Origin of the sequence: Streptomyces sp. NPDC085931 (assembly GCF_044540565.1) — a bacterium.
Lineage (GTDB): Bacteria > Actinomycetota > Actinomycetes > Streptomycetales > Streptomycetaceae > Streptomyces.
Genome location: NZ_JBITSK010000008.1, coordinates 286,008 through 343,183 on the forward strand (window position 1 = coordinate 286,008; position 57,176 = coordinate 343,183).

At 71.7% G+C, this 57,176-nt stretch carries 52 protein-coding genes and 2 tRNA genes (2 of these 54 cut by a window edge); 45 read left to right on the forward strand and 9 right to left on the reverse strand.

Annotated features, from left to right (window positions below; translation table 11 throughout):
• Positions 1 to 581, forward strand: the 3' portion of a protein-coding gene (locus ACIGAN_RS19425) for a GNAT family N-acetyltransferase (RefSeq protein WP_399858969.1). It extends 244 nt beyond the left edge of the window; 581 of the gene's 825 nt are visible here — the last part of the coding sequence; its start codon lies off the left edge, out of view; it ends in the stop codon at positions 579 to 581.
• 277 nt (positions 582 to 858) lie between these two features.
• On the opposite strand, the gene ACIGAN_RS19430 is transcribed toward ACIGAN_RS19425, so the two are convergent.
• Positions 859 to 1,371 (reverse strand): DsbA family protein, encoded by a 513-nt coding sequence (locus ACIGAN_RS19430; RefSeq protein WP_365097034.1) that lies wholly within the window; start codon positions 1,369 to 1,371, stop codon positions 859 to 861.
• A gap of 175 nt (positions 1,372 to 1,546) precedes the next feature.
• Here ACIGAN_RS19430 and ACIGAN_RS19435 point away from each other — a divergent pair, with 175 nt between their 5' ends.
• Positions 1,547 to 1,987, forward strand: a complete 441-nt coding sequence (locus ACIGAN_RS19435) for a hypothetical protein (RefSeq protein WP_399858972.1) — start codon at positions 1,547 to 1,549, stop codon at positions 1,985 to 1,987.
• A gap of 153 nt (positions 1,988 to 2,140) precedes the next feature.
• Positions 2,141 to 2,317 (forward strand): hypothetical protein, encoded by a 177-nt coding sequence (locus tag ACIGAN_RS19440; protein WP_365097039.1) that lies wholly within the window; start codon positions 2,141 to 2,143, stop codon positions 2,315 to 2,317.
• Between the two features lie 72 nt (positions 2,318 to 2,389).
• Here the strand turns inward: ACIGAN_RS19440 and ACIGAN_RS19445 are convergent, their stop codons facing one another.
• Both ACIGAN_RS19445 and ACIGAN_RS19450 read right to left on the reverse strand, forming a co-directional pair.
• Positions 2,390 to 2,950 (reverse strand): CGNR zinc finger domain-containing protein, encoded by a 561-nt coding sequence (locus ACIGAN_RS19445; RefSeq protein ID WP_365097042.1) that lies wholly within the window; start codon positions 2,948 to 2,950, stop codon positions 2,390 to 2,392.
• 286 nt (positions 2,951 to 3,236) lie between these two features.
• Entirely contained in the window at positions 3,237 to 3,650 is a 414-nt protein-coding gene (locus ACIGAN_RS19450) for an SsgA family sporulation/cell division regulator (protein WP_004002642.1), read from the reverse strand.
• A gap of 191 nt (positions 3,651 to 3,841) precedes the next feature.
• On the opposite strand from ACIGAN_RS19450, the gene ACIGAN_RS19455 reads away from it, so the two are divergent.
• From ACIGAN_RS19455 to ACIGAN_RS19485, 7 genes are all read left to right on the forward strand, one after another.
• Positions 3,842 to 4,300 carry a TIGR02611 family protein gene (locus ACIGAN_RS19455; RefSeq protein WP_365097044.1) on the forward strand — a complete coding sequence of 153 codons (459 nt, stop codon included), beginning with the start codon at positions 3,842 to 3,844 and terminating at the stop codon, positions 4,298 to 4,300.
• A 75-nt stretch (positions 4,301 to 4,375) separates the two neighbouring features.
• Positions 4,376 to 4,447: transfer RNA gene (locus ACIGAN_RS19460), tRNA-Val, on the forward strand.
• 791 nt (positions 4,448 to 5,238) lie between these two features.
• Positions 5,239 to 6,528 (forward strand): ABC transporter substrate-binding protein, encoded by a 1,290-nt coding sequence (locus ACIGAN_RS19465; protein ID WP_399858976.1) that lies wholly within the window; start codon positions 5,239 to 5,241, stop codon positions 6,526 to 6,528.
• Positions 6,528 to 7,529, forward strand: a complete 1,002-nt coding sequence (locus ACIGAN_RS19470; protein ID WP_365097050.1) for a carbohydrate ABC transporter permease — start codon at positions 6,528 to 6,530, stop codon at positions 7,527 to 7,529. The genes ACIGAN_RS19465 and ACIGAN_RS19470 overlap by 1 nt, the downstream gene beginning before the upstream one ends.
• Entirely contained in the window at positions 7,526 to 8,446 is a 921-nt protein-coding gene (locus tag ACIGAN_RS19475; RefSeq protein WP_365742848.1) for a carbohydrate ABC transporter permease, read from the forward strand. The genes ACIGAN_RS19470 and ACIGAN_RS19475 overlap by 4 nt, the downstream gene beginning before the upstream one ends.
• Positions 8,447 to 8,453: 7 nt before the next feature.
• On the forward strand, positions 8,454 to 9,044 hold the full coding sequence (locus ACIGAN_RS19480; protein ID WP_399858980.1) for a hypothetical protein: 591 nt from the start codon (positions 8,454 to 8,456) through the stop codon (positions 9,042 to 9,044).
• A 117-nt stretch (positions 9,045 to 9,161) separates the two neighbouring features.
• Positions 9,162 to 11,897 carry an exo-rhamnogalacturonan lyase family protein gene (locus tag ACIGAN_RS19485; RefSeq protein WP_399858983.1) on the forward strand — a complete coding sequence of 912 codons (2,736 nt, stop codon included), beginning with the start codon at positions 9,162 to 9,164 and terminating at the stop codon, positions 11,895 to 11,897.
• 7 nt (positions 11,898 to 11,904) lie between these two features.
• On the opposite strand, the gene ACIGAN_RS19490 is transcribed toward ACIGAN_RS19485, so the two are convergent.
• Positions 11,905 to 14,325 (reverse strand): SCO7613 C-terminal domain-containing membrane protein, encoded by a 2,421-nt coding sequence (locus ACIGAN_RS19490; RefSeq protein ID WP_399858985.1) that lies wholly within the window; start codon positions 14,323 to 14,325, stop codon positions 11,905 to 11,907.
• 62 nt (positions 14,326 to 14,387) lie between these two features.
• Here ACIGAN_RS19490 and ACIGAN_RS19495 point away from each other — a divergent pair, with 62 nt between their 5' ends.
• Together ACIGAN_RS19495 and ACIGAN_RS19500 are read left to right on the forward strand one after the other, a co-directional pair.
• Positions 14,388 to 14,834: an SRPBCC family protein gene (locus ACIGAN_RS19495; RefSeq protein ID WP_399858987.1), complete on the forward strand. Its 447-nt coding sequence runs from the start codon at positions 14,388 to 14,390 to the stop codon at positions 14,832 to 14,834.
• Between the two features lie 39 nt (positions 14,835 to 14,873).
• Positions 14,874 to 14,945: transfer RNA gene (locus ACIGAN_RS19500), tRNA-Val, on the forward strand.
• 141 nt (positions 14,946 to 15,086) lie between these two features.
• On the opposite strand, the gene ACIGAN_RS19505 is transcribed toward ACIGAN_RS19500, so the two are convergent.
• Positions 15,087 to 15,815 (reverse strand): 3'-5' exonuclease, encoded by a 729-nt coding sequence (locus tag ACIGAN_RS19505; protein WP_399858988.1) that lies wholly within the window; start codon positions 15,813 to 15,815, stop codon positions 15,087 to 15,089.
• A gap of 170 nt (positions 15,816 to 15,985) precedes the next feature.
• On the opposite strand from ACIGAN_RS19505, the gene ACIGAN_RS19510 reads away from it, so the two are divergent.
• The 4 genes from ACIGAN_RS19510 (at position 15,986) to ACIGAN_RS19525 (ending at position 20,467) form a co-directional block, all read left to right on the forward strand.
• Positions 15,986 to 16,552 (forward strand): DUF4365 domain-containing protein, encoded by a 567-nt coding sequence (locus tag ACIGAN_RS19510; RefSeq protein WP_399858991.1) that lies wholly within the window; start codon positions 15,986 to 15,988, stop codon positions 16,550 to 16,552.
• The gene (locus ACIGAN_RS19515) at positions 16,549 to 17,772 is read left to right on the forward strand and encodes a hypothetical protein (protein WP_399858993.1); all 1,224 of its coding nucleotides are present in this window, start codon (positions 16,549 to 16,551) and stop codon (positions 17,770 to 17,772) included. Before ACIGAN_RS19510 ends, ACIGAN_RS19515 begins: the two co-directional genes overlap by 4 nt.
• 91 nt (positions 17,773 to 17,863) lie before the next feature.
• A complete protein-coding gene (gene thrS / locus ACIGAN_RS19520) occupies positions 17,864 to 19,840 on the forward strand; it encodes a threonine--tRNA ligase (RefSeq protein WP_399858996.1) in 1,977 nt (658 codons plus the stop codon).
• A 66-nt stretch (positions 19,841 to 19,906) separates the two neighbouring features.
• Positions 19,907 to 20,467, forward strand: a complete 561-nt coding sequence (locus ACIGAN_RS19525) for an HIT family protein (protein ID WP_344544450.1) — start codon at positions 19,907 to 19,909, stop codon at positions 20,465 to 20,467.
• A gap of 90 nt (positions 20,468 to 20,557) precedes the next feature.
• Here ACIGAN_RS19525 and ACIGAN_RS19530 read toward each other — a convergent pair whose 3' ends face one another.
• Together ACIGAN_RS19530 and ACIGAN_RS19535 are read right to left on the reverse strand one after the other, a co-directional pair.
• Positions 20,558 to 22,225 (reverse strand): hypothetical protein, encoded by a 1,668-nt coding sequence (locus tag ACIGAN_RS19530; protein ID WP_365097083.1) that lies wholly within the window; start codon positions 22,223 to 22,225, stop codon positions 20,558 to 20,560.
• Positions 22,226 to 22,396: 171 nt separating this feature from the next.
• Positions 22,397 to 24,595, reverse strand: coding sequence for an elongation factor G-like protein EF-G2 (locus ACIGAN_RS19535; protein WP_399858999.1), 2,199 nt, complete (start codon positions 24,593 to 24,595; stop codon positions 22,397 to 22,399).
• A 217-nt stretch (positions 24,596 to 24,812) separates the two neighbouring features.
• On the opposite strand from ACIGAN_RS19535, the gene pgsA reads away from it, so the two are divergent.
• The 15 genes from pgsA to relA all read left to right on the forward strand — a co-directional run bounded on the left by pgsA (position 24,813) and on the right by relA (position 40,598).
• Positions 24,813 to 25,586 (forward strand): phosphatidylinositol phosphate synthase, encoded by a 774-nt coding sequence (gene pgsA / locus ACIGAN_RS19540; protein ID WP_365742865.1) that lies wholly within the window; start codon positions 24,813 to 24,815, stop codon positions 25,584 to 25,586.
• Entirely contained in the window at positions 25,583 to 26,491 is a 909-nt protein-coding gene (locus ACIGAN_RS19545; protein WP_365742831.1) for a phosphatidylinositol mannoside acyltransferase, read from the forward strand. The genes pgsA and ACIGAN_RS19545 overlap by 4 nt, the downstream gene beginning before the upstream one ends.
• A complete protein-coding gene (locus ACIGAN_RS19550; protein WP_365097091.1) occupies positions 26,488 to 27,651 on the forward strand; it encodes a glycosyltransferase family 4 protein in 1,164 nt (387 codons plus the stop codon). The genes ACIGAN_RS19545 and ACIGAN_RS19550 overlap by 4 nt, the downstream gene beginning before the upstream one ends.
• Positions 27,652 to 28,031: 380 nt before the next feature.
• Positions 28,032 to 28,574, forward strand: coding sequence for a hypothetical protein (locus ACIGAN_RS19555; protein ID WP_365097094.1), 543 nt, complete (start codon positions 28,032 to 28,034; stop codon positions 28,572 to 28,574).
• A gap of 161 nt (positions 28,575 to 28,735) precedes the next feature.
• Positions 28,736 to 29,641 carry a pyridoxal 5'-phosphate synthase lyase subunit PdxS gene (gene pdxS / locus ACIGAN_RS19560; RefSeq protein WP_365097096.1) on the forward strand — a complete coding sequence of 302 codons (906 nt, stop codon included), beginning with the start codon at positions 28,736 to 28,738 and terminating at the stop codon, positions 29,639 to 29,641.
• 3 nt (positions 29,642 to 29,644) lie between these two features.
• The gene (gene pdxT / locus ACIGAN_RS19565) at positions 29,645 to 30,250 is read left to right on the forward strand and encodes a pyridoxal 5'-phosphate synthase glutaminase subunit PdxT (protein ID WP_399859002.1); all 606 of its coding nucleotides are present in this window, start codon (positions 29,645 to 29,647) and stop codon (positions 30,248 to 30,250) included.
• Positions 30,251 to 30,298: 48 nt separating this feature from the next.
• Positions 30,299 to 31,051, forward strand: a complete 753-nt coding sequence (locus tag ACIGAN_RS19570) for a YebC/PmpR family DNA-binding transcriptional regulator (protein WP_365097102.1) — start codon at positions 30,299 to 30,301, stop codon at positions 31,049 to 31,051.
• Positions 31,052 to 31,157: 106 nt separating this feature from the next.
• On the forward strand, positions 31,158 to 31,721 hold the full coding sequence (gene ruvC / locus ACIGAN_RS19575) for a crossover junction endodeoxyribonuclease RuvC (RefSeq protein WP_365097156.1): 564 nt from the start codon (positions 31,158 to 31,160) through the stop codon (positions 31,719 to 31,721).
• Positions 31,718 to 32,323: a Holliday junction branch migration protein RuvA gene (ruvA, locus tag ACIGAN_RS19580; RefSeq protein ID WP_365097105.1), complete on the forward strand. Its 606-nt coding sequence runs from the start codon at positions 31,718 to 31,720 to the stop codon at positions 32,321 to 32,323. Before ruvC ends, ruvA begins: the two co-directional genes overlap by 4 nt.
• 25 nt (positions 32,324 to 32,348) lie before the next feature.
• Entirely contained in the window at positions 32,349 to 33,443 is a 1,095-nt protein-coding gene (gene ruvB / locus ACIGAN_RS19585) for a Holliday junction branch migration DNA helicase RuvB (protein ID WP_365097108.1), read from the forward strand.
• A gap of 185 nt (positions 33,444 to 33,628) precedes the next feature.
• Positions 33,629 to 34,126 carry a preprotein translocase subunit YajC gene (gene yajC, locus ACIGAN_RS19590; protein WP_399859006.1) on the forward strand — a complete coding sequence of 166 codons (498 nt, stop codon included), beginning with the start codon at positions 33,629 to 33,631 and terminating at the stop codon, positions 34,124 to 34,126.
• A 335-nt stretch (positions 34,127 to 34,461) separates the two neighbouring features.
• A complete protein-coding gene (secD, locus tag ACIGAN_RS19595; RefSeq protein WP_399859009.1) occupies positions 34,462 to 36,234 on the forward strand; it encodes a protein translocase subunit SecD in 1,773 nt (590 codons plus the stop codon).
• 1 nt (position 36,235) lies between these two features.
• The gene (gene secF, locus ACIGAN_RS19600) at positions 36,236 to 37,351 is read left to right on the forward strand and encodes a protein translocase subunit SecF (RefSeq protein ID WP_365097117.1); all 1,116 of its coding nucleotides are present in this window, start codon (positions 36,236 to 36,238) and stop codon (positions 37,349 to 37,351) included.
• Positions 37,348 to 37,887 (forward strand): adenine phosphoribosyltransferase, encoded by a 540-nt coding sequence (locus tag ACIGAN_RS19605; protein WP_365742823.1) that lies wholly within the window; start codon positions 37,348 to 37,350, stop codon positions 37,885 to 37,887. Before secF ends, ACIGAN_RS19605 begins: the two co-directional genes overlap by 4 nt.
• A 194-nt stretch (positions 37,888 to 38,081) precedes the next feature.
• Positions 38,082 to 40,598, forward strand: a complete 2,517-nt coding sequence (relA, locus tag ACIGAN_RS19610; RefSeq protein WP_365097122.1) for a GTP pyrophosphokinase — start codon at positions 38,082 to 38,084, stop codon at positions 40,596 to 40,598.
• Positions 40,599 to 40,666: 68 nt separating this feature from the next.
• On the opposite strand, the gene ACIGAN_RS19615 is transcribed toward relA, so the two are convergent.
• On the reverse strand, positions 40,667 to 41,896 hold the full coding sequence (locus ACIGAN_RS19615) for a DUF349 domain-containing protein (RefSeq protein WP_399859013.1): 1,230 nt from the start codon (positions 41,894 to 41,896) through the stop codon (positions 40,667 to 40,669).
• Positions 41,897 to 42,033: 137 nt separating this feature from the next.
• Positions 42,034 to 42,879, reverse strand: a complete 846-nt coding sequence (locus ACIGAN_RS19620; protein WP_365097127.1) for a peptidylprolyl isomerase — start codon at positions 42,877 to 42,879, stop codon at positions 42,034 to 42,036.
• Positions 42,880 to 43,045: 166 nt separating this feature from the next.
• Here ACIGAN_RS19620 and ACIGAN_RS19625 point away from each other — a divergent pair, with 166 nt between their 5' ends.
• The 14 genes from ACIGAN_RS19625 to ACIGAN_RS19690 all read left to right on the forward strand — a co-directional run.
• Positions 43,046 to 43,753, forward strand: a complete 708-nt coding sequence (locus ACIGAN_RS19625; RefSeq protein WP_365742818.1) for an MBL fold metallo-hydrolase — start codon at positions 43,046 to 43,048, stop codon at positions 43,751 to 43,753.
• A 13-nt stretch (positions 43,754 to 43,766) separates the two neighbouring features.
• Entirely contained in the window at positions 43,767 to 45,029 is a 1,263-nt protein-coding gene (gene hisS, locus ACIGAN_RS19630) for a histidine--tRNA ligase (protein WP_399859016.1), read from the forward strand.
• A 444-nt stretch (positions 45,030 to 45,473) separates the two neighbouring features.
• Complete coding sequence (locus ACIGAN_RS19635) at positions 45,474 to 46,130, forward strand: vitamin K epoxide reductase family protein (RefSeq protein ID WP_365097134.1); 657 nt, start codon at positions 45,474 to 45,476, stop codon at positions 46,128 to 46,130.
• Between the two features lie 64 nt (positions 46,131 to 46,194).
• A complete protein-coding gene (locus ACIGAN_RS19640; RefSeq protein ID WP_309096594.1) occupies positions 46,195 to 47,550 on the forward strand; it encodes a replication-associated recombination protein A in 1,356 nt (451 codons plus the stop codon).
• A gap of 312 nt (positions 47,551 to 47,862) precedes the next feature.
• Complete coding sequence (gene rpsD, locus ACIGAN_RS19645) at positions 47,863 to 48,477, forward strand: 30S ribosomal protein S4 (protein WP_309096595.1); 615 nt, start codon at positions 47,863 to 47,865, stop codon at positions 48,475 to 48,477.
• 179 nt (positions 48,478 to 48,656) lie between these two features.
• Positions 48,657 to 49,097 (forward strand): DUF948 domain-containing protein, encoded by a 441-nt coding sequence (locus ACIGAN_RS19650; protein ID WP_311684360.1) that lies wholly within the window; start codon positions 48,657 to 48,659, stop codon positions 49,095 to 49,097.
• A gap of 9 nt (positions 49,098 to 49,106) precedes the next feature.
• A complete protein-coding gene (locus tag ACIGAN_RS19655; protein ID WP_365742809.1) occupies positions 49,107 to 49,460 on the forward strand; it encodes a hypothetical protein in 354 nt (117 codons plus the stop codon).
• Complete coding sequence (gene alaS, locus ACIGAN_RS19660) at positions 49,460 to 52,132, forward strand: alanine--tRNA ligase (protein WP_399859022.1); 2,673 nt, start codon at positions 49,460 to 49,462, stop codon at positions 52,130 to 52,132. The genes ACIGAN_RS19655 and alaS overlap by 1 nt, the downstream gene beginning before the upstream one ends.
• Positions 52,133 to 52,147: 15 nt before the next feature.
• The gene (ruvX, locus tag ACIGAN_RS19665; RefSeq protein WP_365097142.1) at positions 52,148 to 52,612 is read left to right on the forward strand and encodes a Holliday junction resolvase RuvX; all 465 of its coding nucleotides are present in this window, start codon (positions 52,148 to 52,150) and stop codon (positions 52,610 to 52,612) included.
• A gap of 121 nt (positions 52,613 to 52,733) precedes the next feature.
• Positions 52,734 to 54,431, forward strand: a complete 1,698-nt coding sequence (gene mltG / locus ACIGAN_RS19670; RefSeq protein ID WP_399859025.1) for an endolytic transglycosylase MltG — start codon at positions 52,734 to 52,736, stop codon at positions 54,429 to 54,431.
• Between the two features lie 11 nt (positions 54,432 to 54,442).
• Entirely contained in the window at positions 54,443 to 55,270 is an 828-nt protein-coding gene (locus ACIGAN_RS19675; protein ID WP_399859027.1) for a shikimate dehydrogenase, read from the forward strand.
• Between the two features lie 51 nt (positions 55,271 to 55,321).
• On the forward strand, positions 55,322 to 55,723 hold the full coding sequence (locus ACIGAN_RS19680) for a hypothetical protein (RefSeq protein ID WP_365742799.1): 402 nt from the start codon (positions 55,322 to 55,324) through the stop codon (positions 55,721 to 55,723).
• Positions 55,724 to 55,865: 142 nt separating this feature from the next.
• A complete protein-coding gene (gene aroC / locus ACIGAN_RS19685; RefSeq protein WP_399859030.1) occupies positions 55,866 to 57,050 on the forward strand; it encodes a chorismate synthase in 1,185 nt (394 codons plus the stop codon).
• Positions 57,047 to 57,176: the 5' portion of a shikimate kinase gene (locus ACIGAN_RS19690; RefSeq protein ID WP_365742795.1), read on the forward strand. It continues 386 nt past the right edge of the window; only the first 130 of its 516 coding nucleotides appear in the window; the start codon lies at positions 57,047 to 57,049; the stop codon falls past the right edge of the window. Before aroC ends, ACIGAN_RS19690 begins: the two co-directional genes overlap by 4 nt.

Here is a 57,176-nt window from a genome sequence, read left to right on the forward strand (position 1 = left end):
ACCGGATCGAGGCCACGGTCCCCGGCGACTCCGCGCCCGCCCTGCGGTTCGCCTCGGGGCTCGGTTACGTGGTGCGCAACCGCGGCATGGCGAAACAGCTCGGCGACACCCCGCCCGCCCTGCCCTCCGGCAGCCGCGGCCGGCCCATGACCGAGGCGGAGTTCGGTCCCTGGCTGCAGCAGGGCAAGGAGGACTACGCCCGGAGCTGGATCGACCGGGGCGTCCCGGAAGCCGAGGCCCGGGCCAAGTCGGAGCGCGACCACGCCGCGCTGCTGCCCGACGGCCTCGCCACGCCCGGCATGCTCATCAGCGTCGTCGAGCACCTGGGCACACCGGTGGGCACGCTGTGGCTGGCGGTGCGCGAGAACGACGCCTTCGTCTTCGACGTCGAGGCGGACGCCGCCCACCGGGGCCAAGGGCACGGCCGCACGCTGATGCTGCTGGCCGAGGCCCAGACGATCGCCGAGGGCAGACGCGTCCTCGGCCTCAACGTCTTCGCGGGCAACACCCCGGCGGAACGGCTCTACGCGTCCCTCGGCTACGAAACGACGCAGTACGCCGTGTACAAGCCGCTGGTGTGACGGCCCGGGCCCCGCGAGCAGGCCGTCGCTGCCGGCGGGAGGGCCCGAGCCTGTCCCGCCTGGCCGAGGAGGACCTCGCCGCCCGGCCTCCCGCGCAGGCGCCCGACGCCGCGGCGGCGCTCACCGCGCCGCGCGCGGTCGGCGGGGAGGGGCGGCGGGGCAACCTGCCGCGGGGGCCCGGCGGGGAAGGACGGGGGGCAAACTGCCGTGCGGGCTCTGCGGGGAGCGGCGGCGGGGCACCGCGCCGACCGTGCCGGGCCGGGCGCTGCCGGGACGCTCAGTGCTCCCGGCCGGCCAGCAGCCGGTCCGCGATCTCCTCGATCCGCTCGCGCAGGCCCTCCTGGCTCTTGCCCCCGTCGAGCCGCTCACCGCCGATGACGTACGTGGGGGTGCCCGTCACGCCGATCGCCTTGCCCTCGGCCTGGTCGGCGTCGACGATCAGGATGTGCCGGCCGTCGACCAGCGCGGTGTCGAACTCCTCGGCGTCCAGACCCAGTTCCCGGGCCACCTCGACCAGGAAGGGTTCCCCCTTGCGGTCCAGCTCCTCCACGCGGCCCAGCACGGCCTCGACGTAACGCCATCCCTGTCCCTGCTCCCACGCCTCCTCCGCGGCCTGGGCGGCGGCGAAGGCGTGCTTGTGCTTCTCCAGGGGGAAGTGGCGCAGCCGCAGATCGAGGCGGTCTCCGTAGCGCTCGCGCAGGGCACGCAGGTCGTCCAGCGCGGTGCGGCAGTCCGGGCACTGCAGTTCGCACCAGATCTCGAGCACGGGGGCGGGGGAGGAGTCGTTCATGCCGACAGTCTTCCAGCACTCGCGGCCCGGGGCGCAGCCCGCACCGGCACCTGGGGAGGAGGGGACCCGGAGATGTCCCTGATGTCGGACCGCGGCATGGCCCGCCGGGGTTCCGCGGGTGCAGGATGGAAGGGACGAAGTGCCCCGCCCGACCGCGCCACGCCTGGAGGACCGGATGATTGCCGAGACCGTCTGCTCCGCCGTGTCCGCGGCGGGCCTGGGCATCGCGGCCGTCACGGCCTACCGCAGGCGCTTCCTCGCGGCGGTCCGCATCGCGGCGTACTCGCTGGTGCCGATCGGGCTGGTGATGACGGGCGTGGTCGAATGGCTGGCCGACACGGCCTTCAGCCCGACGGCCTGGGCCGGTTTCGGTGTGCTGGGTCTCGCGTGGGTGCTGTTGGCGACCACCCGCGTGGTGGAGCGCCGCCGCGGCGGCACCCGAAAGGAGCGCAGGGCGGCGGCCCGCGCGGCGGACCGCCCCGACGCGGTGGCCCCGGCGGCCTCGGCGCCCTCCCTCGGCCGGGGCACACGCCCGGCCGCCCGCCCCGCGGCGGCGCCCCGGGGCGACGACGACTTCAGCGACATCGAGGCGATCCTCAAGAAGCACGGCATCTGACGACCGCGCGGCAGGCCGAACCGTCACAGAGCGTCCCCGGGTGCACGGAAGTGATCACAAGCCGAACCGGACCTCACGGAATCGGGGCACACCCGCACGGATCGAGGCCGCCGATCGCGCCCGGCCCGGCGACTGCGTCATCATCGCCGCGAGATGCTGGACACGACGGAACAGAGCGACCCCGCCCCGCCGCAGGACGGGCCCCGTCCCCCTCGGGACGAACCACGCGGTTGCCTCTTCGCCCTTTCCCAGCCACCGCTGATGATCTTCCTGGCGGTGATCGGGTGTCTGCTGCTCATGGCCTCGTTGCACGATCTGCTGTTGCTGTGAGCCGTACCCGCGGTACCCGGCGCCACCCGCCGGGACCGCGTCGGCATCGACGTCCGCCCGGCGGCCCCGCGATCAGCCGGCCGCCTCCTTGCGCCGGGCCCGGTACGCGGCCACGTGCAGCCGGTTGCCGCAGGTGCGGCTGTCGCAGTAGCGGCGGGAGCGATTGCGGGACAGGTCGACGAAGGCGCGCCGGCAGTCGGGCGCCTCGCAGCGCCGCAGCCGCTCCTGCTCCCCGGCGACCACGAAGAACGCCAGCGCCATCCCGCAGTCGGCCGCCAGGTGGTCGGCGACGGACGCGCCGGGCGCGAAGTAGTGCACGTGCCAGTCGTAGCCGTCGTGGTCGGTGAGCCGGGGGGTGGTGCCGGCGGCGGCGACCAGCTCGTTGATCAGGTGGGCGGCGGTCCGGGCGTCGGGGGCGGCGAAGACCGAGGCGAACCGGCCGCGGATCTTCCGCACCGCGGACAGATCGAACTCCGAGAGCACGCCGACATCGCTGATCTCGTGGTTGCGCACGAAGTCCGCGAGAGTCGCCACGTCCGGCAGGCCGTCGGCTGCCGTGTCGTCCTCCGGTGCGGTGTTCACCAGATCGACCACGGTGTCGAGCGCGCACCGGGTGTCATGGGTGATCAGCACGATTCGCTCCCTGGCCTGGGGGTCGGGCAGGCGCCCGTCGGTGGGGGCCGATGGTAACGGCTCCGCATCCGCCGGACCGCCCTCACGCCCGCACATGGCTTCGAATACAACGCCGCCGGGGCCGCCATGGTTCCCCAGGCGGCCCCGGCGGCCGGTGGCGCGACGCGGACCGGCGCCGCCCCGCGTGCTCCGCGGTGCAGGCGCCGGTGTCTCCCGTATGCGGTTGTCCGAGCCCGAGCCGTCTCCCCGAGTCGACGGCGCCGGGCGGCTTTGTGAAGGTCTCGGCCTAGCTTTCCGCCAGGATGTGTGAGAGCTCCTGATCCAGATCGAAGTGGCGGTGTTCCGTGCCGGGAGGCACAGCGGCGTCGGTGCGCTTCAGGAAGGACTCCAGGGCCCGCGCCGGGGCCTCCAGCAGAGCCTCGCCCTCCGGCGAGCTCAGGGCGATGCACACGACGCCCTGACCGTGACTGCGCGACGGCCAGACGCGGACGTCGCCGGTGCCCGTGGGGCGGTGAAGTCCCTCGGCGAGGAGGTCGCGGGCGAACACCCACTCGACGGTTTCCTCGGCTCCGGTGTGGAAGGTGGCGTGCACGGCGTAGGGGTCGGCCGTGTCGTACCGCAGGCCTGCGGGGACAGGCAGGGAGGACTCGCTCGACACAACGAGGCGCAGGTGCAGCTCGCAGCTGACCGTGGTGTTCATAAGCGCCAGGGCCTTTCGCTCAGTGTGCGCTCGGGGATTCGCACGTCGGCGAAATCGACATGCCACCTACGGTGCCGTTGTAAACCCCTCTGAGTGTTTTGCGTGCCTTTACGTAACTCTTCCGGCCGAGAGATCGTTCGCGCCGTGCGTCCATTCCGGTGACTGGTTTCGCTCGGGTAGTGTTTGGCCGTATGAATACGGGGAGTGACGAGCCGGGCGAGGTGGCCGTGGCATCGAACGAGACGGGGACGAACGAGGCGCACGACGAGCCGCATCGGGGGCTCGGCTCGCGGGCACCGGAATTCGTCAAGGCGCGTCGGCTGCTGCACGTGAGCTGGCAGGTCGGGGTCTTCATCATCGGGCTCGCGGTCGTCGTGGCGGGCATCATCATGCTGCCCCTGCCCGGGCCGGGCTGGGTCGTGATCTTCGGTGGCATGGCGATCTGGGCGACCGAGTTCGTGTGGGCGCAGCTGGTGCTCCGCTGGACCAAGCGGAAGGTCACCGAGGCGGCGCAGCGTGCCCTCGACCCCAAGGTGCGGCGCCGCAACATCATCCTGACGAGCATCGGGCTGGTCGTCGTGGGCGTACTGGCCGGTATCTATCTGTGGAAGTTCGGCCTCGTCATGCCCTGGAAGATCGAGAACCAGTGATCCGCGGCGGGGGTGCCGGCGCTGACCGCTGGTCACAGGCACCCCCTGACATGGGGTAATGTTCTTCCTGCGTCCGGGCGATTAGCTCAGTGGGAGAGCGCTTCGTTCACACCGAAGAGGTCACTGGTTCGAACCCAGTATCGCCCACCCGGAACGGCGGCCCACCTGCGACAACGCGGGTGGGCCGCCGTCGTTCGTGGGCGGGTGCGCCTCGGGGACGGCCGGCTCCGGCCCTTACGGGCGGTCACGACGCCGCCCCGCACCGCCATAGCCGCCAGACGTCCATGCGACAGCCGCTCCACCCGGCCCGCACGGCGCCCCTGGTCCGTCCTCGGGCCGTACGCATCCGCGCGAGCCGCGCGAGACCGGACGCGGCACGCCCCCTGCCGGGCTCGTGCTTCCCGCCCCGGGCCGACCCGCCGGGTCGTTCGACCCCTGGCACGACCCGCCTCCGGCGGGATGCGCGATCCCGGCCGAAGCCGGCTGACCGGGTCGTTCGAGACCTGGCGCGACCGCCCCGCCGGGCGCGCAAGATCGGACACCGCGCCCCCCCGCCGTCGATGATCGGCCCTCGCAAGATCCGCAGGTCGACCCGCTTCCGTCACGCGCTGTTGCCCTCCCGCGTCGCCGGCTGTCTGGCGGGAAATCGTTCCCGCGCACCACGCGGCCCCCTCCGCCCCACCGTCGTCTTTCGGTCGCCCCGGAACCCGTCCGGGCGGTCCCGGCGCGTTCGCCCCGCCGGTCGCACGTATCTCACCAGCGACGTCCCGCGCCGCCGGCCCGCCGCCACCGCCTCGCCCGGCCCGGCACCTCGTCCCTGCGCTGAGAAATTCTTGTCCGAATCATTGACGCACCATCGGCCCCTCCGTAACTTGTGCCAGCAAGCGCTTACTTGAAACGATTCATGCGAGCGGGGCAACGTGCGGGGAGGTCCAACGGTGGTGCACGGCAGGAATGTTGAGAGACGTACGCTTCTGAAGGCGGCCGGGGCCACGGCGGCGACGCTGGGGCTGGCCGCGACCACCGGGTGCGGCGGTGACGGCGGGGCGTCCGCTGACGGGACGGTGACGATCCGTTATGCGTGGTGGGGTGCGGAGGATCGGGCGCAGAGAATCAGGAAGACCATCGCGCTCTTCGAGAAGAAGTACCCGAAGATCAAGGTGAAAACGGACTTCCAGCCTTATCTCGACTTCTGGAAGAAGTTCAACACGCAGGCCTCCGGCGGAAATCCGCCGGACGTCTTCCAGAATGCCGTCGGCTTCCTCCGCAAATACGACGCTAAGAACGTCCTGCTCGATCTCGGCGAGCAGGTCGAGGCGGGCAACCTCCGGATGGAGGGATTCCGGGCGGGGCTGGAGAAGTTCGGCGAGATAGACGGCAAGCTGCTCGGCGTTCCCGTCGGCTCCAACTCGATGGCCCTCGTCATCGACAAGCCCGTCTACACCAAGGCCGGCGTCAAGCCCGAGCAGGGCTGGACCTGGGACGACTTCGAAGCGGGCATGAAGAGGATCCGCGACAGGACGGGCCGCGCCGGGGACAGCGGTATGTACGGCGTCATGTACCTCTACGACCTCTACCTGCGCCAGCACGGCAAGGCCTTCTTCACCGAGGACGGACTCGGCTTCACCGAGGCGGATCTGACGGACTGGTGGACCAGGGCCGAGAAGGGCGTCGAGGAAGGGCTCTACGCCGACCCCAAGAAGGTGGCCCAGATCAAGCCCAAGTCGGCGCTCGCGGCGGAGCTCTGCGGCAGCGAGTTCACCTGGGACAACTTCACCGTGCGCTACAGCGCCGAGGGCAAGAGCGAGTACGCCCTGGCGCCGATCCCCACCACCGACGGCAAGAAGACCGGCCAGTACCTCGGCTCGCTCATGCTGAGCGCCTCCAAGCGCACCCAGCACCCGAAAGAGGTCGCCCAGTTCATCGACTTCATGGTCCACGACCCCGAAGTCGCCAAGATCATGGGCTACGACCGCGGCGTGCCCGCCACCCAGGCGCAGTTCGACGCCTACCAGCCCACCGGCGAGGTCGACAAGGCGATCGCCGCCTACGAGGAGTCGCTCGTGAAGGCGGGGGTCCTGGAGCCCATCACGCCGCACCCGAACGGCGCGGACATCTGCGAGTCCGCGTTCCTGCGCATCGCGGAGGAGCTGGGCCTCGGCAAGCGGTCGGTGGACGAGGCCGTCAAGCAGTTCTTCACCGAGTCGAAGACGGCTCTCGGCACCTGATGGGAACCACCGTGACGCACGCCCCTGCGATGGAGGGCCTGTCCCGGGACTCCGAGCCGCGGCACGGTCCGGTGAAGCCCGCGCGCCCCGCCGCCCTCAAGCGGCGGCGGCGCCGGGAGAACCTGGCCGGCTATCTCTTCATGTCCCCGTGGATCGCCGGGTTCCTGCTGCTCACGGCGGGCCCGATGATCGCCTCGCTCTACTTCGCGTTCACCGACTACAACCTCTTCGACCCGCCGAAGTGGATCGGCCTCGACAACTTCTCCGAGATGTTCGGCGATCCCCGCTGGCGCCACTCGGTGCAGGTGACGTTGTGGTACGTCGCCGTCGGCACGCCGCTGAAGCTGATCGCGGCACTCGGAGTGGCTCTGCTGCTCGCCCAGAAGCGGCGCGGGCAGGCCTTCTACCGGGCGGCGTTCTACGCTCCGTCGCTGATCGGGGCGAGCGTCTCCGTCGCGATCGTGTGGAAGGCGATCTTCTCGGACGACGCGGTCGTCGACCGGACGCAGAAGCTGTTCGGGATCGACGTCGGCGGCTGGACCGGCGACCCGGACATGATCATCTACGCGCTGGTGGCGCTCACCGTCTGGCAGTTCGGCGCTCCCATGGTCATCTTCCTCGCCGGCCTCAAGCAGGTCCCGCGGGAGCTGTACGAGGCGGCCGAGGTCGACGGGGCCGGCACGCTGCGGCGGTTCTGGAACATCACCCTGCCGATGATCTCGCCGGTCCTCTTCTTCAACGTCCTGCTGGAGACCATCCACTCGTTCCAGATCTTCAGCTCGGCGTACATCGTCGGCGGCGGCGCCGGGGGCAACGCCTGCGGTCCGGCCGACGGTTCGATGGTCTACACCTGCTACCTCTACGTGCAGGGCTTCGAGAACAGCCGGATGGGTCTGGCCTCCGCCATGGCCTGGCTGCTGCTGATCGCGGTCGCGCTGGTGACGGCGGTGCTGTTCTGGTCCCAGAAACGCTGGGTGCACTACGAGGAGGGCGCCCGATGAGCTCACCCCGTCTCTCGGCCACGCTCGATCAGGCGGCACCCCCACCCGCCACCGGGGGCAAGGCCTCCACCGGGGCCTTCCGCCGCAAGCTCCCCGGGTCCCTCGCCTGGCACGTCGGTTCCCTGCTGATCCTCGGGGTGATCCTCTACCCGGTGGTCTGGGTGGTCGGCGCCTCGTTCAAGAAGAGCGAGGACATCGTCGGCAGCCTGGACCTCTTCCCGGGCGATCCGGTCACCACGAACTACACGCGGCTCGGCGAGGGGATCGCGGACATCGCCGTCTCCACGTTCTTCGTCAACTCGCTGATCCTCGCCGTGGGTTCCGTGATCGGGATCCTGGTGTCCTGCTCGCTGACCGCCTACGCCTTCGCGAAGATCAGGTTCACGGGCCGGAACCTGCTGTTCACGCTGATGATCGGCACGCTCCTGCTGCCGTACCACGTGCTGCTCATCCCGCAGTACGTGCTGTTCCGCAACCTGGAGATGATCAACAGCTACACCCCGCTGCTGCTGGGCAAGTACCTGGCCACCGAGGCGTTCTTCGTCTTCCTCATGGTGCAGTTCATGCGGAACCTGCCCAGGGAGCTGGACGAGGCGGCCCGGCTCGACGGCTGCGGGCATCTGCGGATCTACTGGTCGATCGTGCTGCCGCTGTGCCGTCCGGCGCTGATCACCAGCGCGATCTTCACGTTCATCAACGCGTGGAACGACTTCATGGGCCCGCTGATCTACCTGAACGAGCCCGACAAGTACACGGTCTCGCTGGGGCTGAAGATGTTCGTGGACCAGGACGCCGTGGCCAACTACGGCGGCATGATCGCCATGTCGCTGGTCGCGCTGCTGCCGGTCCTCGCCTTCTTCCTCGCCTTCCAGCGCTATCTGATCGACGGCATGGCCACGTCGGGTCTGAAGGGCTGAGACGGGCATGGCCGGGACACGGGTGAAGCCACGTGGTGAGTCGTTGCTCGCGGAGCGGTTCGCGGTGTTCGCCGAGTCGCTGCTGACCGGGGTGTGGATCGCGGTGGCCTCGCTGGGCGTCGTGACGTACCCGGCCGCCTTCGCCGCCGGGGCGCGGCACCTGCGCCGTCGTACCGCCCACGAGGGCGGGGGCTTGCGGGAGTTCGTCGCCGACTTCCGCGCGGCCCTGCGCGGCGGGTGGCTCGCGGGCCTCGCCGGGTGGGCGGCGGTGGCCGCGGTGTGGGTGGACGTGCAGGCGGCCCGGGCGGGGATCCCCGGCGGGCCGGCGGCCGGCGCCGTCGGGGTCGTCGCGCTGATCGGGCTCGCCGTGGCCGGGCTGCGCGCGGCGGCCGTGTGGGAGCCGGGCGCCCGCTGGCGGACGCTGCTCGCGCGGGCCGGGCGCCGCACGGTACGCGACCCGGCCGGGTCCTTCCTGCTCATGGCGGGGCCGGCCGTGGTGGCCGGATCCGCCTGGTTCGCCGCGCCGCTGGCGGTCCCCGCCCTGGGGGCCGTGGCGGCGGCGGCCGTCGCCGTGGAGGAGCGGTACCGGCACCGCTGACCGGCGGTGCCCGTCGTCAGGCCGGCGCCCCGGGCGCCGCGTCTCTTTCTGTCATGCCCCTGACCAGCGCGCGCACGGACGCGCGTCCCGCACGGACGAGGAAAGGCAGCAACCCCCATGTCTCCCATCCCCCGCAGATCCCTCCTCAAGGCGGCCGCGGTCGCCGGAGCCGCCGCCCAGTTCAGCTGGGCGCTGGGGGCGCAGGACGCCCAGGCCGCGCCCGCGGCCGCCCCCGCCGAGCCCGGCCCGGTGGTCCTGGACTGGCTGGAGGACGGCGGCCTCGGCGCCGCCCCCGGCTCCACCGTCGGCGTCCCCTGGCCGAAGGGCGCCTACCAGGAGGACCAGACCTTCGCGCTCACGGACGCCGACGGCAAGGCCGTCCCCGTGCAGTCGTGGCCGCTCGCCCACTGGCCCGACGGCTCCCTCAAGTGGACCGCGCACGCGGTCGGTTCGGGCACCGGCAAGCTCACCCTCACGCCCGGCGCGCCCGCCGCACCCGAGAAGAAGGTGACCGTCGCCCGGCGCGGCGGCACCATCGACGTCTCGACCGGCGTCATCACCGTACGGATCGGCACGTCCGGCTCCACGCTCGTCAAGTCCGTCACCCGCGGCTCCACCGAGATCGCCCGCAACGGCCGCCTGGTGCTGATCCGCCAGCCGGAGTTCGAGGACGAGGACCAGGGCACCGTCAGGACCGAGCGCTTCGACGGGGCCGTCTCCGAGGTCCGGGTCGAGCAGGACGGCCCGGTCCGCGCCGTCGTCCGCATCGACGGCAAGCACCGCAAGGGCGACCGCAGCTGGCTGCCGTTCTCCCTCCGGCTCTACTTCTACGCGGGCGCCGACTCCTTCCGCATGGTGCACACCATCACCTACGACGGCACCCAGAAGCCGGGCAAGGCATCCGGCGACTTCGTGCGCGGCCTCGGCGTCCGCTTCACCGTGCCGATGCGCGACGAGTCCTACGACCGCCACATCCGCATCGGCGGCGACGGCACCGGCCTGCTGCGCGAGGCCGTCAAGGGCATCACCGGACTGCGCCGCGACCCGGGCGCGGCCGTGCAGGCGGCCCAGTACGGGGGGAAGCAGCTGCCCGACCCGGCCACCTGGGACCAACGGGTCACCACCCGCCTGCAGTACATCCCCGAGTGGGGCGACTACACCCTCTCCCAGCTCTCCGCCGACGGCTTCACCCTGCGCAAGCGCACCAAGAAGGGCTACGGCTGGATCGGCGCGGGCGGCGGCCGGCGCGCCTCCGGCTTCGGCTACGTCGGCGGCGTGAGCGGCGGACTCTCCTTCGGCCTGCGCGACTTCTGGGAGAAGTTCCCCGCCCAGCTCGACATCCGCGACGCCCACACCGACGCGGCCGAGGTCACCCTCTGGCTCTGGTCCCCCGAAGCGCAACCCATGGACCTGCGCTTCTACCACGACGGCATGGGCCAGGACACCTTCCCCGAACAGCTCGAAGGCCTCAACATCACCTACGAGGACTACGAGCCCGGTTTCGGCACGCCCTACGGCATCGCCCGCACCTCCGAGTTGCTGTTCTGGGCCAACGCCGCCACCCCGAGCGCCGAGACGCTCGCCGAGCAGGTCGAGGCCGTCCGGGTCCTGCCGCAGCTCGCCGCCCCGCCGAAACAGCTCATCGAGGCGGGCGTCTTCGGCAAGGGCCTGTTCGCCGAACCCGACCGCTCCACCCCGGCCAAGGCGAAGATCGAGGACCACCTCGACTTCCTCTTCACCTACTACAAGGACCAGGTGGAGATGCGCCGGTGGTACGGCTTCTGGGACTACGGCGACATCATGCACACCTACGACACCGTCCGGCACCAGTGGCGCTACGACGTCGGCGGCTACGCCTGGGACAACTCGGAGCTGTCGCCCGACCTGTGGCTCTGGTACGCGTATCTCAGAAGCGGCCGCGCCGACATCTTCCGCTTCGCCGAGGCCATGACCCGGCACACCGGCGAGGTCGACGTCTACCACCTCGGCACGTGGGCCGGCCTCGGCACCCGGCACGGCGTCCAGCACTGGGCCGACAGCGCCAAGCAGCAGCGCATCGCCAACACCACCTACCGCCGCTACTACTACTTCCTCACCGCCGACGAACGCGTCGGCGACCTCATGCACGCCAACGTCGACTCCGACGAGACGTTCCTCGTCCTCGACCCGATCCGCAAGATCCGCACCGAGCCGTACACACCCGACCGGCACGCCCTGTCGATCGGTTTCGGCACCGACTGGAGCGGCCTGGTCTCGGCGTGGCTGACCGAGTGGGAGCGCAGGGGCCCCAAGTGGGAGAAGGCCAGGGCGCGCGTGCTGTCCACGATGGAGACCATCGCCGCCCAGCCCAACGGATTCGTGCAGGGCAGCGGCCTGTACGACCTGGACACCGGCAGGTTCGCCGTCGCCGCCCAGCCCAAGGTCGAGGTCTCGCACCTGTCGGCCGTCTTCGGCCTCAACGAACTGTGCGCGGAACTCATCGACCTCGTCGACATGCCGGAGTTCAAGGAGGCGTACCTCGACTACTGCCGCTACTTCAACGCCACCAAGGCCGAACAGGCGGCCCGCTACGGCAGCAACTTCGGCTCCCTCATCCTCTTCCAGGGCCACTCGCGCCTCGACGCCTACGCCGCCGTCCAGACCGGCGACGAGAAACTCGCCCGGCGCGCCTGGGACAAGTTCTACAACTCCGACGGCTACAAGGAGTCCGCGCCCTGGAAGACCGAGAAGCTCAGCGGCCCGCTGACGCTGGTGCCGGGCAGCGAGGCGCCGTGGATCTCCACCAACGACACCTCGCTGTACGGCCTCGCCGCGATCGAGAACCTGGCTCTGCTGGGGGACAGGATGCCCTAGCCGGCGCCTAGCTCATCCTGCCCAGCACCTCCCGTACCCGCCGGACGTCCCGGAGCCGCTGCTCGTACGTCGCCCCGAGTGCGAGCAGCAGGAGCCCGGCGAGGGCGGGAGGTGCCCAGCGGGGGAGTGCCCCGGTCACCTGCACGACGTACGGGGCGAGTTCGTGCAGTGTGACCAGGGTCAGCACCGCCCCGCCCAGCACCAGGGGTGCCTTCAGATGGTGCCGGGCGCCCAGCAGGGTCACTGCCAGCGCCGCCGCGCCCAGCAGCAGCGGGCGCGTCCAGTGCGGGTCGCCCCAGGCCGCGACCAGGCTCGGCAGGAGGGTGGCGGCCAGTCCGGCGCCGTACGCCGTCCAGGACGTGACCCGCGGGTCCCGGCGCCTGCGCAGGGCGCCGACGAGCAGGGCCGGGACGGTCACCGGGAGCGTGTACGCCTCGGGCGCGGACACGTCCCAGGCGACCAGGCGCACCCACGCGGCCAGCACGAACAGGGCCGTGGCCGCGTACCCGACGGGGCGGCGGCCGGGACGCAGCGCGGTGCCCGCGGCGATCACACCGCACAGCGCCAGCACCACGGCGAGCAGCGGCGGGTCGGTGGCGGCGAGGCCCACGGCGAGCAGGCCGGTGGCCGCGGCGGTGATCTCCACGGCCACCACCGTCCGGGGCTCGGCCGGCCGCGCCGCGAGCAGGGCGGCGGCCGCGGGCACGGCCAGCACCAGCAGGGCCGTGCGGGCCGGCGGCCAGTCCGCCGCGGCGCCGGCGGCCGAGGCGAGCGCGGCGGCGTACACCAGGGCGGCCGGAGCCGTGCAGAAGGCGAGTTCCGTCCGCCACGAGAACGCGGCGAGCAGGGCCGTCAGCACGGACAGCACGATCAGCGTCGCGCTCCGGGAGGCGAGGGAGACCAGCGTGAGGTCGACGGCCGTGACCAGCGCGAGGACGAGGGCGGTGATCCGGGCTTCGGCCCAGGCGGTACGGGCCGTATACAGCGCGGCCGCCGTCAGCACGGCCAGGACCGCGGCCCCCGCGGCGTACGGAACCGTCAGGATCGCCGGGAGCAGCAGCGCCGCCGCCCAGAGGAGGCCCAGGGCACCGAGGCGGGCGCGTGCACGCCACTGCTCGACGCGGACCACCCGCGCGAGCACCGCCGCGACCACCAGCAGCACCACGGGAGCCGTCGCCGCGTCCGGCGGCCAGGGCGCGTCCACGGCCACGGCCGCCCGGGCGTCCGACGGCGCACCGCTCCACACCCGGCCGAGCCACCCGGCCGGCCCCAGCACCACCAGCGCGAGGACCGGCAGCGTCCACAGCAGGGCCAGTCCCTGGACGGCGGCGGAGGCCCAGACGCCGCCGTGCCGCACCGCCCGAGGCAGCCGACCGGCCCGCAGCACGGCCGACAGCGCCACCCCCAGGGCCAGATGGACCGGCACGACCCACGCCGACGGCACCACCGTGCGCGGCACCGCGCCGGCCGCCCCGACGGCGAGCAGCCCCGAGGCGATCGAGAGGCCGAGGGAGTGGGCGGCTCCCGTGCCGCGCCAGGCCGCGGCCAGGGCGATCCCCGCCGCGAGCAGCAGCAGCGCCCCCGCGCGGGAGGCGGCGCCCGGACCGTCCGCCGTCCAGGAGAGCCAGCCGGCCACGAGGACACCCCAGCCGCCCGTGGCATACGCGCCGACCACCGCCGCGATGCGCACCGACGCGGCGGGCACGCGCAGGGCGACCACCGTGTCCAGCCCGGCCGTCACCAGCAGCGCGGCCGCGATCACGGACGGCTCCGCGCCGGCGGCCAGCACCCCCAGCAGCAGCGGGAACTGGGCCGCCGCCACGGCGGCGGGCAGCGGCAGCCGCAGCGCGGCCGTGGCCGGGAGCAGACCGTACGCCGCCCAGACCGCGGCCAGCGCCGCGGTCGCGGCCGCCGCGTACCCGGTCCCGTCCGTCCCGGCGAGGGCCGCCGCGTGCAGGGCGTACGCGTCCAGCACCGTCAGGGCCAGCCCGAGCCCCGCCACCGCCTCGGCCGTCGAGCGCAGCCCCCGCCCGAGGAGCGGCACGGGCACCGCGAGCGCGGTCAGCGTGACCGCGCCGAGCACCAGCGCCCGCCCGGTGATGCCCATGTGCCCCCAGCTGACCAGCGTGAACACCGCGGCCGCGAGCGTCAGCAGGACGCCGCCGAGCACCAGGAGCACGTTCTGCACGCTGGGCGCGGCGGCCTCCGGGCGGGGCGCACCCGCGGACGGTGTCCTCGGCTGCGCCCAGGGCCGCGACGGCTGTGCCGTCTGCCGCAGGGCCGCGACCAGCCAGGCGCGGCGGGTCAGCAACTGGGCCCGGCGGGCGTCCAGTTGCCGCAGTTCGGCGTCGAGGAGCCGCAGTTCCTCGGCCGGGGGCGGAAGGTGCGTCATGGCAGGCAGTGTGGCCCGCGTCACCGCGCCGGACATGAGCGCGGATACTCAGGCGCGTACTCAGCCGGACCCTCCCCCCGAGTGGGCAGACTGCGGACATGGACTGGAACCATTACCGCTTCCGCAGCCTGTGGCCCCTGCCCGCACCCCCCGCCGCCGTCTACGAGGTGCTGCAGCGGCCCGAGGACTACCCGCGCTGGTGGCGCCAGGTCCGCGAGGTGACCCGGCTCGACGACACCACCGGCGTGATCCGGATCCGTTCCGTCCTGCCGTATGACATGACCTTCACGGCGCGCGAGGTGCGGCGCGACCCCGGTGCCGGGGTGCTGGAGATCGCCGTGTTCGGGGACATCGAGGGCCGGGCGCGCTGGACGGTCACCCCGCGCGGGACGGGCAGCCTCGCGCGCTACGACCAGGTGGTGAGCGTCACCAAGCCGCTGCTGAGGCGGTTCGCCGTACCGGGACGGCCCGTCTTCCGCGCCAACCACGCCCTGATGATGCGGTCGGGGCGGCGCGGACTGCTCCGGCACCTGGGAACGGTTTGAAGGAAGCGCGCCGGGACCTGTATTGTTCAGTGCGTTCCCGGGCGATTAGCTCAGTGGGAGAGCGCTTCGTTCACACCGAAGAGGTCACTGGTTCGAACCCAGTATCGCCCACCGGAAACAGCCGGTCCGTCGCAGACGGACCGGTTTTTTCATGCCCGCCCGTGCCCTTCGTCTCCGTCCCGTGCCCCGCGCCTCCGCCCCGTGACTCGCGCCTCCGCCGCGTGCCCCTCGCCTCCGCCCCCAGCCGCGCGCTCAGGCCGCGGCGGGCAGGGTCGGACGCAGCGGCCAGGCCGGATCGACGGCCTCGTCCACGCCGCTGCGCGCGAACCACGCCTGCAGACCCCTGGCCTGCGCCGCGTGCCACACCGCCTGCAGCGTGTGCAGTTCGCCCGGCGCGAGGCGCTCCAGCCGGGACGCGAAGCGGCGGCCCACCGCCCGGGTCACCTCCAGGGCCGCCACGGCGTCCGCCGCCGCGTCGTGCGCGCCCTCCAGGGCGACGCCGTAGTGGGCGCACAGGTCGGTCAGGGTGCGGCGGCCCTTGCGGTAGCGGTCCAGGTGCTTGTCCAGCACCCTCGGGTCGAGCACCAGCAGCGGCGCCGACTCGAACCAGCGGCCGAGCGCCGAGGCGCGATGCCGGCGCAACTCCCGGTCCAGCAGGGTGAGATCGAAAGGGGCGTTCATCACCACGACCGGACGGCCGACATGGGCCTGCTCGGCCAGCGCCTCGGCTATCTCGTACATCACCGGCGCCGGCCACCGGCCGTTGCGCTGCAGGTGTTCCTCCGTCAGCCCGTGCACCGCCGTCGCCCCGGCGGGCACCGGCACCCCCGGGTTCACCAGCCAGCGGCTGACCCGCGGCCGCATCCCCGGGGCGTCCTGCACGACAACGGCGGCCGACACGATCCGGTCGGTCTCGACGTCGACGCCCGTCGTCTCCGTGTCGAAGGCGGCCAACGGCCCCTCGAACCAGCACGTCGTCATAGCCACACAACCCCTCGCTCACCTTCGGCAGTTGACATACCGTCCGCTGCCCGATCCGGTGATACCCGGGCTGTTTGCGCCGTACGCCGGAAGGAGACAACAGGAGTACGGGTCCGTGCAGTTCAGCGGCCCGCAGCGGGGACTCACTCGTTCTGGAAGGCTGTTGGGCCATGGCCATAGCGCAGCCCGAGCGGGGCGGGCTGCTGCCCGGGAGCACGGCACCCTCTCGCGGCTCTCTCGCCACCACCGCCTGCATGGAGACACTGCAGGTCGGCTATCTGCACGCCGTCGCGGCGGCCGCTGGCTGCTCGCTGTCCCAGCCCTTCCCCGACAACGGCATCGACTGGCACGTCAGCCACAGCGCCCCCGGGCACACGGTCGACGACGAGGTCACCATCAAGGTGCAGCTCAAGGCCACCTACCAGGTGCCGCCCCACCCGCCGGGCCGCGCCTTCTCCTTCACGCTCGACAACGACCACCTGGCCAAGCTCGCCCGCACCCCCGTGTCCGTGCACAAGATCCTGGTGGTGATGCTGGTGCCCCGGTCGCAGGACGACTGGCTGCGCGCCGGCCACGACCGGCTCGACCTCAGACACTGCTGCTACTGGACCAACCTCGCCGGCCACCCCGTCACCGGCCGCCGCCGCACCACCGTGCGCATACCGACCGCACGCATCTTCGACGACCGGGCGCTGTGCGAGATCATGACGCGGGTCGGGACGGGAGGAAGACCGTGACGCACCGCCCGACCGAGGAACCGGCCAGGCCCGTCCGGCCCCACCCCGTGGACACCCCCTGGAGCGGCCCGCCGCCCGAGCCCGGCGCGGTCGACCCGGCCGTGCTCGGCGCCCTGCTGCGGCGGCACGGCTGGCAGCGCCGGGGCGGCGCCCCGGGGCGGTACGGCCGCTGGACCCCGCCCGGACCGGGCGGCGGCACGAGCCTGCTGGTGCCCGAGAGCCGCGCCTTCCCCGACAGCGACGACCTGCTCGCCGAGGCCCTGCTCGCCCTCTCCCGCAGCGGCGCGCCCTGCGCCCGCGAGGTGCTCGTCTCCCTCGCCGTACCCAGCGACGAGATCCGCTGGTGGCAGGACGTGCCCGCCGGGCCCGCCGGCGCGGCGCCCTGGACCGCCGAGGAACGGCTGCGCACCGCCGCCCGCCGGACGCTGCTCGCCGCCGCCCTCGCCACCCGCGCGCGGGCCGGCTACCACGGCGCCCGCCACCGCCGCGCCGCCGCGGCGGCCCTGGAGGGCGTCCTCGTCGGCACCGCCACCGGCGGCCGGCTCACCGCCTTCGTGCCCGTCACCGTCGGCCGCCCCCTCGCCGTACGGCTCCACCAGGCCCTCTTCGCCGCCCGGGAGGCCATCGACTACCAGCGCGCCACCGGCGGCATGGACGCCTTCGACGCGGCGGTCGAGGCCGGGGTGAGCCACGAGCTCACCGAGTCCCTCGTGGCCCTCGTCCGGGGCACCGAGGGCGCCCGGATCGCCGTCGCCTGGGCCCCGGCGGCCGGCGCGCCCGAGGGCTGCGCGCCCGGCGCCGAGCCCGTCGAGTTCTCACCCGGCGACCTGCCCGCGCTGCGCGACGCCGGCGCCCGCTACCTGCGCGAGGAGCCCGCCGTACCGGTGCGGATCACCGGGGCCGTCACCCGCATGCGCCGGTCCGGGCCGCGCGGCGAGGGCACCGTACGGCTGCGCGTCCTGGCCGGGGCCGACGTGCCGCACGTCCGGATCACCCTCGACGAGGAGGCGTACCGCATCGCCGGGCACGCCCACCTGGTCGGGCTGCCGGTGCGGGTGCGCGGCAGGCTGGAGAGCCGGGGCGGCTTCCGCCGCCTCACCGGCGCCCACGGCGTCGTCCCCGTCCAGGTCGACGACGCGGAGCGGGACCGGCTGCTGAAGGAGCTCCAGGAGAACCTCGACTTCTTCGAGGAGGCCTGCGCAGGGGAGTGCGGGGACTGATTTCGCCCGGGGTGGTCCCGGGTCGGTACGATCCTTACTCGTGCGTGCGCTCCGGTATGGCGCCGCAGCCCCCTTCAGTCAGGAGAGACCGGTGTCAGACGTCCGTGTGATCATCCAACGCGATTCCGAGCGGGAAGAACGCGTGGTGACGACGGGCACTACGGCCGCCGAGCTCTTCGCCGGCGAGCGCTCGGTCATCGCCGCGCGCGTGGCCGGCGAGCTCAAGGACCTGTCGTACGCGCTGGCCGACGGCGACGAGGTCGAGGGCGTCGAGATCTCCTCCGAGGACGGCCTGAACATCCTGCGCCACTCCACCGCGCACGTCATGGCGCAGGCCGTGCAGGAGCTCTTCCCCGAGGCCAAGCTCGGCATCGGCCCGCCCGTCAAGGACGGCTTCTACTACGACTTCGACGTCGTCAAGCCGTTCACGCCCGAGGATCTCAAGGCCATCGAGAAGAAGATGCAGGAGATCCAGAAGCGCGGGCAGCGCTTCTCCCGCCGCGTCGTCACCGACGAGGCCGCCCGCGAGGAGCTGGCCGACGAGCCGTACAAGCTGGAGCTGATCGGCCTCAAGGGCTCCGCCTCGTCCGACGACGGCGCGGACGTCGAGGTCGGCGCCGGCGAGCTGACGATCTACGACAACCTGGACGCCAAGACCGGCGAGCTGTGCTGGAAGGACCTCTGCCGCGGTCCCCACCTGCCCACCACCCGCAACATCCCGGCGTTCAAGCTGATGCGCAACGCGGCCGCCTACTGGCGCGGCAGCGAGAAGAACCCCATGCTCCAGCGCATCTACGGCACCGCCTGGCCCACCAAGGACGAGCTGAAGGCGCACCTGGAGTTCCTCGCCGAGGCCGAGAAGCGCGACCACCGCAAGCTCGGCAGCGAGCTGGACCTGTTCTCCATCCCGGAGCAGATCGGCTCCGGCCTCGCCGTCTTCCACCCCAAGGGCGGCATCATCCGCCGGGTCATGGAGGACTACTCGCGCAAGCGGCACGAGGAGGCGGGCTACGAGTTCGTCTACACCCCGCACGCGACGAAGGGGAAGCTCTTCGAGACCTCGGGCCACCTGGACTGGTACGCCGACGGCATGTACCCGCCCATGCAGCTCGACGAGGGCGTGGACTACTACCTCAAGCCCATGAACTGCCCGATGCACAACCTGATCTTCGACGCGCGCGGCCGGTCGTACCGCGAACTGCCGCTGCGCCTGTTCGAGTTCGGGACCGTGTACCGGTACGAGAAGTCGGGCGTGGTGCACGGCCTGACCCGGGCCCGCGGCTTCACCCAGGACGACGCCCACATCTACTGCACGCGCGAGCAGATGTCCGAGGAGCTCGACAAGCTGCTCACCTTCGTGCTGGAGCTGCTGCGCGACTACGGCCTGACCGACTTCTACCTGGAGCTGTCCACCAAGGACCCGGAGAAGTTCGTCGGCTCCGACGAGGCCTGGGAGGAGGCGACCGAGACGCTGCGCCAGGTCGCCGAGAAGCAGGGCCTCCCGCTCGTCCCCGACCCGGGCGGCGCCGCCTTCTACGGCCCGAAGATCTCCGTCCAGGCCAAGGACGCCATCGGCCGCACCTGGCAGATGTCGACCATCCAGCTCGACTTCAACCTGCCGGAGCGCTTCGACCTGGAGTACACCTCCGCCGACGGCTCCAAGCAGCGCCCGGTCATGATCCACCGCGCGCTGTTCGGCTCGATCGAGCGCTTCTTCGCGGTGCTGCTGGAGCACTACGCGGGCGCCTTCCCGGCGTGGCTCGCGCCGGTCCAGGCGCTCGGCATCCCGATCGGCGACGCGCACGTCGAGTACCTGGAGAAGTTCGCCGCGGCCGCCCGCAAGCAGGGGCTGCGGGTCGAGGTCGACTCCTCCTCCGACCGGATGCAGAAGAAGATCCGCAACGCCCAGAAGCAGAAGGTGCCCTTCATGGTCATCGCGGGCGACGAGGACATGTCGAACGGCTCGGTGTCCTTCCGCTACCGCGACGGCTCGCAGGAGAACGGCATCCCCTTCGACGAGGCCATCGCGAAGATCCAGAAGGTCGTCGAGGAGCGCGCGCAGGTCTGACCGCACGGCGCACGGCCCCCGGGGGCGATCCCGGGGGCCTTTGCCGTCCCCCCAGCTCGACGCCATATGCTGCACTGCATGACGAGTGAGCCGGAGCAGCAGCTGGGAGTGGGGACGCAGGACGCGTTCCAGCGTCTGTGGACGCCCCATCGGATGGCCTACATCCAGGGCGAGAACAAGCCGACCGGCCCGGGCGCCGGCGACGGCTGCCCCTTCTGCTCGATCCCGGCCAAGTCCGACGAGGACGGCCTCGTCGTCCGCCGCGGCGAGCAGGTCTACGCGGTGCTCAACCTCTACCCGTACAACGGCGGGCACCTGATGACCGTGCCCTACCGGCACGTCGCCGACTACACCGACCTCACGGCCGCGGAGACCGCCGAGCTGGGCGAACTCACCAAGCAGGCCATGACGGCCCTGCGCACCGCCTCCGGCGCGCACGGGTTCAACATCGGCATGAACCAGGGCTCGGTCGCCGGCGCGGGCATCGCGGCGCACCTGCACCAGCACATCGTGCCGCGGTGGGGCGGGGACACGAACTTCATGCCGGTCGTGGGGCACACGCGGGTGCTGCCGCAGCTGCTCGCCGACACGCGGAAGATGCTGGCGGAGGCCTGGCCGGCCGTGTGAGCCCGTCCGGCGCTCGAGGACGAGGCCGTCCAGGCGACGGGGGCCCGGGGGTCCGGGGGCCAAGCCCTCCAGCGGCCCCGGGCCGATCGCCTACGCGTCGTAGACGTCGGCCTTCTTCGGCGAAGCCTCCTGCACCGCCCCGCTGAGCGCCGCCGACCGCGCCCCGAACTTCTCCACGTTCACGCCGTTCTCCCGCAGCACCTTCAGCGCGGCGGCGTGCACCACCCGCAGCACCGGCGTCGCCGCCCGCAGCGCGTCGTCCGCCATGAACCGGTGCCGCCACGGCTGGTCCGCCCACGCGTGCCGCAGACCGAACGGCTCCGGCAGCGTCAGGCTTCCGCCGAGCCAGTTCAGCAGCGGCGGGTACCAGGTCAGCGGGGCCCGCGCGGCCAGCCGCACGACCTCGTCGGCGTCGATCAGCGGGAGCTTCACCGTGCGGGTCTCCCAGAAGCGGAGCGCCTTCTGCACCGTCTTCTCCCTGGCCGCCGGCTTCTCGTTGAACAACGAGTTGACCGGGCCCAGGGCATGACCGGTGACCTCGATGCGCAGCGTGTCGTGCAGCACGGTCACCGTGATCAGCATCGTGATCACCAGATGGCCGTCCCACAGGGTCCACTGCACGCCCAGGTAGTGCCGGTCGCCGCTGCCGAACTGCTGCTTGTTGCAGATCTCCTGTATGGCGTGGTTCCGGACCGTGTACGCCTCGACGTCCGTGCCGCTCGGGCGGGACACCTCCGTCGCCTTCTCGCCGATCGGCGTGACGACCCAGTGCGTGATGGTCGGCTTGGGGAAGCCGCCGGTGTTGATGGACGTGCGTTCCAGCATGCCCAGGCCGCCCTGGATCGCCACGATGACGTCCCAGCTGCGGAAGGGGTGGAAGTCCTTGCCCGGCTCGGCGGAGACCAGCTCCTCGGCCAGCTGCCAGCTGCCCCAGCGCGTGCCCATGCCGAGGATGCCCTTGGGACCGGCGTAGAAGGCCGAGTTGGAGCGCTGCTCGGCCGCGAGCCGGGCCAGCTCCTTGCGGACCTGCTCGGCCGCGTCCCCCGGCGTGCCCGGCACCGCCTCGGGGATCTTGGCGCCGACGCCGCCGCCGGACAGCAGACTCGACCAGCGCTCGCGCAGGTCGCGGGCCGTGCGCTCGCAGATCTGCTTGGCCCAGAACCAGCCGACCACCGGCATGACGATCGCCAGGCGCGTGTACCACGCCCAGAACCCGCTGAACGGTGTGCGGATCAGGAACAGCACGGCCAGCGCGCCCACGGCGACCAGCAGCGTCGTGGCCAGGGCGCCGGCCCGCTTGTCCTCCCGCTTGGCCATGGTCGTGCGCAGCGTGAACACCAGCAGCCACACCAGGAAGCCGGGCAGGAAGAGCAGCCCGCAGACGACCGTGATCGCCGAGAGCATGTTGTCGCGGTCGCGGCGGATGCGGTGCGCCGCCAGGCAGTGCTCCACGACGACCTGCGGCTCGATGCCGAAGGACTGGATGACCGGCTTGCGCCCGGCCCCCAGCATGCGGTCGATGATCGCGCGGGAGAACGCCTCACCGAACCGGGGGCGGAAGATCTTCGCCCAGGGGCGCGGCGGGGTCACCTTCGACTGGTGCCACTCGTTGTCGGCGTTCAGGATCTTGGTGACCTCGTCGTCCCGGTACGCCGCCGCGGCCAGCGCATACGTCGCCGCCGTCTGGCCGCTCGCGCCCGCCACGGGCACCTGGGCCCCGGGACTGAAGTCGAATCCGTCCGTCACTGCCGCCCCCATCGCTGCCGCATCTGCATCTGCGGCCTTCCCGACTTCCGCGCTCCGCACACCTGTTGATCAGGTCATCAGCGTATCGGCATGCTCCCGCGACCGTCGGCGGACGGCACGCAAGCCGCCCGCCGACCCGGAACGGAGCCCTCGAGGGGGCAGTTGGAGGCTCCGGGGCGCCAACTACGAAGCCGCGCGCGCCTCTTCGCGCACCCGGTCCGCGACCTGCTGCGGCATCGGCTCGTGGCGCGCGTAGCGGCGGCTGAAGCGGGCCGTGCCGTGGGTCATCGACCGCAGGTCGATCGCGTAACGGCCGATCTCGATCTCCGGCACCTCGGCCCGGATCAGGGTGCGCCCGCCGGGCGTCTGCTCGGTGCCCAGCACCCGGCCGCGCCGGCCCGACAGGTCGCTCATCACGGCGCCCACGAAGTCGTCGCCGACCAGCACCGACACCTCGGCCACCGGCTCCAGCAGATGGATCCTCGCGTCGGCCGCGGCCTCCCGCAGCGCCAGCGCCCCGGCCGTCTGGAACGCGGCGTCGGAGGAGTCCACCGAGTGCGCCTTGCCGTCCCGCAGCGTCACGCGCACGTCGATCAGCGGATGCCCGGCGGCGACCCCCTTGGCGGCCTGGGCCCGCACGCCCTTCTCCACCGACGGGATGAACTGCCGGGGCACCGCGCCGCCGACGACCTTGTCCACGAACTCGATGCCGGAACCGCCCGGCAGCGGCTCGACCTCGATCTCGCAGATGGCGAACTGCCCGTGCCCGCCGGACTGCTTGACGTGCCGGCCGCGCCCGGCGGCCTTGGTCGCGAACGTCTCGCGCAGCGACACCCGGTGCGGCACGACGTCGACCTGGACGCCGTACCGGCTGCGCAGCCGCTCCAGGGCCACGTCCGCGTGCGCCTCGCCCAGACACCACAGGACCACCTGGTGGGTGTCCTGGTTCTGCTCAAGACGCATCGTCGGGTCCTCGGCGACCAGCCGGGCCAGCCCCTGTGACAGCTTGTCCTCGTCCGGCTTGCTGTGCGCCTGGATGGCCAGCGGCAGCAGCGGGTCGGGCATCTGCCACGGCTCCATGAGCAGCGGATCGTCCTTGGCGGACAGGGTGTCGCCGGTCTCGGCGCGGCTCAGCTTGGCCACGCACGCCAGGTCGCCGGCGATGACGTGCGACACCGGGCGCTGCTGTTTGCCGAACGGCGTGGACAGGGCGCCGATCCGCTCGTCGACGTCGTGGTCCTCGTGGCCCCGGTCGGCCAGCCCGTGCCCGGAGACGTGGACCGTCTGGTCGGCGCGCAGGGTGCCGGAGAAGACGCGGATCAGCGACAGCCGGCCCACGTAGGGGTCCGAGGACGTCTTCACGACCTCCGCGACCAGCGGCGCGTCCGGGTCGCAGGGCTTGAGCTCGCGCGGCTCGCCGTCGATCGTGGTGACCCGCACCGTCCCGTGCTCCAGCGGCGTCGGGAAGCCGCCGGTGATCAGCTCCAGCAGCTCCACCGTGCCGAGCCCCTGCCGGGCGCCCTCGGCCGCGGGGGCGGCGGCCAGGACGGGGAAGAAGACCCCGCGCGCCACGGCCCGCTCCAGGTCGTCGACGAGCGTCTCCACGTCGACCGGCTCCCCGGCGAGGTAGCGGTCCATGAGGGTCTCGTCCTCGCTCTCCGAGATGATCCCCTCGATCAGCCGGTTGCGGGCCTCCTCGATGAGCGGCAGCTGCTCCTCGCCCGGCTCCGACTCCTTGCGCTCACCGGTCGAGTAGTCGAACAGCTTCTGCGACAGCAGCCCGATCAGCCCGGTCACGGGCGCGTGCCCGTCGGGTGCCTGCGGGCCGTGCAGCGGCAGGTAGAGCGGCAGGACCGCGTCGGGGTCGTCCGCGCCGAAGGCCTCCGCGCAGATCCGCGTCATCTCCTCGAAGTCGGCCCGCGCCGCCTCCAGGTGCGTGACGACGATGGCCCGGGGCATCCCCACGGCCGCGCACTCCTCCCACACCATGCGCGTCGAGCCGTCCACACCGTCCGAGGCCGAGACGACGAAGAGGGCCGCGTCCGCCGCCCGCAGACCGGCCCTGAGCTCACCGACGAAGTCGGCGTAGCCGGGGGTGTCGAGGAGATTGACCTTGATGCCGCCCCACTCGACGGGCACCAGGGAGAGCTGGACCGAGCGCTGCTGCCGGTGCTCGATCTCGTCGTAGTCGGAGACGGTGCCGCCGTCCTCCACGCGGCCCGCCCGGTTCACCGCCCCCGCCGTCAGCGCGAGGGCCTCCACCAACGTCGTCTTGCCCGATCCGGAGTGGCCGACCAGCACCACATTCCGTACGGACTGGGGGTGGTCGGCCGCCTGTGCCCTGCCGGCGGCCCCGGGGTGTGTCTGTGCCTTGTCGCCCATGATCCTGCCTCCCGTGCACGGTGAGGTCACTGGGGGCGCGGACAGCCGGATCCGCGTGCGGTGCGGCTCCGGCGACGCCCGCGGTCTTTCGACCTTCCCACTGTCGTCACGGTGCGTCCATACGAACGACGTCACCCCGCCGCCCACCGGCGTCTCGCGGGTTCCCCCGAAAGGGGTCCGGGTGCCCGCCCCTCGCCGCCACGCGCGCGTGGCTACGATGGGCCAGCCGGTGGCCAGCAGGGGCCAGACGGCGACACCGACCCTCGGGAAGGCCATGCTGAACAAGTACGCGCGTGCATTCTTCACGCGTGTCCTCACACCGTTCGCCGCGTTTCTGATCCGCCGGGGCGTCAGCCCCGACACCGTCACGCTCATCGGCACCGCCGGAGTGGTCGCGGGCGCGCTGGTCTTCTACCCCATGGGCGAGTTCTTCTGGGGCACGGTCGTGATCACGCTGTTCGTGTTCTCCGACCTCGTCGACGGCAACATGGCCCGCCAGCTGGGCCGCTCCAGCCGCTGGGGCGCCTTCCTCGACTCCACGCTCGACCGGGTCGCCGACGGCGCCATCTTCGGCGGTTTCATCCTCTGGTACGCCGGCGGCGGCGACGACCTCGTGCTGTGCGCCGTGTCGATCTTCTGCCTGGCCAGCGGGCAGGTGGTGTCGTACACCAAGGCCCGCGGCGAGTCGATCGGCCTGCCGGTGGCGGTCAACGGGCTCGTCGAGCGCGCCGAGCGGCTGGTGATCTCCCTGGTCGCGGCCGGTCTGGCGGGCCTGCACGCGTTCGGTGTCCCGGGCATCCAGTACCTGCTGCCCATCGCCCTGTGGATCGTCGCCGTGGGCAGCCTCGTCACACTGATCCAGCGGGTCGTCACGGTCCGCCGGGAGTCCGCCGAGGCCGAGGCGGCCGCGGCCGCGCAGGACCGCACCGCCGCGCGGGACGACGAGGGCGAGCAGCACAACGCCTCCCACGGGAGCGAGGCGGCCACGTGAGCGCCCAGGACCGGCTGACCGACGCGCTGTACGGCCTGGGTTGGAGCACCGTCAAGAAGCTCCCCGAGCCGGTCGCCGTACGGCTCGGGCGCACCATCGCCGACGCCGCCTGGAAGCAGCGCGGCAAGGGCGTGCGGCGCCTGGAGAGCAACTACGCGCGCGTGGTGCCCGGCGCGAGCCCCGAGCGCCTCGCCGAGCTGTCCCGCGCGGGCATGCGGTCGTATCTGCGCTACTGGATGGAGTCCTTCCGCCTCCCCGCCTGGAGCAGGGAACGCATCCGGGCGGGGGTCGACGTCAAGGACCTGCACCACCTCACCGAGGGCATGGACGCGGGCAGGGGCGTGATCCTCGCCCTGCCGCACCTGGCCAACTGGGACCTGGCCGGAGCCTGGGTCACCACCGAGCTCGGCATCCCCTTCACCACGGTCGCCGAGCGGCTGAAGCCCGAGACGCTCTACGACCGTTTCGTCGCCTACCGCGAAGGGCTCGGCATGGAGGTCCTGCCGCACAGCGGCGGCAGCGCCTTCGGCACCCTGGCCCGGCGGCTGCGCGACGGCGGCCTGGTCTGCCTGGTCGCCGACCGCGACCTGTCCGCCTCGGGCGTGGAGGTGGAGTTCTTCGGCGACACCGCCCGGATGCCGGCCGGACCGGCCCTGCTCGCCCAGCAGACGGGCGCCCTGCTGCTGCCCGTCACCCTCTGGTACGACGACTCGCCCGTGATGCGCGCCCGCGTCCACCCGTCCGTCGAGGTGCCCGAGTCAGGCACGCGCGCCGAGAAGACGTCTGTCATGACACAGGCGCTGGCCGACGCCTTCGCCACCGGCATCGCCGACCACCCGGAGGACTGGCACATGCTGCAGCGCTTGTGGCTCAAGGACCTCGACCCCGCGAAGGGGCGCCCGTGAGGATCGGCATCGTCTGCCCCTACTCCTGGGACGTGCCGGGCGGGGTCCAGTTCCACATCCGCGACCTCGCCGAGTACTTCCTGCGCCTCGGCCACGAGGTGTCCGTCCTGGCTCCCGCCGACGACGACACCCCGCTGCCGCCGTACGTCGTCTCGGCCGGGCGCGCGGTGCCGGTGCCGTACAACGGCTCGGTGGCCCGGCTGAACTTCGGTTTCCTGAGCGCCGCCCGGGTGCGCCGCTGGCTGCACGACGGCGCGTTCGACGTGATCCACATCCACGAGCCGACCTCGCCGTCGCTGGGCCTGCTGGCCTGCTGGGCCGCCCAGGGCCCGATCGTGGCGACCTTCCACACGTCCAACCCGCGCTCCCGCGCGATGATCGCCGCCTACTCGATCCTGCAGGCAGCCCTGGAGAAGATCAGCGCCCGGATCGCGGTGAGCGAGTACGCCCGCCGCACGCTCGTGGAACACCTCGGCGGGGACGCCGTGGTGATCCCCAACGGCGTCGACGTCGGCTTCTTCGCCGAGGCCGAGCCCAAGGCCGAGTGGCAGGGCGGCACGATCGGCTTCATCGGGCGCATCGACGAGCCCCGCAAGGGCCTGCCGGTGCTGATGAGGGCCTTGCCGAAGATCCTCGCCGCCCGGCCGGAGACCCGGCTGCTGGTCGCCGGACGCGGCGACGAGAAGGAGGCGGTGGAGTCCCTGCCCGTCGAGCTGCGCCCCCGCGTGGAGTTCCTCGGCATGATCAGCGACGAGGACAAGGCCCGCTTCCTGCGCAGCGTCGACCTGTACGTCGCGCCCAACACCGGCGGCGAGAGCTTCGGCATCATCCTCGTCGAGGCCATGTCCGCGGGGGCGCCCGTCCTCGCCTCCGACCTGGACGCCTTCGCCCAGGTCCTGGACCGGGGAGCGGCCGGTGAGCTCTTCCCCAACGAGGACGCCGACGCCCTCGCCGACGCCGCCCTCCGCCTCCTGGACGACCCCGGGCGTCGCGCGGAACTGCGCGACCGGGGCAGCGCGCACGTGCGCCGCTTCGACTGGTCGACGGTCGGCGCGGACATCATGTCGGTCTACGAGACGGTCACGGCGGGCGCGGCGGCGGTGGCCGAGGACGAACGAACCAGCGGCTTGTGGAGCCGGTTGGGGCTGGCCAGGGACTGACCATCGGAGCGGGCTTCGGCCGGCCGGGAACTGACGACCCGGCGCGCGAAGCACGCCGCGCACAGCCGGGGCGGCACCCCGGCCCACCCGGCCCGTTCGCCCACCCGGCCCGTTGTCCCACCCGGCCCGTTCGCCCGCCGGGGACCAGACCGCGCGGCCCCATCGCCCGGCCCGTCCACCGCTCGGCGACGAGGCCGTTCAGCCCCACAGCCGGGGGTCCGGGGGCGGCAGCCCCCAGGAGGGCCGGGCCGGGTCCCACCCCGGCAGGACGCCCGGCCGACCCGGCGGAGCACCCCGGCAGGACGCCCGGCCGACCCGGCGGAGCACCCCGGCAGGACGCCCGGCCGACCCGGCGGAGCGCCCCGGTAGCCTCTTGGCCCGTGACCGCAACCCTCATCTGGATCCTCGTCGCCCTCGTGGCGATCGGCCTGTACCTGAGCTGGACGGCCGGGCGACTGGACCGGCTGCACGCACGCATCGACGCCGCCCGCGCCGCGCTCGACGCGCAACTGCTCCGACGCGCCTCCGTCGCCCAGGAACTGGCCACCTCCGGCGTGCTGGACCCGGCCGCCTCGATCGTCCTCTACGAGGCCGCGCACGCCGCCCGGCAGGCCGAGGAGGAACAGCGGGAGGTCGCCGAGAGTGAGCTGAGCCAGGCGCTGCGGGCCGTGTTCGGGGAGCCGGCCCAGGTGGAGGCGGTGCGCGGCGCGCCCGGGGGAGAGGAGGCGGCACGGGAGCTCACCGAGGCGGTCCGCAGGGTCCCGATGGCCCGGCGCTTCCACAACGACGCCGTACGCGCGGCCCGCGCCCTGCGCCGGCACCGCAAGGTGCGCTGGTTCCGCCTGGCCGGTCACGCGCCCTTCCCCATGGCCTTCGAGATGGACGACGAACCTCCCGCGGCTCTGGTGGACCGGGCCGCCTAGCCCGCCCGGGCCCGCCACACCCCCACCCCCGTTCACCAGCCGTTTCCCGCCCGTCCCCGCGAAAAGGATCCACGGCGTTCCCATTGGCCCTTGATGTGGCCTGCTTCCCTCACGTTTCCTCGGTGCTGCAGAAACCCTCTTTCCCATCAGCGAGGTCACCCGTGTCCATCTCCGAAAACCAGGCTCCCGAGACCGGCACCGCCCGTGTGAAGCGCGGCATGGCCGAGCAGCTCAAGGGCGGCGTCATCATGGACGTCGTCACCCCGGAGCAGGCGAAGATCGCCGAGGACGCGGGCGCCGTCGCCGTCATGGCCCTGGAGCGGGTCCCGGCCGACATCCGCAAGGACGGCGGCGTGGCCCGCATGTCCGACCCGGACATGATCGAGGGGATCATCGAGGCCGTCTCCATCCCGGTCATGGCCAAGTCCCGCATCGGCCACTTCGTCGAGGCCCAGGTGCTGCAGTCCCTCGGCGTCGACTACATCGACGAGTCCGAGGTCCTCACCCCGGCCGACGAGGTCAACCACTCCGACAAGTGGGCCTTCACCACGCCGTTCGTCTGCGGTGCCACCAACCTGGGCGAGGCCCTGCGCCGCATCGCCGAGGGCGCCGCGATGATCCGCTCCAAGGGCGAGGCCGGCACCGGCAACGTCGTCGAGGCCGTCCGCCACCTGCGCCAGATCAAGAACGAGATCGCCCGCCTGCGCGGCTACGACAACCACGAGCTGTACGCCGCCGCCAAGGAGCTGCGCGCCCCGTACGAGCTGGTCAAGGAGGTCGCCGAGCTGGGCAAGCTCCCGGTGGTCCTCTTCTCCGCCGGCGGCGTCGCCACCCCGGCCGACGCGGCCCTGATGCGCCAGCTCGGCGCCGAGGGCGTCTTCGTCGGCTCCGGCATCTTCAAGTCCGGCGACCCGGCCAAGCGCGCCGCCGCCATCGTCAAGGCCACCACCTTCTACGACGACCCGAAGATCATCGCGGACGCGTCCCGCAACCTCGGCGAGGCCATGGTCGGCATCAACTGCGACACCCTCCCCGAGGCCGAGCGCTACGCCAACCGCGGCTGGTAGTCCATGAGCACTCCTGTCATAGGCGTCCTGGCCCTCCAGGGCGACGTACGGGAGCACCTCGTCGCCCTGGCCGCGACCGACGCCGTGGCCAGGCCGGTGCGGCGCCCCGAGGAACTCGCCGAGGTGGACGGCCTGGTCATCCCCGGCGGCGAGTCCACGACCATCTCGAAACTGGCCGTGCTGTTCGGCGTGATGGAGCCGCTCCGCGCGCGGGTGCGCGACGGCATGTCCGTCTACGGCACCTGTGCGGGCATGATCATGCTCGCGGACAAGATCCTCGACCCGCGCTCGGGCCAGGAGACCGTCGGCGGCATCGACATGATCGTGCGCCGCAACGCCTTCGGCCGGCAGAACGAGTCCTTCGAGGCGGCCGTCGAGCTCAAGGGCATCGACGGCGACCCTGTGGAGGGCGTCTTCATCCGCGCCCCCTGGGTGGAGTCCGTCGGCGCCCGCACCGAGGTGCTCGCCGAGCACGACGGCCACATCGTCGCCGTGCGCCAGGGCAACGCGCTGGCCACGTCGTTCCACCCGGAGCTGACCGGCGACCACCGCGTGCACGCCCTGTTCGTCGCCATGGTGAGGGCGAACCGGACAGCCGAGTCCTTGTAGGATTCCTGCGTTCGTTGCTGAGATGGGTTACGCGAAGGAGACAGGCAGATGTCCGGCCACTCTAAATGGGCCACGACGAAGCACAAGAAGGCCGTCATCGATGCCAAGCGCGGCAAGCTCTTCGCGAAGCTGATCAAGAACATCGAGGTCGCGGCTCGCATGGGCGGCGCCGACCCCGAGGGCAACCCGACGCTCTACGACGCCATCCAGAAGGCGAAGAAGTCGTCGGTCCCCAACAAGAACATCGACTCGGCGGTCAAGCGCGGCGCGGGCCTCGAGGCCGGCGGCGCCGACTACGAGACGATCATGTACGAGGGCTACGGCCCGAACGGTGTCGCGGTGCTCATCGAGTGCCTCACCGACAACCGCAACCGCGCCGCCTCCGAGGTCCGCGTCGCCATGACCCGCAACGGCGGCTCCATGGCCGACCCGGGCTCGGTGTCGTACCTGTTCAACCGCAAGGGCGTCGTGATCGTCCCCAAGGGCGAGCTGACCGAGGACGACGTGCTGGCCGCCGTGCTCGACGCGGGTGCCGAGGAGGTCAACGACCTCGGCGAGAGCTTCGAGGTCATCAGCGAGGCCACCGACCTGGTCGCGGTCCGCACCGCCCTCCAGGACGCCGGCATCGACTACGACTCCGCCGACGCCAACTTCGTCCCGACCATGCAGGTCGAGCTGGACGAGGAGGGCGCCAAGAAGATCTTCAAGCTGATCGACGCGCTGGAGGACAGCGACGACGTGCAGAACGTCTTCGCCAACTTCGACGTCAGCGACGAGGTCATGGAGAAGGTCGACGCCTGACCCGCGCACGAGAGCAACGGGCCGACGGGACACACCCCGTCGGCCCGTCGCGTTGTCGGTGGCACCCGATAGCCTGCACAAACAGGTGACCGAAAAGGAGGGCCCGGTGCGCGTGCTGGGGGTGGACCCGGGACTGACCCGGTGCGGTGTGGGCGTCGTCGAGGGCGTCGCCGGACGGCCGCTCACGATGATCGGCGTGGGCGTGGTCCGCACCCCCGCCGACGCCGAGCTCGGCCACCGCCTCGTCGCCGTCGAGCAGGGCATCGAGCAGTGGCTCGACGAGCACCGCCCCGAGTTCGTCGCCGTGGAGCGCGTCTTCAGCCAGCACAACGTCCGCACGGTGATGGGCACCGCCCAGGCCAGCGCCGTCGCCATGCTGTGCGCCGCCCGCCGCGGCATCCCCGTCGCGCTGCACACCCCCAGCGAGGTCAAGGCCGCCGTCACCGGCAGCGGCCGGGCCGACAAGGCCCAGGTGGGCGCCATGGTGACCCGGCTGCTCCGGCTCAGCGCACCGCCCAAGCCCGCCGACGCGGCCGACGCCCTCGCCCTCGCCATCTGCCACATCTGGCGCGCCCCCGCCCAGAACCGGCTCCAGCAGGCCGTCGCCCGGCACACCGCCGCGACGCCGGCCACGGCAACGACCCCAGCACCGAAAGGCCGTACGGCATGATCGCCTTCGTCAGCGGAACAGTGGCCGCACTCGCCCCGGACGCCGCTGTCGTCGAGGTCGGCGGCGTCGGCATGGCCGTCCAGTGCACGCCGAACACGCTCTCCGCCCTCCGCGTGGGCCGGCCGGCCAAGCTGCACACGTCCCTGGTCGTGCGCGAGGACTCCCTCACCCTGTACGGCTTCGCCGACGACGACGAGCGGCAGGTCTTCGAGCTGCTGCAGACCGCGAGCGGCGTCGGACCCCGGCTCGCCCAGGCCATGCTCGCCGTGCACAGCCCCGACGCCCTGCGCCGGGCCGTCTCCACCGGGGACGAGAAGGCCCTCACGGCCGTCCCCGGCATCGGCAAGAAGGGCGCCCAGAAGCTGCTGCTGGAGCTGAAGGACCGGCTCGGCGCCCCGGTCGGCGCACCCGCCGTCGGCGCCCCGGCCGGCACCGGCTGGCGCGACCAGCTGCACGCCGCCCTCATCGGCCTCGGGTACGCGACCCGGGAGGCCGACGAGGCCGTCGCCGCCGTGACCCCCCAGGCCGAGGCCGCCGAGGGCGCGCCCCAGGTGGGCCACCTGCTGAAGGCGGCCCTGCAGACCCTGAACCGCGCCCGCTGACCCCCCACGACCCGAGGCACATCACATGAACTGGGACGACACGACCGACGCCGAGGCCGCCGAGCCGCTCGCCGGGCCCGCCGAGGAGCGGTTGGTGGACTCCGTCGCCGACCGGGAGGACCAGGCCGTCGAGGCCGCCCTGCGCCCCAAGGACCTGGGCGAGTTCATCGGCCAGGAAAAGGTCCGCGAACAGCTCGACCTCGTCCTGCGCGCCGCACGCGCGCGTGGTGCCACCGCCGACCACGTGCTGCTCTCCGGCGCCCCCGGCCTCGGCAAGACCACCCTGTCGATGATCATCGCGGCCGAGATGGGCGCCCCCATCCGCATCACGTCCGGCCCCGCCATCCAGCACGCCGGCGACCTCGCCGCGATCCTGTCCTCCCTCCAGGAGGGCGAGGTCCTCTTCCTCGACGAGATCCACCGCATGTCCCGGCCCGCCGAGGAGATGCTGTACATGGCGATGGAGGACTTCCGCGTCGACGTCATCGTCGGCAAGGGCCCCGGCGCCACGGCCATCCCGCTGGAGCTGCCCCCCTTCACCCTGGTCGGCGCCACCACCCGGGCCGGCCTGCTCCCGCCCCCGCTGCGCGACCGCTTCGGCTTCACCGCCCACATGGAGTTCTACGAACCGGCCGAACTGGAGCGGGTCGTCCACCGCTCGGCCAACCTCCTGGAGGTCGAGATCGACCCGGCGGGCGCCGCCGAGATCGCCGGCCGCTCCCGCGGCACCCCGCGCATCGCCAACCGCCTGCTGCGCCGCGTCCGCGACTACGCGCAGGTCAAGGCGGACGGCCGCATCACGCGCGACATCGCCGCGGCCGCCCTCGCCGTCTACGAGGTGGACGCGCGCGGCCTCGACCGCCTCGACCGGGCCGTGCTGGAAGCCCTGCTCAAACTCTTCGGCGGCGGCCCCGTCGGCCTGTCCACGCTCGCGGTCGCGGTGGGGGAGGAGCGCGAGACCGTGGAAGAGGTCGCCGAACCCTTCCTCGTACGGGAGGGACTGCTCGCCCGCACCCCGCGCGGCCGGGTCGCCACCCCGGCCGCCTGGGCGCACCTCGGCCTCACCCCGCCACACTCCCGGACCGGCGGAAACGGACAACAGGACCTGTTCGGGGCGTGACGCCGCCGTCACCGGTCCGGGTCGGCGAGGACAGTGGCCGCAGGAGGAACCCCGGTGCCATGCTGAGCGTTGTTCCATGCGCGCGGACTCGCTTAGACTCCGCCGATGCCGCCTTTGTCGGCGGCGTACACACCCCCAACCATCTGGCCGCTCACAGCGCGGTCGTGTGAAGGAAGTACCGACCCGTGAGTCTCCTGACCCTCCTCCCGTTCATCGTGCTCATCGGGGCCATGTTCCTGATGACCCGATCGGCCAAGAAGAAGCAGCAGCAGGCCGTGGAGATGCGGAACCAAATGCAGCCCGGCAGCGGTGTCCGCACCATCGGGGGCATGTACGCCACGGTCAAGGAGGTCAACGAGGACACCGTCCTCCTCGACGCCGGGCCGGGCGTCGAGCTCCTCTTCGCCAAGAACGCCATCGGTGCCGTCCTCACCGACGACGAGTACAACCGCATCGTCCACGGCATCGAGCACGACCTGAAGTCCGACGCCGACCTCGTCCCGGACGACGCCTCCTCCCTCACCGGGACCGGCGACTCCGCCACCGACGCCCCCGCCGACGACAGGGCCGTCGACCTCGGCAAGAAGGACACCGCCGACGAAGCAGCCGACGAGGCCCCGGCCGGCGAGGCGAAGACGGACGCAGAGCCGAAGAAGACCGACGGCGACTCCGAGGCGAAGTAGTCGTGGGCCCGGGGGGGGGGGGGGGGGGGGGGCCCCCCCCCCCCCCCCCCCCCCCCCCCCCCCCCCCCCGGCGCCCCCCGGGGGGGGGGGGGCGGGGCCGGGGCCCCCCACCGCGGGGGGGGCGCCGCCGGGGGGGGCGCGGGGGGGGGGGGCGGCCGGCGCCCCCGCCACCCCCCCCCCCCCGCGGGCGCGTCCGCCGGGGGGGGGGGGGGGGGGGGGGCCCGGGCCCCCCCCCACCCCGGGACACGCCATAGCTCGCACGGAGTCCCGACACCATGTCATGGCCGCCCGTCCGCCGACCCGGAGCGAGGTGGCCCGAGAGGGAGTACGAGAAGGTGGCCACACCTAAAAAGGGCCGGAGCGCGAGCGCCCAGAGCAAGCCGGGGCGCTCGCTGGCCCTGATCCTGATCGCCATCGCGGCGCTCACCGGTGGAATGTTCGCCTCGGGGCACACGACCCCGCGCCTCGGCATCGACCTGGCCGGCGGCACGAGCATCACGCTCCGCGCGGTCCCCGAGGCAGGCAACGAGTCGGCGATCAACAAGACCAACATGGACACCGCGGTCTCCATCATGGAGCGCCGTGTCAATGGTCTGGGCGTCTCCGAGTCCGAGGTCCAGACGCAGGGCCGGGAAAACATCATCGTCAACATTCCCAAGGGCACCAACTCGGAGCAGGCCCGCAAGCAGGTCGGCACCACCGCCAAGCTCTACTTCCGCCCGGTCCTCGCCACCGAGGTCTCCGGCGGCGGCACGGCCCCGTCGCCGAGCCCCACCGGAAGCCCTTCGGGCAGCCCCTCGGGCCAGCCGTCCGGCAAGGCCGGCGACAAGCCGGAGGCCACCGACAAGGGATCCGGCTCCCCGTCCGCCTCCCCCACCACGCAGGGCCGCGCGGTCACGGACGCGCTCAAGGCCGACGCCACGCCCTCCGCGAGCGCCTCGGAGACGGCGAAGTCGAGCCCCTCGCCGTCCGCGAGCGGAGGCACCGCCGACGCCGCCGCCGGCAAGCTCCAGGAGCAGTACGCCAAGCTCGACTGCACCGACGAGAAGACCCGCTCCACCGTCGGTGACACCGCCAAGGCCTCCGACCCGACGCTGGCCTGCGGCCAGAACGCGCAGGGCCAGTGGCAGAAGTACATCCTCGGCCCCGCCGAGGTCGACGGCACGGACGTCGACAAGGCCCAGGCCGTCCTGAACACGCAGACCGGTGCCGGCTGGACCGTCACCATGGACTTCACGGACGGCGGCGCCAAGAAGTTCGCGGACATCACCGGCAAGCTGGCGCAGAACCAGTCCCCGCAGAACCAGTTCGCGATCGTCCTCGACGGTGACGTGGTCTCCGACCCGTACGTCCGTCAGGCACTGACCGGCGGCAACGCCGAGATCTCCGGCAACTTCAACCAGCAGTCGGCCCAGGAACTGGCCAACATGCTGACGTACGGCGCGCTGCCGCTGACCTTCAAGGTCGACAGCATGACCACCGTGACCGCCGCGCTGGGCGGTGACCAGCTGCAGGCCGGTCTGATCGCCGGCGCCATCGGTCTGGCGCTGGTCGTCATCTACCTGCTGGCCTACTACCGCGGCCTGTCCTTCATCGCGATCCTGTCGCTGCTGGTCTCGGCCGCCCTGACCTACACGATCATGTCGCTGCTCGGCCCGACCATCGGCTTCGCGCTGAACCTGCCGGCCGTCTGCGGTGCCATCGTCGCCATCGGCATCACGGCGGACTCGTTCATCGTGTACTTCGAACGCGTCCGCGACGAGATCCGCGAGGGCCGCTCCCTGCGCCCCGCCGTCGAGCGGGCCTGGCCGCGCGCCCGGCGCACCATCCTGGTCTCCGACTTCGTGTCGTTCCTCGCCGCCGCGGTGCTGTTCATCGTGACCGTCGGCAAGGTCCAGGGCTTCGCGTTCACGCTCGGCCTGACCACCCTGCTCGACGTGGTCGTGGTGTTCCTGTTCACCAAGCCGCTGCTGACGCTGATGGCCCGCCGCCCGTTCTTCGCGAACGGCCACAAGTGGTCCGGCCTCGACCCGAAGAGCCTGGGTGCCCAGCCTCCGCTGCGCCGCACCCGCCGCCCCGCCGCCCCCGTCGACCCCAAGGAGGCCTGAGATGTCGAAACTCGGCAACCTCGGCGCCCGACTGCACCGTGGCGAGGTCGGCTACGACTTCGTCAAGAACCGCAAGATCTGGTACGGCCTGTCCATCCTGATCACCATCACGGCCATCGTCGGCCTGGCGGTCCGCGGCCTGAACATGGGCATCGAGTTCCAGGGCGGCGCCGTCTTCAACACCCCGAAGAACACGGCCGCTTCGGTGACCCAGGCCGAGGAGTACGCGGAAGAGGCCTCCGGCCACGACGCGATCGTCCAGAAGCTCGGCGACGGCAGCCTGCGCATCCAGGTCGCCGGCATCGACACGGGCGCGGCCAACGAGATCAAGAACACCCTCGCCGACGACCTCAAGATCGACCCGGAGCAGATCAACGCCGAGCTGGTCGGCCCCAGCTGGGGTGAGCAGATCGCCAACAAGGCCTGGCAGGGCCTCGGCATCTTCCTGGTGCTGGTGGTGATCTACCTGGCGATCGCCTTCGAGTGGCGAATGGCGGTCGCGGCGTTCGTCGCCCTGATCCACGACATCACGATCACGGTCGGCATCTACGCCCTGGTCGGCTTCGAGGTCACACCGGGCACGGTGATCGGTCTGCTGACCATCCTCGGCTACTCGCTCTACGACACGGTCGTGGTCTTCGACAGCCTCAAGGAACAGACCAAGGACCTCACCAAGCAGACCCGCTGGACCTACAGCGACGTCGCCAACCGGTCGATCAACAGCACCCTGGTCCGCTCCATCAACACCACGGTGGTCGCGCTGCTGCCGGTGGCGGGCCTGCTGTTCATCGGTGGCGGTGTGCTCGGCGCCGGCATGCTCAACGACATCTCGCTGTCCCTGTTCGTCGGCCTCGCCGCCGGCGCCTACTCCTCGATCTTCATCGCCACGCCGCTCGTCGCCGACCTCAAGGAGCGCGAGCCGCAGATGAAGGCCCTCAGGAAGCGCGTCCTGGCCAAGCGGGCCCAGTCCGCCGCCAAGGGCGAGACCGACGCGCACGACGACGAGCCGTACGCCGGTGAGCCCGAGGACGACGCCGCTCCCGCGGTCGTGGGCCCGCGCAACCAGCCCGCGTCGCGCGGCCGGGGCCGGGGCCGCCCCTCCGGGAAGCGCCGATGACCGACATCAGGGAGCTGCTGCTCAGCCGCATCCGGGACGTGGCCGACCACCCGGAGCCGGGCGTGATGTTCAAGGACATCACCCCGCTCCTGGCGGACCCGGCGGCGTTCACGGCCCTCACCGACGCCCTCGCCGAGATCGCCCAGCGCACCGGCGCCACCAAGGTCGTCGGCCTGGAGGCCCGCGGCTTCATCCTCGGCGCCCCGGTCGCCGTCCGCGCCGGACTCGGCTTCATCCCCGTGCGCAAGGCGGGCAAGCTCCCCGGAGCCACCCTCGCCCAGGCCTACGACCTGGAGTACGGCTCGGCCGAGATCGAGGTGCACGCCGAGGACCTCAGCGCCGACGACCGCGTCCTGATCGTCGACGACGTCCTGGCCACCGGCGGCACCGCCGAGGCCTCGGTCCAGCTCATCCGCCGGGCCGGCGCCGAGGTCGCGGGTCTCGCCGTCCTGATGGAACTCGGCTTCCTCGGCGGTCGCGCCCGCCTGGAGCCGGCCCTCGCCGGCGCCCCGCTGGAAGCGCTGCTCACCGTGTAGAAACCCCACCGCCGTGCGGCGTACACCGGCACGGCACCGCGGAGGCGGGCCCGGAGGAATCCGGAGCCCGCCTCTTGCGTTTCCCGTGTTGACGGCCCTCACAGTGGCCTGAAGGCGATCCTGTGGCCCAGGATCGCTACCATGGGGTCTCCGGAGCCTGACCGGGGGACCCGGATCGCGCACGAGGAGCCCTCTTGCCAGACGAGGCCCAGCACCTGACCGCCGCCAAGCCCGAGTCCGCCTCGGAGGCCGCGGCCAAGCCCGCGCCGAACGCGCCCCACGCGAAGAACGACACCCGCGGGCCGGTCGAGCACGCCCAGTCGGCCCCGGTCGACAAGCCCGCCGAGCAGGCGCGCCCCAAGCCCGCCCCGCCCGTGCGGCAGGCCTCCGGTCAGCCGGCCCGCAGCGGCTCCTCCAACCGCGTCCGCGCCCGCCTGGCCCGCCTCGGCGTGCAGCGCGCCAACCCGTACAACCCGGTGCTGGAGCCGCTGCTGCGGATAGTGCGCAGCAACGACCCCAAGATCGAGACGGCCACGCTCCGCCAGATCGAGCGCGCCTACCAGGTCGCCGAGCGCTGGCACCGCGGCCAGAAGCGCAAGAGCGGCGATCCGTACATCACGCACCCCCTCGCCGTCACCACCATCCTCGCCGAGCTGGGCATGGATCCGGCCACGCTCATGGCCGGCCTGCTGCACGACACGGTCGAGGACACCGAGTACGGCCTGGAGGACCTGCGCCGCGACTTCGGCGACGTCGTCACGCTCCTCGTCGACGGCGTCACCAAGCTCGACAAGGTCAAGTTCGGCGAGGCCGCCCAGGCCGAGACCGTGCGCAAGATGGTCGTCGCCATGGCCAAGGACCCCCGCGTCCTGGTCATCAAGCTCGCCGACCGCCTGCACAACATGCGCACGATGCGCTACCTCAAGCGCGAGAAGCAGGAGAAGAAGGCGCGCGAGACCCTGGAGATCTACGCGCCGCTCGCCCACCGCCTGGGCATGAACACCATCAAGTGGGAGCTGGAGGACCTCGCCTTCGCGATCCTCTACCCCAAGATGTACGACGAGATCGTCCGGCTGGTCGCCGAGCGGGCACCCAAGCGTGACGAGTACCTGGCCATCGTCACCGACGAGGTCCAGCAGGACCTGCGCGCGGCCCGCATCAAGGCGACCGTCACCGGCCGCCCCAAGCACTACTACAGCGTCTACCAGAAGATGATCGTCCGCGGCCGGGACTTCGCGGAGATCTACGACCTGGTGGGCATCCGCGTCCTCGTGGACACCGTCCGCGACTGCTACGCGGCCCTCGGCACGGTGCACGCGCGGTGGAACCCGGTCCCCGGCCGGTTCAAGGACTACATCGCGATGCCCAAGTTCAACATGTACCAGTCGCTGCACACGACGGTCATCGGCCCCGGCGGCAAGCCCGTCGAGCTGCAGATTCGCACCTTCGACATGCACCGCCGCGCCGAGTACGGCATCGCCGCGCACTGGAAGTACAAGCAGGAGGCCGTCGCCGGCGCCTCCAAGGTGCGCACCGACGCGCCCAAGTCGTCCGGCAAGGGCAAGGACGACCACCTCAACGACATGGCGTGGCTGCGGCAGCTGCTGGACTGGCAGAAGGAGACCGAGGACCCGGGCGAGTTCCTGGAGTCCCTGCGCTTCGACCTGTCCCGCAACGAAGTCTTCGTCTTCACCCCCAAGGGCGACGTCATAGCGCTCCCCGCGGGCGCCACCCCCGTCGACTTCGCCTACGCCGTGCACACCGAGGTCGGCCACCGCACGATAGGCGCCCGCGTCAACGGCCGCCTGGTCCCGCTGGAGTCCACCCTCGACAACGGCGATCTGGTCGAGGTCTTCACCTCCAAGGCACCCGGCGCCGGGCCCTCCCGCGACTGGCTCGGCTTCGTCAAGTCACCGCGCGCCCGCAACAAGATCCGCGCCTGGTTCTCCAAGGAGCGCCGCGACGAGGCGATCGAGCAGGGCAAGGACGCCATCGTCCGCGCCATGCGCAAGCAGAACCTGCCGATCCAGCGGATCCTGACCGGCGACTCGCTGGTGACGCTGGCGCACGAGATGCGCTACGCCGACATCTCCGCCCTGTACGCGGCGATCGGCGAGGGCCACGTCTCCGCGCAGAACATCGTGCAGAAGCTGGTGCAGGCCCTCGGCGGCGAGGAGGCGGCGACCGAGGAGATCGACGAGTCGGTCCCGCCGGCCCGGGGCCGCAGCCGCAAGCGCCGCTCCAGCGCCGACCCCGGCGTGGTCGTCAAGGGCGTCGACGACGTGTGGGTCAAACTGGCCCGCTGCTGCACGCCCGTGCCGGGCGACCCGATCATCGGCTTCGTCACCCGCGGCAGCGGGGTGTCGGTGCACCGCAGCGACTGCGTCAACGTGGACTCGCTGTCCCGGGAGCCCGAGCGCATCCTCGACGTCGAGTGGGCGCCCACGCAGTCCTCGGTCTTCCTGGTCGCCATCCAGGTCGAGGCCCTCGACCGTTCCCGGCTGCTGTCGGACGTCACGCGCGTGCTGTCCGACCAGCACGTCAACATCCTCTCCGCGGCCGTCCAGACCTCCCGCGACCGCGTCGCCACCTCCCGCTTCACCTTCGAGATGGGCGACCCGAAGCACCTCGGCCACGTGCTGAAGGCGGTCCGGGGTGTGGAGGGCGTCTACGACGTCTACCGGGTGACGTCGGCGCGCAACAGGACGTAACGGCCTGTAGCGGACATGCGAAAGGGGCTCCCGCACGGCGAGTACGGGAGCCCCTCTTTTTGCAGCTGTCAGCCGCCGAACTCCTGCAGGCCCTTCAGCGCCTGGTCCAGCAGCGCCTGGCGGCCCTCCAGCTCACGCTGGAGCTTGTCGGCCCGGGCGTTGTTGCCCTGCGCGCGGGCCTGCTCGATCTGGCCCCGCAGCTTGTCCACCGCGGCCTGCAGCTGACCGGTCAGCCCTTCGGCACGCGCCCGCGCCTCCGGGTTGGTCCGGCGCCACTCGGCCTCCTCGGCCTCCTGGATGGCCCGCTCCACGGCGTGCATCCGGCCCTCGACCTTCGGCCGGGCGTCGCGCGGCACATGGCCGATGGCCTCCCAGCGCTCGTTCAGGTTCCGGAACGCGGCACGGGCCGCCTTCAGGTCCGTGATCGGCAGGAGCTTCTCGGCCTCCTCGGCCAGCTCCTCCTTGAGCTTGAGGTTCTCCGTCTGCTCGGCGTCCCGCTCGGCGAAGACCGAGCTGCGCGCCGCGAAGAAGACGTCCTGGGCGCCGCGGAAGCGGTTCCACAGATCGTCCTCGTGCTCGCGCTGGGCGCGGCCCGCGGCCTTCCACTCGGCCATCAGCTCGCGGTAGCGCGCCGCCGTGACACCCCAGTCCGTCGAGTTCGACAGCGCCTCGGCCTCGGCGACCAGCCGCTCCTTGGTCTTGCGGGCCTCCTCGCGCTGCGCGTCCAGCTGCGCGAAGTGCTGCTTGCGCCGCTTGGAGAACGCCGACCGCGCGTGCGAGAACCGGTGCCACAGCTCGTCGTCGGACTTGCGGTCCAGCCGCGGCAGACCCTTCCAGGTGTCCACCAGGGCCCGCAGCCGCTCACCGGCCGCCCGCCACTGGTCGGACCGGGACAGCTCCTCCGCCTCGGCGACCAGCGCCTCCTTGGCGTGCCGGGCCTCGTCGGACTGCTTGGCGCGCTGCGCCTTGCGCTCCTCGCGGCGCGCCTCCACCAGCTCCACGAGCTTGTCCAGCCGGACCCGCAGGGCGTCCAGGTCGCCCACCGCGTGATGCGCGTCGACCTGTTCGCGAATGTGGTCGATGGCGGCCTGGGCGTCCTTCGCCGACAGGTCAGTGGTCTTCACTCGCTTCTCGAGGAGGCCGATCTCGACAACCAGGCCCTCGTACTTGCGCTCGAAATAGGCCAGCGCCTCATCGGGTGAGCCTGCCTGCCAGGAACCGACGACCTGCTCGCCGTCGGCCGTACGCACGTACACGGTCCCCGTCTCGTCGACGCGGCCCCACGGGTCGCTGCTCACAGCGCCTCCTCCACATGATGCCTGCGAGGGGCTTTCGAACTCCCCCGGGCATCGTCCACAGTTTCGTCACGGCCAACATAGGCGACCGGCGGGGGGCCTGTCCGCATCCCGCGCGACCGAAATTACGCAGTTGGGGGTCAGGATTCGCCGACCGTCGCCTTGTTGATCACGACGGTCGCGTTGGGTGCCGTGTTGCCCGTCTGAGGGTCGGGAGCCTGCGCTCCGGCCTTGGCGATCTTCTGCAGCACCTTCATGCCCGCCTCGGACACCGTACCGAACGGTGTGTAGTCGGGCGGCAGCTGGCTGTCCTGGTAGACGAGGAAGAACTGGCTGCCGCCGCTGTCGCGGCCCTGCTTCGTCTGGGCGTTGTACTGGTTCGCCATCGCGACCGTGCCCGCCGGGTACACCCCGCCCTTGAGGCTCTTGTCCTTCAGGTTCTCGTCCGGGATCGTGTAGCCCGGACCGCCCATGCCGGTGCCCTGCGGGTCGCCGCACTGCAGGACGTAGATGCCCTGGTCGGTGAGGCGGTGGCACTTGCTGTGGTCGAAGTACCCCTTGTCGGCGAGGAACTTGAACGAGTTGACGGTGTGCGGGGCCGCCGACGCCTTCAGGTCGATGTCTATCTCGCCGCAGGTCGTGTCCAGCTTCATGGTGTACGCGGCCGACTTGTCGATGGTCATGGCCGGTTCCTTCTTCCAGGTCTCCGACTTGACCTTGCCCGGGGCGGGCTTCTCGCACGGGTCCGGCGCCTTGCTGGCGGAGGCGCTCGGGGTGACCTCCGCGTTCGCGTTCTCCTTCGTGCCGTCGTCCTCGAACGGCTTGGTCAGGAAGACCGTCACGGAGAGCACCACGACCACACCGAGGACCGAGGCGATCACGGAGTTGCGGATACGGGCCTTGCGCCGTGCGTCAGTGCGCCGCTGCTGCTGCCGCAGGTACTTCTCCCGGGCGAGCTGACGCCGCCGCTGTTCCTGGCTGACCACCGGGTTCTCTCCTATGCGTCTGATACGTCGACCGGTACGCGAGGGGCCTGTGCGCCGACCGCCCGCGTGTGCCCCGTACCGTATATGGGTTCGCTGTGGAATCGGCAGCGCCGGTAGGCTCTGACGACAGCCGCAGCCGCCCGTACCGACACAACGAAGGACGATCGTGCTCATTGCCGGGTTCCCCGCCGGGGCCTGGGGGACGAACTGCTACCTCGTCGCCCCCGCCGCCGGTGAGGAGTGCGTGATCATCGACCCCGGCCACCAGGCCGCCGACGGCGTCGCGGAGGCCATCGCCAAGCACCGGCTCAAGCCCGTCGCCGTCGTCCTCACCCACGGCCACCTCGACCACGTCGCCTCGGTCGTCCCGGTGTGCGGCGCGCACGACGTGCCGGCCTGGATCCACCCCGACGACCGGTACATGATGAGCGACCCGGAGAAGGCGCTGGGTCGCTCGATCGGCATGCCGCTGCTGGGCGAGCTGACCATCGGCGAACCGGACGACGTCAAGGAGCTGACCGATGGCGCCGCGCTCCAGCTGGCGGGCCTCGAACTCACCGTCTCGCACGCGCCGGGCCATACCAAGGGGTCGGTGACCTTCGGCCTGCCCGAGGCGGCGGACATCCCGCCGATCCTGTTCTCGGGCGACCTGCTGTTCGCCGGCTCCATCGGACGCACCGACCTGCCCGGCGGTGACATGGCCGAGATCCTCGACTCGTTGGCCCGCGTGTGCCTGCCGCTCGACGACTCGACCGTGGTGCTGTCCGGCCACGGCCCCCAGACGACCATCGGCCAGGAGCGCGCCACCAACCCGTATCTGCGGCAGGTGGCGGCCGGCCAGGGAGCCCAGCCCGCTCCCCGACGAGGAATGTGACGAGAGACGTCCTGTGAGCACCTTCAAGGCCCCCAAGGGCACGTACGACCTGATCCCGCCGGACTCCGCCAAGTACCTGGCGGTCCGCGAGGCGATCGCCGCCCCGCTGCGCAACTCCGGCTACGGCTACATCGAGACGCCCGGCTTCGAGAACGTCGAGCTCTTCGCGCGCGGCGTCGGTGAGTCCACCGACATCGTCACCAAGGAGATGTACGCCTTCGAGACCAAGGGCGGCGACCGGCTCGCCCTGCGCCCCGAGGGCACGGCATCGGTGCTGCGCGCCGCGCTGGAGGCCAACCTGCACAAGGCGGGCAACCTCCCGGTCAAGCTCTGGTACTCGGGCTCGTACTACCGCTACGAGCGCCCCCAGAAGGGCCGCTACCGCCACTTCTCCCAGGTCGGTGCCGAGGCCATCGGCGCCGAGGACCCGGCGCTGGACGCCGAGCTGATCATCCTGGCCGACCAGGCCTACCGCTCGCTCGGCCTGAGCGACTTCCGGATCCTGCTCAACAGCCTGGGCGACAAGGAGTGCCGCCCGGTGTACCGGACGGCGCTGCAGGAGTTCCTGCGCGGCCTGGACCTGGACGAGGAGACCCTGCGCCGCGCGGACATCAACCCGCTGCGCGTCCTGGACGACAAGCGCCCGGAGGTCCAGAAGCAGCTGGCCGACGCCCCGCTGCTGCGCGACTACCTGTGCGACGCGTGCAAGGCGTACCACGAGGAGGTCCGCGAGCTGATCACCGCGGCGGGCGTGGCCTTCGAGGACGACCCGAAGCTGGTGCGCGGCCTGGACTACTACACCCGCACGACGTTCGAGTTCGTCCACGACGGCCTCGGCTCCCAGTCCGCGGTGGGCGGCGGCGGCCGCTACGACGGCCTCTCCGAGATGATCGGCGGCCCCGCGCTGCCGTCCGTCGGCTGGGCCCTCGGCGTCGACCGCACGGTCCTCGCCCTGGAGGCGGAGGGCATCGAGCTCGAACTGCCCCCCAGCACCAGCGTGTTCGCCGTCGCGCTCGGCGAGGAGGCCCGCCGGATCCTGTTCGGCAAGGTCACCGAGCTGCGCAAGAACGGCATCGCCGCCGACTTCTCCTACGGCGGCAAGGGCCTCAAGGGCGCGATGAAGAACGCCAACCGCAGCGGCGCCCGCTACACGATCGTCGCCGGCGAACGCGACCTCGCCGAGGGCGTCGTCCAGCTCAAGGACATGGAGTCGGGCGAGCAGGCGGCGGTGGGCGTGAACGAGATCGTGGCGGAACTCGAAGCCCGGCTGGGCTGATCCGCACCCGGGGGCGCCGGACCACCCGGCGCCCCCGGCGCTGCCCGGGCACCGAGGCCGGGAGCCCGCGCAGTGCGTCGGCCGGATCCTGCCCCGCACGGAGCCGCCGCCGGCGCAGAGCGGCGTCGCGCGCTCGCTGACCGTCAACTCCGTGCGTGCCGATTCGCCCTGCCGCGCGATGTCCGATCCGGGAACGCCACGCGCGCGTGCCGGCGGCCGGGCCCGCCCGCGGATGGCGTCGGCACCCGGGCACGTCCCCGCAGCGTCCGGGCCCGGACGGCGCGGTCCCACCCCTGCCGCGCCCCGCGCGCGCCGGCCGGAACGCGACCTCCGGCGGCGGCCGCGCGGGCCTCCTTATGTCCACTGAACGGTGGAGACACAGGCCGGTGCGGCACAATGGCCCTGCCCGAAGAAGTTCAGGTCTCGAGTGACGGAATCGGCGTGATGAGCAAGACGACAGTCAAGGACGTCTCCACGGAGCCCGAGCCGGAGCGCGCCGGGATCGCGCCCCGCGCGGAGGGCGCCGGCCGGGCCCTCGCCCTGCTGCTCGTGATCACCGGTGCGGCCGGACTGCTCGCCGCCTGGGTCATCACCCTCGACAAGTTCAAGCTCCTGGAAGCCAAGGTCGAGGGCAAGACGTTCACCCCGGGCTGCAGCCTCAACCCGGTCGTCTCCTGCGGCAGCGTCATGGAGAGCAAGCAGGCCGCCGTCTTCGGCTTCCCGAACCCGATGCTCGGCCTGGTCGCCTACGGCATCGTCGTCTGCGTCGGCATCAGCCTGCTCGCCGGCGCCCGCCACCCGCGCTGGTACTGGCTCACCTTCAACGCCGGCTGCCTGTTCGGCGTCGCCTTCTGCGCCTGGCTGACGTTCCAGTCCCTGTACCGGATCAACGCCCTGTGCCTGTGGTGCTGCCTCGCCTGGGTCGCGACGATCGTCATGTTCTGGTACGTCACGTCGTTCAACATCCGCACGGGCTTCCTGCCCGCCCCGGGCTGGCTCAAGGGCTTCTTCGGCGAGTTCACCTGGGTCATGCCCGTGCTGCACATCGGCATCATCGGCATGCTGGTCCTGACCCGCTGGTGGGACTTCTGGACCAGCTGACCGGGGCGTTCCCGGCGCTCCGGGCCCGGCCGGATTGTCAGTGCGGTGATTTAGGGTTTCTGACGTGGAGCCCGACCTGTTCACCGCCGCAGCCGAAGAACGCCAGGAGAAGGAGCCGTCCAGCAGCCCCCTGGCCGTGCGGATGCGCCCGCGCACCCTCGACGAGGTCGTGGGCCAGCAACACCTGCTGAAGCCCGGCTCGCCCCTGCGCAGACTGGTCGGTGAGGCCGCCTCCGGCCCGGCCGGCCCCTCCTCGGTGATCCTCTGGGGCCCGCCCGGCACCGGCAAGACCACCCTGGCGTACGTCGTCTCCAAGGCGACGGACGCCCGTTTCGTGGAGCTGTCGGCGATCACCGCCGGCGTCAAGGAGGTCCGCGCGGTCATCGACGGCGCCCGCCGCGCCTCCGGCGGCTACGGCAAGGAGACCGTCCTCTTCCTCGACGAGATCCACCGCTTCAGCAAGGCCCAGCAGGACTCCCTGCTGCCGGCCGTCGAGAACCGCTGGGTGACGCTCATCGCGGCGACGACGGAGAACCCGTACTTCTCGATCATCTCCCCGCTGCTGTCCCGCTCCCTGCTGCTCACCCTCGAACCGCTCACGGACGACGACATCCGCAGCCTCCTGCGCCGCGCCCTCACCGACGAGCGCGGCCTCAAGGGCGCCGTCGCCCTCCCCGAGGAGACCGAGAGCCACCTCCTGCGCATCGCCGGGGGCGACGCCCGCCGCGCCCTCACCGCCCTGGAGGCCGCCGCCGGAGCCGCCCTCGACAAGGGCGAGGCGGAGATCGGCCTGACGACCCTGGAGGAGACGGTCGACCGGGCCGCCGTGAAGTACGACCGCGACGGCGACCAGCACTACGACGTGGCCAGCGCCCTGATCAAGTCCATCCGCGGCTCCGACGTCGACGCCGCCCTGCACTACCTGGCGCGGATGATCGAGGCGGGGGAGGACCCCCGCTTCATCGCGCGACGCCTGATGATCTCCGCCAGCGAGGACATCGGCCTCGCCGACCCCACCGCCCTGCAAACCGCGGTCGCCGCCGCCCAGGCCGTCGCCATGATCGGCTTCCCCGAGGCCGCCCTCACCCTCAGCCACGCCACGATCGCGCTCGCCCTGGCCCCCAAGTCCAACGCCGCGACCACCGCGATCGGCGCCGCCCTGGAGGACGTGCGCAAGGGCCTCGCCGGACCCGTCCCGGCGCACCTGCGCGACAGCCACTACAAGGGCGCCACCAAGCTCGGCCACGGCCAGGGGTACGTGTACCCGCACGACCTGCCCGAGGGCATCGCCGCCCAGCAGTACGCCCCGGACGCCCTCAAGGACCGCGAGTACTACGAGCCGACCAGGCACGGCGCCGAGGCGCGCTACGCGGACGCGGTGGAGTGGACCCGGAAGAACCTCGGTCGAAAGCGGTCCTGAGGACCCTGTAAACTCGTCCGGAGTGCCGCGTCCCGTGCAGTCAGAACGGGACAGTCGGCCGGAACCGGTCGGAGGCTCAGTCCTCCGGGACCGGCTCCAGGAGCGTCGCGCACCGTCGAACGGTGTCGCGGGCAGCCCACCACCCCTCGTCGCAGGACGGGACAGGTCGGTGGGCCACTCGCGTGCTGCACGTATGTGCCCAGACCAGGGGAGCGGCTGCCCACCGAGGCCTTCGGGACCGAGGCGGGTTTCCCCGGCTGCGGATGCGACCTCCCACCACCCTGACAAGCCGAATCAAGGAAATGAGAAGCAGTGGCGAACCAGTCCCGCCCCAAGGTCAAGAAGTCGCGTGCCCTCGGCATCGCGCTGACCCCGAAGGCCGTCAAGTACTTCGAGGCCCGTCCCTACCCGCCGGGTGAGCACGGCCGCGGCCGCAAGCAGAACTCGGACTACAAGGTCCGTCTGCTGGAGAAGCAGCGTCTGCGCGCGCAGTACGACGTGTCCGAGCGCCAGCTCGTCCGCGCCTACGAGCGTGCCTCCAAGGTCCAGGGCAAGACCGGTGAGGCCCTGATCATCGAGCTCGAGCGCCGTCTCGACGCCCTGGTCCTGCGTTCGGGCATCGCCCGCACGATCTACCAGGCCCGCCAGATGGTCGTCCACGGCCACATCCAGGTCAACGGCAAGAAGGTCGACAAGCCCTCCTTCCGTGTCCGCCCGGACGACGTCGTGCAGGTCCGCGACCGCTCCAAGGAGAAGACGCTCTTCACGATCGCCCGTGAGGGTGGCTTCGCCCCCGAGGGCGAGACCCCGCGCTACCTCCAGGTGAACCTCAAGGCCCTGGCGTTCCGCCTGGACCGCGAGCCGAACCGCAAGGAGATCCCGGTGATCTGCGACGAGCAGCTCGTCGTCGAGTACTACGCCCGCTGATCCCCGGCAGGCACGCGGTACTTCAGCCCGTCGTCCCCCCGCCCCTCGTGGGCGGGCGGGACGGCGGGCTTTCGCGATTGGCCCGGCGCCGGGCGGATATCCGGTACGGAGCGCCACCCCCGGCGCGATAGGCTCGTCGCACGACTTTTTCGATGTTCAGGCACGTTTTCAGGGAGCGGGTGCACACAGTGTCCGGTGGAGAGGTTGCCGGGATTCTGGTGGCCGTCTTCTGGGCGATCCTGGTCTCCTTCCTCGCCGTCGCCCTGGCGAGGCTGGCCCAGACGCTCAAGGCGACCACCAAACTCGTCGCGGATGTGACCGACCAGGCCGTCCCGCTCCTGGCAGAGGCCTCCACGGCGGTGCGCTCGGCGCAGACCCAGATCGACCGGGTCGACGCGATCGCCTCCGACGTCCAGGAGGTCACGTCGAACGCCTCCGCGCTGTCGACCACCGTCGCCTCCACCTTCGGCGGCCCCCTGGTCAAGGTCGCCGCCTTCGGCTACGGCGTGCGCCGGGCCCTCGGCGGCCGCAAGGAGGACGTGCCCGCCAACGCGTCCAGGCGTACCGTGATCGTGGGCCGTACGGTCTCTCGGCGCAGCGCCCGAGGGAAGAGGGACTGAGAGCCAGCGATGTTCCGCCGCACCTTCTGGTTCAGCACGGGCGTCGCCGCCGGTGTCTGGGCCACCACCAAGGTCAACCGCAAGCTGAAGCAACTGACCCCCGAAAGCCTCGCCAAGGCCGCCGGCCACAAGGCGATCGAGGCCGGACACCGCCTCAAGGACCGGGCCGTCGGCTTCGCGCTCGACGTCCGGGAGAACATGGCCGTCCGCGAGGCCGAGCTGGGTGACGCCCTCGGGATCAACGAGAATCCCGAACTCCCCGGCCCCCGGCGGTACGCCGCCATCGAGAACCGCAACAACCCCAAGTACGTCGAGGGTTCGACGTACCAGACGCACACGTACAACCGGAATGAGGACCACTGATGGAGTCGGCCGAGATTCGCCGCCGTTGGCTGAGCTTCTTCGAGGAGCGCGGGCACACCGTCGTCCCTTCGGCGTCGCTCATCGCGGACGACCCGACTCTGCTCCTCGTCCCCGCCGGCATGGTCCCCTTCAAGCCGTACTTCCTCGGTGAGGTCAAGCCGCCCTTCGACCGCGCCACCAGCGTGCAGAAGTGCGTGCGCACGCCGGACATCGAAGAGGTCGGCAAGACCACCCGGCACGGCACGTTCTTCCAGATGTGCGGCAACTTCTCCTTCGGCGACTACTTCAAGGAAGGCGCCATCAAGCTCGCCTGGGAGCTGCTCACCAGCCCCCAGGACAAGGGCGGTTACGGCCTCGACCCCGAGCGCCTGTGGATCACCGTCTACAAGGACGACGACGAGGCCGAGCGCATCTGGCACGAGGTCGTCGGCGTGCCCAAGGAGCGCATCCAGCGCCTCGGCATGAAGGACAACTACTGGTCCATGGGCGTCCCCGGCCCGTGCGGCCCCTGCTCCGAGATCAACTACGACCGCGGCCCCGAGTTCGGCCCCGAGGGCGGCCCCGCCGTCAACGACGAGCGGTACGTGGAGATCTGGAACCTCGTCTTCATGCAGTACGAGCGGGGCGAGGGCACCGGCAAGGACAACTTCGAGATCCTCGGCGAACTGCCCAGCAAGAACATCGACACCGGCCTCGGTCTCGAACGCCTCGCCATGATCCTGCAGGGCGTGCAGAACATGTACGAGATCGACACCTCGATGGCCGTCATCAAGAAGGCCACCGAGCTGACCGGTGTCGCCTACGGCGACGCCCACGCCTCGGACGTCTCCCTGCGCGTGGTCACCGACCACATGCGCACGGCCACCATGCTCATCGGCGACGGCGTCACCCCCGGCAACGAGGGCCGCGGCTACGTGCTGCGCCGCATCATGCGCCGCGCCATCCGCAACATGCGCCTGCTCGGCGCCACCGGCCCGGTCGTCAAGGACCTGATCGACGTCGTCATCGGCATGATGGGCCAGCAGTACCCCGAGCTGATCACCGACCGCGAGCGCATCGAGAAGGTCGCCCTCGCCGAGGAGAACGCCTTCCTCAAGACGCTGAAGGCCGGCACCAACATCCTCGACACCGCCGTCACCGAGACCAAGCAGGCCGGCTCCACCGTCCTGCCCGGCGACAAGGCCTTCCTGCTCCACGACACCTGGGGCTTCCCGATCGACCTCACCCTGGAGATGGCCGCCGAGCAGGGGCTGTCCGTGGACGAGGAAGGCTTCCGCCGCCTGATGAAGGAGCAGCGGGAGCGCGCCAAGGCCGACGCCCAGGCCAAGAAGACCGGCCACGCCGACATGGGCGCCTACCGGGAGATCGCCGACCGCGCCGGTGCCACCGACTTCATCGGCTACACCGACACCGAGGGCGAGTCCACGATCGTCGGCATCCTCGTCGAGGGCGTCTCCTCCCCGGCCGCCACCGAGGGCGACGAGGTCGAGATCGTCCTCGACCGCACCCCCTTCTACGCCGAGGGCGGCGGCCAGATCGGCGACACCGGCCGCATCAAGGCCGACTCCGGCGCCGTCATCGAGATCCGCGACTGCCAGAAGCCGGTCCCGGGCGTCTACGTGCACAAGGGCGTCGTACAGGTCGGCGAGGTCACGGTCGGTGCCAAGGCCCACGCCGCCATCGACAGCCGCCGCCGCAAGGCCATCGCCCGCGCCCACTCGGCCACCCACCTCACCCACCAGGCCCTGCGCGACGCCCTCGGCCCGACGGCCGCCCAGGCCGGTTCCGAGAACCAGCCCGGCCGCTTCCGCTTCGACTTCGGTTCCCCGTCGGCCGTTCCGACGGCCGTGATGACCGACGTCGAGCAGAAGATCAACGAGGTGCTCGCCCGCGACCTGGACGTGCAGGCCGAGGTCATGGGCATCGACGAGGCCAAGAAGCAGGGCGCCATCGCCGAGTTCGGCGAGAAGTACGGCGAGCGCGTGCGCGTGGTCACCATCGGCGACTTCTCCAAGGAGCTGTGCGGCGGCACGCACGTGCACAACACCGCCCAGCTGGGCCTGGTGAAGCTGCTCGGCGAGTCCTCCATCGGCTCCGGCGTGCGCCGCATCGAGGCCCTGGTCGGCGTGGACGCCTACAACTTCCTCGCCCGGGAGCACACGGTCGTCGCCCAGCTCCAGGAGCTGATCAAGGGCCGCCCGGAGGAGCTCCCGGAGAAGGTCTCCGCCATGCTCGGCAAGCTGAAGGACGCCGAGAAGGAGATCGAGAAGTTCCGCGCCGAAAAGGTCCTGCAGGCCGCCGCCGGTCTCGCCGAGTCCGCCAAGGACGTCCGCGGCGTTGCCGTCGTGACCGGTCAGGTGCCGGACGGCACCACCGCCGACGACCTGCGCAAGCTGGTCCTCGACGTCCGCGGACGCATCCAGGGCGGCCGGGCCGCCGTCGTCGCCCTGTTCACGGTGGCGAACGGCAAGCCGCTCACGGTCATCGCCACCAACGAGGCCGCCCGCGAGCGCGGCCTGAAGGCCGGCGACCTGGTCCGCACGGCCGCCAAGACCCTCGGCGGCGGCGGTGGCGGCAAGCCGGACGTCGCCCAGGGCGGCGGCCAGAACCCGGCCGCCATCGGTGACGCCGTGGACGCCGTCGAGCGCCTCGTCGCCGAGACGGCCAAGTAGGAGACGGTAGAGATCATGCGCAGAGGACGTCGCCTCGCGATCGACGTCGGGGACGCCCGTATCGGGGTCGCCTCGTGCGACCCCGACGGGATCCTCGCCACCCCGGTCGAAACGGTCCCGGGGCGGGACGTTCCCGCGGCTCAGCGGCGGTTGAAGCAACTCGTCGAGGAGTACGAGCCGATCGAGGTCGTGGCCGGCCTGCCCCGCTCCCTCAAGGGGGGCGAGGGGCCGGCCGCGGTCAAGGTCCGCGGCTTCGTCCAGGAACTGGCGCGCATGATCGCCCCGGTTCCGGTGAGGCTGCTGGACGAACGCATGACCACGGTGACGGCCACTCAAGGGCTGCGCGCCTCGGGCGTGAAGTCCAAGAAGGGCCGGTCCGTCATCGACCAGGCGGCGGCCGTGGTCATCCTGCAGCAGGCCCTTGAATCCGAACGGGTGTCAGGTAAAGCACCCGGCGAAGACGTCGAAGTGGTCATCTGATCGCGATACGGTAACGTTCCGCGCGATGCGGCGGCATTCGAACAGGCCCCGCACAGCAAGAGGCGGGACGGGAGCCGAGCCGGAAGCCGCGTGACCGCCGCCTCGCGGCTCTAGGGGATCGATGACTGAGTATGGCCGGGGCCAAGGCTCCGAACCGTGGCATCCGGAGGACCCGTTGTACGGGGACGGCGGATGGGATGGACAGCAGGCCCATCAGGGTCAGCAGTCCCCTTACGGCGGCCAGCCGCAGCACTACCCGCAGCAGCCGCAGTACGGCGACTGGGGCACCGGTGACCAGGCCGGATACGGTCATGGGCAGCAGCAGTACCCGTACGACCAGCAGCAGTACGCGGCCCAGCCCGACGGCCATCAGCAGTACCCCGGGCACGGGGACCCCCACGGGCACCAGCAGGACCAGGGCTACCACCAGCAGCAGTACGACAACGGCTGGTCCGACGGCTCCCACCAGCAGGTCTCCTACCCCGGCGACCCTTCGGACCCCTACGGGCAGCAGGCCGGCGCGTACGACGGCGGCCACGGCCAGGACTACTACGGCACACCCGACGCCTACCCGCCCCCCGAGCCGCCCGGCCGCCGGCAGGCCGACCCGGAGCCGGAGACCGACTGGGACCCCGGACCCGACCAGGGGGAACACGCGTTCTTCGCGGGCGGCGACGACGAGGACGACGAGCCGGGGGACCGCCGCCGGCGCGACGAGCGCGGACGCGGCGGAAAGCCGAAGAAACGCCGTAACGGCGTGGCCTGCCTGGTGGTCGTCCTGGTCCTCGGCGGCGGCCTGGCGGGCGTGAGCTACTTCGGCTACCAGTTCTACCAGGATCGTTTCGGCGACGCTCCGGACTTCGCGGGGGACGGCAACGGGCAGAAGGTGTCCGTCGAGATCCCGGAGGGCTCCGACGGCTATGCCATCGGCCGGGCACTGAAGGCCGCCGGTGTCGTCAAGAGCGTCGACGCCTTCGTGTCGGCCCAGGCCGGCAACCCCGACGGCCGGAACATCCAGGCGGGCGTGTACACGCTGCAGAAGCAAATGTCGGCAGCCAGCGCGGTGGAGATGATGCTCAGCCCCGAGAGCCGCGACAACCTGATCATCGCCGAGGGCAAGCGCAACGCCGACATCTACCGGCTCATCGACAAGCGGCTGAAGGTGAAGGACGGCACCACGGCTGCCGTCGCCAAGAAGGACTACAAGAAGCTCGGCCTGCCCGCCTGGGCGCAGAACCACCCGGACGTCAAGGACCCGCTGGAAGGGTTCCTCTACCCCTCCAGCTACGGCGTGAGCGAGGGCCAGAAGCCCGAGGCCGTGCTGAAGCAGATGGTCGCGCGTGCCTCCCAGACGTACGAGAAGCTCGGGGTGGAGGAGAAGGCCCAGAGCCTCGGGCTGGAGAACCCCTGGCAGCTGATCACGGCCGCCAGCCTGGTCCAGGCCGAGGGTACGAGCCACGATGACTTCCGCAAGATGGCCGAGGTCGTCTACAACCGCATGAAGCCCGGCAATCCGCAGACCAACGGCATGCTGGAGTTCGACTCCACGTACAACTACATCAAGAACCAGAGCAAGATCGACCTGAGTCTGAGCGAGCTGCGGAACTACGACAACCCGTACAACACGTACTTCCACAAGGGCCTGCCGCCCGGTCCGATCGACAACCCGGGCGAGGACGCCCTCAAGGGCGCCCTGAACCCGACGGACGACGGCTGGTACTACTTCATCTCGCTCGACGGCAAGACGAGCAAGTTCACGAAGACGAACGCGGAACACCAGAAGCTGGTCGACCAGTTCAACGCCTCGCGGAACAACTGAGGAACCCTTCGATGGCCACATCACGCCGTGCCGCCGTACTCGGCTCCCCGATCGCCCACTCGCTCTCCCCGGTCCTGCACCGCACGGCCTACCGGGAACTGGGACTGGACGGCTGGAGCTACGACCGGTTCGAGGTCGACGAGGCCGGACTGCCCGGCTTCTTCGACACGCTCGGCTCCGAGTGGGCGGGGCTGTCGCTGACCATGCCGCTGAAGCGGGCCGTGATCCCACTGCTCGACGGCATCAGCGAGACCGCGGCGTCGGTCGACGCCGTCAACACGGTCGTCTTCACCGAGGACGGCCGCCGGACCGGCGACAACACCGACATCCCCGGCATGGTCGCGGCGCTGCGCGAGCACGGCATCGACAAGGTCGAGGCCGCCGCGATCCTCGGCGCGGGCGCGACCGCCTCGTCCGCGCTGGCCGCGCTCGCCCGGGTCTGCCCCGGTGAGATCGCCGTGTACGTGCGCAGCGAGGCCCGCGCCGCCGAGATGCGCCGCTGGGCCGAGCGGCTGGACGTGACGGTGCGCATCGCCGACTGGGCGGACGCCGAGCAGGCCCTGCGCGCCCCGCTGGTGATCAGCACCACGCCGGCCGGAGTCACCGACGCCCTCGCCCGGTCCGTGCCGGAACGCCCGGCGGCCCTCTTCGACGTGCTCTACGACCCCTGGCCGACCGCACTGGCGGCGCGCTGGTCGGCCCACGGTGGCGCCGTCGTCAGCGGCCTCGATCTGCTGGTGCACCAGGCCGTGCTCCAGGTCGAGCAGATGACGGGGCTGGCGCCGGCGCCGCTGGAGGCCATGCGAAAAGCGGGGGAGCGCGCGCTCGCGGACCGCTAAGATCCGCTCTCGGTTCCGCAGGGGGCGGAACAGGGGAGGGGTCACCGCATCATGTCCGCAGGCCTGCCGCAGGCGTCCGTCAAGTCCCAGATATTCGAGTCCGTGCTGGGATTCCTGCCCGACTGGGTCCAGATCACGGTGCTCGCCCTGATCGTGCTCGCCGTCGTCGCGTCCTGGGTCGTGAAGATCAAGCGCAAGATCGCCTACCGGCGGGCCGTCCGCAGCGGACAGCCCGTCCACGCCGCGGCGCAGTACGGGCAGGGCCGCGGCGCCGACTACCTGGGCGCCTATGCGCCGCAGTCGGCGGCTCAGGGCAGCGGCGCCGACCATCTGGGGCCCTACGCCCCGCAGCAGGCGCAGTCCGCGCCGCAGGCGAGCGGCGCCGACTTCCTCGGGGCGTACGCCCCGCAGCAGCAGCGGACCGACGGTCCGGCCACGGGCTCGTCCGCCTGATGGACCGGCGGCCGGACACCCGGCGCGGACGTGGGAGGATCGGAGGTGGCGGACCGGGGCCGCGCACCCGGTCGAGCCGTCGCCGTACGCGAGGACGTGCGTACGCAGGGCAGTACCAGGGCGCGAGCACTGAGGAGCACCGTTGAGCAGGTTGCGCTGGCTGACCGCGGGTGAGTCCCACGGTCCCGCACTCGTGGCGACGCTGGAGGGGCTTCCCGCCGGCGTGCCGATCACCACGGACATGGTGGCGGACCATCTCGCGAGGCGGCGGCTGGGCTATGGCCGCGGTGCCCGGATGAAGTTCGAGCGGGACGAGGTCACCTTCCTCGGCGGCGTGCGGCACGGCCTGACGCTGGGCTCCCCCGTGGCGATCATGGTGGGCAACACGGAGTGGCCGAAGTGGGAGCAGGTCATGGCGGCCGATCCGGTCGATCCGGAGGTGCTGGCGGGGCTGGCCCGTAACGCGCCGCTGACCCGTCCGCGCCCGGGGCATGCCGACCTGGCGGGTATGCAGAAGTACGGTTTCGACGAGGCCCGGCCGATCCTGGAGCGTGCCTCGGCGCGGGAGACGGCCGCCCGGGTGGCGCTGGGGGCGGTGGCCCGCTCCTACCTGAAGGAGACCACCGGTATCGAGATCGTCTCCCACGTCGTGGAGATCGCGTCGGCGAAGGCGCCCAAGGGGGTGTACCCGACGCCGGGGGATGTGGAGCGGCTGGACGCCGATCCGGTGCGCTGTCTGGACGCGGACGCCTCGAAGGCGATGGTCGCCGAGATCGACCAGGCCCACAAGGACGGCGACACCCTCGGCGGTGTGGTGGAGATCCTGGCCTACGGCGTGCCCGTGGGGCTCGGTTCGCACGTGCACTGGGACCGCAAGCTGGACGCCCGCCTGGCGGGTGCGCTGATGGGCATCCAGGCCATCAAGGGTGTCGAGATCGGCGACGGCTTCGACCTGGCCCGTGTTCCCGGGTCCCAGGCACACGACGAGATCGTCAAGACCGACGAGGGCATCCGTCGCACCTCCGGCCGCTCCGGCGGCACCGAAGGCGGGCTCACGACCGGTGAACTGCTGCGCGTGCGCGCCGCGATGAAGCCCATCGCCACCGTCCCGCGCGCCCTGCAGACCGTGGACGTCACCACCGGTGAGGCCGCCCAGGCCCACCACCAGCGCTCCGACGTCTCCGCCGTCCCGGCCGCGGGGATCGTCGCCGAGGCCATGGTGGCCCTGGTGCTGGCGGACGCGGTGGCGGAGAAGTTCGGCGGTGACAGCGTGGCCGAGACCCGGCGCAACGTCACCTCGTACCTCGACCACCTCGCCATCCGATGAGCGGCCCGCTGGTCGTGCTGGTCGGCCCGATGGGCGTGGGCAAGTCCACCGTCGGGCGGCTGCTGGCCGAGCGGCTCGGGGTCGCCTACCGGGACACCGACGACGACATCGTCGCCGCGCAGGGCC

Excerpts from the sequence above, each read along its gene's own strand:
- ACIGAN_RS19430 (WP_365097034.1), bottom strand. The coding sequence starts at position 1,371 with ATGAACGACTCCTCCCCCGCCCCCGTGCTCGAGATCTGGTGCGAACTG.
- ACIGAN_RS19435 (WP_399858972.1), top strand. The coding sequence starts at position 1,547 with ATGATTGCCGAGACCGTCTGCTCCGCCGTGTCCGCGGCGGGCCTGGGC.
- ACIGAN_RS19440 (WP_365097039.1), top strand. The coding sequence starts at position 2,141 with ATGCTGGACACGACGGAACAGAGCGACCCCGCCCCGCCGCAGGACGGG.
- ACIGAN_RS19450 (WP_004002642.1), bottom strand. The coding sequence starts at position 3,650 with ATGAACACCACGGTCAGCTGCGAGCTGCACCTGCGCCTCGTTGTGTCG.
- ACIGAN_RS19455 (WP_365097044.1), top strand. The coding sequence starts at position 3,842 with ATGAATACGGGGAGTGACGAGCCGGGCGAGGTGGCCGTGGCATCGAAC.
- ACIGAN_RS19470 (WP_365097050.1), top strand. The coding sequence starts at position 6,528 with ATGGGAACCACCGTGACGCACGCCCCTGCGATGGAGGGCCTGTCCCGG.
- ACIGAN_RS19475 (WP_365742848.1), top strand. The coding sequence starts at position 7,526 with ATGAGCTCACCCCGTCTCTCGGCCACGCTCGATCAGGCGGCACCCCCA.
- ACIGAN_RS19480 (WP_399858980.1), top strand. The coding sequence starts at position 8,454 with ATGGCCGGGACACGGGTGAAGCCACGTGGTGAGTCGTTGCTCGCGGAG.
- ACIGAN_RS19485 (WP_399858983.1), top strand. The coding sequence starts at position 9,162 with ATGTCTCCCATCCCCCGCAGATCCCTCCTCAAGGCGGCCGCGGTCGCC.
- ACIGAN_RS19490 (WP_399858985.1), bottom strand. The coding sequence starts at position 14,325 with ATGTCCGGCGCGGTGACGCGGGCCACACTGCCTGCCATGACGCACCTT.
- ACIGAN_RS19495 (WP_399858987.1), top strand. The coding sequence starts at position 14,388 with ATGGACTGGAACCATTACCGCTTCCGCAGCCTGTGGCCCCTGCCCGCA.
- ACIGAN_RS19505 (WP_399858988.1), bottom strand. The coding sequence starts at position 15,815 with ATGACGACGTGCTGGTTCGAGGGGCCGTTGGCCGCCTTCGACACGGAG.
- ACIGAN_RS19510 (WP_399858991.1), top strand. The coding sequence starts at position 15,986 with ATGGCCATAGCGCAGCCCGAGCGGGGCGGGCTGCTGCCCGGGAGCACG.
- ACIGAN_RS19525 (WP_344544450.1), top strand. The coding sequence starts at position 19,907 with ATGCTGCACTGCATGACGAGTGAGCCGGAGCAGCAGCTGGGAGTGGGG.
- ACIGAN_RS19530 (WP_365097083.1), bottom strand. The coding sequence starts at position 22,225 with ATGGGGGCGGCAGTGACGGACGGATTCGACTTCAGTCCCGGGGCCCAG.
- ACIGAN_RS19535 (WP_399858999.1), bottom strand. The coding sequence starts at position 24,595 with ATGGGCGACAAGGCACAGACACACCCCGGGGCCGCCGGCAGGGCACAG.
- pgsA (WP_365742865.1), top strand. The coding sequence starts at position 24,813 with ATGGGCCAGCCGGTGGCCAGCAGGGGCCAGACGGCGACACCGACCCTC.
- pdxT (WP_399859002.1), top strand. The coding sequence starts at position 29,645 with ATGAGCACTCCTGTCATAGGCGTCCTGGCCCTCCAGGGCGACGTACGG.
- ACIGAN_RS19570 (WP_365097102.1), top strand. The coding sequence starts at position 30,299 with ATGTCCGGCCACTCTAAATGGGCCACGACGAAGCACAAGAAGGCCGTC.
- ruvA (WP_365097105.1), top strand. The coding sequence starts at position 31,718 with ATGATCGCCTTCGTCAGCGGAACAGTGGCCGCACTCGCCCCGGACGCC.
- ruvB (WP_365097108.1), top strand. The coding sequence starts at position 32,349 with ATGAACTGGGACGACACGACCGACGCCGAGGCCGCCGAGCCGCTCGCC.
- secF (WP_365097117.1), top strand. The coding sequence starts at position 36,236 with ATGTCGAAACTCGGCAACCTCGGCGCCCGACTGCACCGTGGCGAGGTC.
- ACIGAN_RS19605 (WP_365742823.1), top strand. The coding sequence starts at position 37,348 with ATGACCGACATCAGGGAGCTGCTGCTCAGCCGCATCCGGGACGTGGCC.
- ACIGAN_RS19635 (WP_365097134.1), top strand. The coding sequence starts at position 45,474 with ATGAGCAAGACGACAGTCAAGGACGTCTCCACGGAGCCCGAGCCGGAG.
- ACIGAN_RS19655 (WP_365742809.1), top strand. The coding sequence starts at position 49,107 with ATGTTCCGCCGCACCTTCTGGTTCAGCACGGGCGTCGCCGCCGGTGTC.
- alaS (WP_399859022.1), top strand. The coding sequence starts at position 49,460 with ATGGAGTCGGCCGAGATTCGCCGCCGTTGGCTGAGCTTCTTCGAGGAG.
- ruvX (WP_365097142.1), top strand. The coding sequence starts at position 52,148 with ATGCGCAGAGGACGTCGCCTCGCGATCGACGTCGGGGACGCCCGTATC.
- mltG (WP_399859025.1), top strand. The coding sequence starts at position 52,734 with ATGACTGAGTATGGCCGGGGCCAAGGCTCCGAACCGTGGCATCCGGAG.
- ACIGAN_RS19675 (WP_399859027.1), top strand. The coding sequence starts at position 54,443 with ATGGCCACATCACGCCGTGCCGCCGTACTCGGCTCCCCGATCGCCCAC.
- ACIGAN_RS19680 (WP_365742799.1), top strand. The coding sequence starts at position 55,322 with ATGTCCGCAGGCCTGCCGCAGGCGTCCGTCAAGTCCCAGATATTCGAG.